Annotated in this window: 55 protein-coding genes, 1 pseudogene and 2 riboswitches (2 of these 58 cut by a window edge); of the genes and pseudogenes, 25 read left to right on the top strand and 31 right to left on the bottom strand. The window is 71.4% G+C overall.

Annotation, left to right across the window (positions count from 1 at the left end; all coding sequences use genetic code 11):
• From ACGFNH_RS04855 to ACGFNH_RS04835, 5 genes are all read right to left on the bottom strand, one after another.
• Positions 1-526: the beginning of a hemolysin family protein gene (locus tag ACGFNH_RS04855; protein ID WP_393651596.1), read on the bottom strand. Its footprint begins 821 nt before the window's first position; only the first 526 of its 1,347 coding nucleotides appear in the window; it begins with the start codon at positions 524-526; its stop codon lies off the left edge, out of view.
• 223 nt (positions 527-749) lie between these two features.
• A complete protein-coding gene (locus tag ACGFNH_RS04850; RefSeq protein ID WP_393651595.1) occupies positions 750-1,175 on the bottom strand; it encodes a GNAT family N-acetyltransferase in 426 nt (141 codons plus the stop codon).
• Between the two features lie 70 nt (positions 1,176-1,245).
• Entirely contained in the window at positions 1,246-2,142 is an 897-nt protein-coding gene (locus ACGFNH_RS04845) for an LLM class F420-dependent oxidoreductase (protein WP_393651594.1), read from the bottom strand.
• 162 nt (positions 2,143-2,304) lie between these two features.
• Entirely contained in the window at positions 2,305-4,875 is a 2,571-nt protein-coding gene (locus tag ACGFNH_RS04840) for an ABC transporter permease (RefSeq protein ID WP_393651593.1), read from the bottom strand.
• Positions 4,876-4,881: 6 nt separating this feature from the next.
• Positions 4,882-5,682, bottom strand: coding sequence for an ABC transporter ATP-binding protein (locus ACGFNH_RS04835; protein ID WP_393651592.1), 801 nt, complete (start codon positions 5,680-5,682; stop codon positions 4,882-4,884).
• 226 nt (positions 5,683-5,908) lie between these two features.
• Here ACGFNH_RS04835 and ACGFNH_RS04830 point away from each other — a divergent pair, with 226 nt between their 5' ends.
• Positions 5,909-6,133: an antitoxin gene (locus tag ACGFNH_RS04830; RefSeq protein ID WP_393651591.1), complete on the top strand. Its 225-nt coding sequence runs from the start codon at positions 5,909-5,911 to the stop codon at positions 6,131-6,133.
• Positions 6,130-6,501: a fic family toxin-antitoxin system, toxin component gene (locus ACGFNH_RS04825; RefSeq protein ID WP_393651590.1), complete on the top strand. Its 372-nt coding sequence runs from the start codon at positions 6,130-6,132 to the stop codon at positions 6,499-6,501. The genes ACGFNH_RS04830 and ACGFNH_RS04825 overlap by 4 nt, the downstream gene beginning before the upstream one ends.
• Before the next feature lie 60 nt (positions 6,502-6,561).
• On the opposite strand, the gene ACGFNH_RS04820 is transcribed toward ACGFNH_RS04825, so the two are convergent.
• The gene (locus tag ACGFNH_RS04820) at positions 6,562-7,233 is read right to left on the bottom strand and encodes a class I SAM-dependent methyltransferase (RefSeq protein WP_393651589.1); all 672 of its coding nucleotides are present in this window, start codon (positions 7,231-7,233) and stop codon (positions 6,562-6,564) included.
• Between the two features lie 134 nt (positions 7,234-7,367).
• On the opposite strand from ACGFNH_RS04820, the gene ACGFNH_RS04815 reads away from it, so the two are divergent.
• Together ACGFNH_RS04815 and ACGFNH_RS04810 are read left to right on the top strand one after the other, a co-directional pair.
• A complete protein-coding gene (locus ACGFNH_RS04815) occupies positions 7,368-8,720 on the top strand; it encodes an SLC13 family permease (protein ID WP_393651588.1) in 1,353 nt (450 codons plus the stop codon).
• A gap of 5 nt (positions 8,721-8,725) precedes the next feature.
• Positions 8,726-9,226, top strand: a complete 501-nt coding sequence (locus ACGFNH_RS04810) for a universal stress protein (RefSeq protein WP_393651587.1) — start codon at positions 8,726-8,728, stop codon at positions 9,224-9,226.
• Positions 9,227-9,284: 58 nt separating this feature from the next.
• On the opposite strand, the gene bioD is transcribed toward ACGFNH_RS04810, so the two are convergent.
• The 3 genes from bioD to bioB form a co-directional block, all read right to left on the bottom strand.
• Positions 9,285-10,022 carry a dethiobiotin synthase gene (gene bioD / locus ACGFNH_RS04805; RefSeq protein ID WP_393651586.1) on the bottom strand — a complete coding sequence of 246 codons (738 nt, stop codon included), beginning with the start codon at positions 10,020-10,022 and terminating at the stop codon, positions 9,285-9,287.
• 102 nt (positions 10,023-10,124) lie between these two features.
• Entirely contained in the window at positions 10,125-11,525 is a 1,401-nt protein-coding gene (locus ACGFNH_RS04800) for an adenosylmethionine--8-amino-7-oxononanoate transaminase (RefSeq protein ID WP_393651585.1), read from the bottom strand.
• Positions 11,518-12,765, bottom strand: coding sequence for a biotin synthase BioB (bioB, locus tag ACGFNH_RS04795; RefSeq protein WP_393651584.1), 1,248 nt, complete (start codon positions 12,763-12,765; stop codon positions 11,518-11,520). The genes ACGFNH_RS04800 and bioB overlap by 8 nt, the downstream gene beginning before the upstream one ends.
• 175 nt (positions 12,766-12,940) lie before the next feature.
• On the opposite strand from bioB, the gene ACGFNH_RS04790 reads away from it, so the two are divergent.
• A complete protein-coding gene (locus ACGFNH_RS04790; RefSeq protein ID WP_393651583.1) occupies positions 12,941-14,083 on the top strand; it encodes an 8-amino-7-oxononanoate synthase in 1,143 nt (380 codons plus the stop codon).
• 39 nt (positions 14,084-14,122) lie between these two features.
• On the opposite strand, the gene ACGFNH_RS04785 is transcribed toward ACGFNH_RS04790, so the two are convergent.
• Together ACGFNH_RS04785 and ACGFNH_RS04780 are read right to left on the bottom strand one after the other, a co-directional pair.
• On the bottom strand, positions 14,123-14,422 hold the full coding sequence (locus ACGFNH_RS04785) for a DUF397 domain-containing protein (RefSeq protein WP_393651582.1): 300 nt from the start codon (positions 14,420-14,422) through the stop codon (positions 14,123-14,125).
• Positions 14,367-15,290 carry a helix-turn-helix domain-containing protein gene (locus ACGFNH_RS04780; RefSeq protein WP_393651581.1) on the bottom strand — a complete coding sequence of 308 codons (924 nt, stop codon included), beginning with the start codon at positions 15,288-15,290 and terminating at the stop codon, positions 14,367-14,369. Before ACGFNH_RS04780 ends, ACGFNH_RS04785 begins: the two co-directional genes overlap by 56 nt.
• A gap of 267 nt (positions 15,291-15,557) precedes the next feature.
• Here ACGFNH_RS04780 and ACGFNH_RS04775 point away from each other — a divergent pair, with 267 nt between their 5' ends.
• Positions 15,558-15,986 carry an ATP-binding protein gene (locus ACGFNH_RS04775; RefSeq protein WP_393651580.1) on the top strand — a complete coding sequence of 143 codons (429 nt, stop codon included), beginning with the start codon at positions 15,558-15,560 and terminating at the stop codon, positions 15,984-15,986.
• A gap of 192 nt (positions 15,987-16,178) precedes the next feature.
• Here ACGFNH_RS04775 and ACGFNH_RS04770 read toward each other — a convergent pair.
• From ACGFNH_RS04770 to ACGFNH_RS04760, 3 genes and pseudogenes are all read right to left on the bottom strand, one after another.
• Positions 16,179-16,526, bottom strand: a pseudogene (locus ACGFNH_RS04770) (C40 family peptidase); the annotation flags it as partial.
• Between the two features lie 494 nt (positions 16,527-17,020).
• Positions 17,021-17,218: riboswitch (cyclic di-AMP (ydaO/yuaA leader) on the bottom strand.
• Between the two features lie 303 nt (positions 17,219-17,521).
• Entirely contained in the window at positions 17,522-17,830 is a 309-nt protein-coding gene (locus ACGFNH_RS04765; RefSeq protein ID WP_393651579.1) for a hypothetical protein, read from the bottom strand.
• 5 nt (positions 17,831-17,835) lie between these two features.
• Positions 17,836-18,474 carry an ATP-dependent Clp protease proteolytic subunit gene (locus tag ACGFNH_RS04760; RefSeq protein WP_393651578.1) on the bottom strand — a complete coding sequence of 213 codons (639 nt, stop codon included), beginning with the start codon at positions 18,472-18,474 and terminating at the stop codon, positions 17,836-17,838.
• A gap of 80 nt (positions 18,475-18,554) precedes the next feature.
• Here ACGFNH_RS04760 and ACGFNH_RS04755 point away from each other — a divergent pair, with 80 nt between their 5' ends.
• Entirely contained in the window at positions 18,555-18,869 is a 315-nt protein-coding gene (locus ACGFNH_RS04755) for a type II toxin-antitoxin system Phd/YefM family antitoxin (RefSeq protein ID WP_393651577.1), read from the top strand.
• A gap of 116 nt (positions 18,870-18,985) precedes the next feature.
• On the opposite strand, the gene ACGFNH_RS04750 is transcribed toward ACGFNH_RS04755, so the two are convergent.
• The gene (locus tag ACGFNH_RS04750; protein WP_393651576.1) at positions 18,986-20,005 is read right to left on the bottom strand and encodes an ABC transporter permease; all 1,020 of its coding nucleotides are present in this window, start codon (positions 20,003-20,005) and stop codon (positions 18,986-18,988) included.
• 107 nt (positions 20,006-20,112) lie between these two features.
• Between ACGFNH_RS04750 and ACGFNH_RS04745 the strand changes: the two genes are divergently transcribed.
• The 8 genes from ACGFNH_RS04745 to ACGFNH_RS04710 all read left to right on the top strand — a co-directional run bounded on the left by ACGFNH_RS04745 (position 20,113) and on the right by ACGFNH_RS04710 (position 27,439).
• On the top strand, positions 20,113-20,742 hold the full coding sequence (locus ACGFNH_RS04745) for a TetR/AcrR family transcriptional regulator (protein WP_393651575.1): 630 nt from the start codon (positions 20,113-20,115) through the stop codon (positions 20,740-20,742).
• Between the two features lie 185 nt (positions 20,743-20,927).
• The gene (locus ACGFNH_RS04740; protein ID WP_393651574.1) at positions 20,928-21,230 is read left to right on the top strand and encodes an urease subunit gamma; all 303 of its coding nucleotides are present in this window, start codon (positions 20,928-20,930) and stop codon (positions 21,228-21,230) included.
• Positions 21,231-21,243: 13 nt separating this feature from the next.
• Positions 21,244-21,555, top strand: a complete 312-nt coding sequence (locus ACGFNH_RS04735) for an urease subunit beta (protein WP_393651573.1) — start codon at positions 21,244-21,246, stop codon at positions 21,553-21,555.
• On the top strand, positions 21,548-23,269 hold the full coding sequence (locus ACGFNH_RS04730) for an urease subunit alpha (protein WP_393651572.1): 1,722 nt from the start codon (positions 21,548-21,550) through the stop codon (positions 23,267-23,269). The genes ACGFNH_RS04735 and ACGFNH_RS04730 overlap by 8 nt, the downstream gene beginning before the upstream one ends.
• 235 nt (positions 23,270-23,504) lie before the next feature.
• Positions 23,505-24,164 carry an urease accessory protein UreF gene (locus tag ACGFNH_RS04725; RefSeq protein WP_393652215.1) on the top strand — a complete coding sequence of 220 codons (660 nt, stop codon included), beginning with the start codon at positions 23,505-23,507 and terminating at the stop codon, positions 24,162-24,164.
• Between the two features lie 62 nt (positions 24,165-24,226).
• Positions 24,227-24,922: an urease accessory protein UreG gene (gene ureG / locus ACGFNH_RS04720; protein ID WP_393651571.1), complete on the top strand. Its 696-nt coding sequence runs from the start codon at positions 24,227-24,229 to the stop codon at positions 24,920-24,922.
• Positions 24,919-25,692 (top strand): urease accessory protein UreD, encoded by a 774-nt coding sequence (locus tag ACGFNH_RS04715; RefSeq protein WP_393651570.1) that lies wholly within the window; start codon positions 24,919-24,921, stop codon positions 25,690-25,692. The genes ureG and ACGFNH_RS04715 overlap by 4 nt, the downstream gene beginning before the upstream one ends.
• 109 nt (positions 25,693-25,801) lie before the next feature.
• Positions 25,802-27,439 (top strand): alpha/beta hydrolase, encoded by a 1,638-nt coding sequence (locus tag ACGFNH_RS04710; protein WP_393651569.1) that lies wholly within the window; start codon positions 25,802-25,804, stop codon positions 27,437-27,439.
• Between the two features lie 101 nt (positions 27,440-27,540).
• On the opposite strand, the gene ACGFNH_RS04705 is transcribed toward ACGFNH_RS04710, so the two are convergent.
• Together ACGFNH_RS04705 and ACGFNH_RS04700 are read right to left on the bottom strand one after the other, a co-directional pair.
• Positions 27,541-28,605 (bottom strand): NAD-dependent epimerase/dehydratase family protein, encoded by a 1,065-nt coding sequence (locus ACGFNH_RS04705; RefSeq protein WP_393651568.1) that lies wholly within the window; start codon positions 28,603-28,605, stop codon positions 27,541-27,543.
• Positions 28,606-28,753: 148 nt separating this feature from the next.
• Complete coding sequence (locus ACGFNH_RS04700) at positions 28,754-29,491, bottom strand: lysophospholipid acyltransferase family protein (RefSeq protein ID WP_393651567.1); 738 nt, start codon at positions 29,489-29,491, stop codon at positions 28,754-28,756.
• A gap of 857 nt (positions 29,492-30,348) precedes the next feature.
• Between ACGFNH_RS04700 and ACGFNH_RS04695 the strand changes: the two genes are divergently transcribed.
• Genes ACGFNH_RS04695 through ACGFNH_RS04685 form a run of 3 tightly spaced genes read left to right on the top strand, consistent with a single transcriptional unit; the run spans position 30,349 to position 32,365 of the window.
• Positions 30,349-30,663 (top strand): WXG100 family type VII secretion target, encoded by a 315-nt coding sequence (locus tag ACGFNH_RS04695; RefSeq protein ID WP_393651566.1) that lies wholly within the window; start codon positions 30,349-30,351, stop codon positions 30,661-30,663.
• Positions 30,660-31,739: a WXG100 family type VII secretion target gene (locus ACGFNH_RS04690; RefSeq protein WP_393651565.1), complete on the top strand. Its 1,080-nt coding sequence runs from the start codon at positions 30,660-30,662 to the stop codon at positions 31,737-31,739. Before ACGFNH_RS04695 ends, ACGFNH_RS04690 begins: the two co-directional genes overlap by 4 nt.
• A complete protein-coding gene (locus ACGFNH_RS04685) occupies positions 31,736-32,365 on the top strand; it encodes a hypothetical protein (RefSeq protein WP_393651564.1) in 630 nt (209 codons plus the stop codon). Before ACGFNH_RS04690 ends, ACGFNH_RS04685 begins: the two co-directional genes overlap by 4 nt.
• Positions 32,366-32,744: 379 nt before the next feature.
• Here ACGFNH_RS04685 and ACGFNH_RS04680 read toward each other — a convergent pair whose 3' ends face one another.
• The 5 genes from ACGFNH_RS04680 to ACGFNH_RS04660 form a co-directional block, all read right to left on the bottom strand.
• The gene (locus ACGFNH_RS04680; RefSeq protein ID WP_393651563.1) at positions 32,745-32,912 is read right to left on the bottom strand and encodes a hypothetical protein; all 168 of its coding nucleotides are present in this window, start codon (positions 32,910-32,912) and stop codon (positions 32,745-32,747) included.
• A 193-nt stretch (positions 32,913-33,105) separates the two neighbouring features.
• Positions 33,106-34,056, bottom strand: a complete 951-nt coding sequence (locus ACGFNH_RS04675; RefSeq protein ID WP_393651562.1) for a cytochrome c oxidase assembly protein — start codon at positions 34,054-34,056, stop codon at positions 33,106-33,108.
• Between the two features lie 132 nt (positions 34,057-34,188).
• Positions 34,189-35,214: a 6-phosphofructokinase gene (locus tag ACGFNH_RS04670; protein WP_393651561.1), complete on the bottom strand. Its 1,026-nt coding sequence runs from the start codon at positions 35,212-35,214 to the stop codon at positions 34,189-34,191.
• Between the two features lie 319 nt (positions 35,215-35,533).
• Positions 35,534-36,262 carry a type 1 glutamine amidotransferase gene (locus ACGFNH_RS04665; RefSeq protein WP_393651560.1) on the bottom strand — a complete coding sequence of 243 codons (729 nt, stop codon included), beginning with the start codon at positions 36,260-36,262 and terminating at the stop codon, positions 35,534-35,536.
• 37 nt (positions 36,263-36,299) lie between these two features.
• Positions 36,300-37,538: a MurT ligase domain-containing protein gene (locus ACGFNH_RS04660; RefSeq protein WP_393651559.1), complete on the bottom strand. Its 1,239-nt coding sequence runs from the start codon at positions 37,536-37,538 to the stop codon at positions 36,300-36,302.
• 185 nt (positions 37,539-37,723) lie between these two features.
• Here ACGFNH_RS04660 and def point away from each other — a divergent pair, with 185 nt between their 5' ends.
• Complete coding sequence (def, locus tag ACGFNH_RS04655; RefSeq protein ID WP_393651558.1) at positions 37,724-38,278, top strand: peptide deformylase; 555 nt, start codon at positions 37,724-37,726, stop codon at positions 38,276-38,278.
• Positions 38,279-38,381: 103 nt separating this feature from the next.
• Here the strand turns inward: def and ACGFNH_RS04650 are convergent, their stop codons facing one another.
• Complete coding sequence (locus ACGFNH_RS04650) at positions 38,382-39,026, bottom strand: TetR family transcriptional regulator (protein WP_393651557.1); 645 nt, start codon at positions 39,024-39,026, stop codon at positions 38,382-38,384.
• Between the two features lie 147 nt (positions 39,027-39,173).
• On the opposite strand from ACGFNH_RS04650, the gene ACGFNH_RS04645 reads away from it, so the two are divergent.
• Positions 39,174-40,439, top strand: coding sequence for an acyl-CoA dehydrogenase family protein (locus ACGFNH_RS04645; RefSeq protein ID WP_393651556.1), 1,266 nt, complete (start codon positions 39,174-39,176; stop codon positions 40,437-40,439).
• 42 nt (positions 40,440-40,481) lie between these two features.
• Here ACGFNH_RS04645 and ACGFNH_RS04640 read toward each other — a convergent pair whose 3' ends face one another.
• The gene (locus ACGFNH_RS04640) at positions 40,482-41,312 is read right to left on the bottom strand and encodes a TIGR03943 family putative permease subunit (RefSeq protein ID WP_393651555.1); all 831 of its coding nucleotides are present in this window, start codon (positions 41,310-41,312) and stop codon (positions 40,482-40,484) included.
• On the bottom strand, positions 41,309-42,232 hold the full coding sequence (locus tag ACGFNH_RS04635; RefSeq protein WP_393651554.1) for a permease: 924 nt from the start codon (positions 42,230-42,232) through the stop codon (positions 41,309-41,311). The genes ACGFNH_RS04640 and ACGFNH_RS04635 overlap by 4 nt, the downstream gene beginning before the upstream one ends.
• Positions 42,233-42,859: 627 nt before the next feature.
• Positions 42,860-43,033: riboswitch (cyclic di-AMP (ydaO/yuaA leader) on the top strand.
• 5 nt (positions 43,034-43,038) lie between these two features.
• On the opposite strand from ACGFNH_RS04635, the gene ACGFNH_RS04630 reads away from it, so the two are divergent.
• On the top strand, positions 43,039-44,214 hold the full coding sequence (locus ACGFNH_RS04630) for a transglycosylase family protein (protein ID WP_393651553.1): 1,176 nt from the start codon (positions 43,039-43,041) through the stop codon (positions 44,212-44,214).
• A gap of 142 nt (positions 44,215-44,356) precedes the next feature.
• Here the strand turns inward: ACGFNH_RS04630 and ACGFNH_RS04625 are convergent, their stop codons facing one another.
• Entirely contained in the window at positions 44,357-44,854 is a 498-nt protein-coding gene (locus ACGFNH_RS04625) for a cupin domain-containing protein (protein ID WP_393651552.1), read from the bottom strand.
• A gap of 200 nt (positions 44,855-45,054) precedes the next feature.
• On the opposite strand from ACGFNH_RS04625, the gene ACGFNH_RS04620 reads away from it, so the two are divergent.
• Positions 45,055-46,317 (top strand): transglycosylase family protein, encoded by a 1,263-nt coding sequence (locus tag ACGFNH_RS04620; protein ID WP_393651551.1) that lies wholly within the window; start codon positions 45,055-45,057, stop codon positions 46,315-46,317.
• A 27-nt stretch (positions 46,318-46,344) separates the two neighbouring features.
• Here ACGFNH_RS04620 and ACGFNH_RS04615 read toward each other — a convergent pair whose 3' ends face one another.
• The 3 genes from ACGFNH_RS04615 to ACGFNH_RS04605 all read right to left on the bottom strand — a co-directional run bounded on the left by ACGFNH_RS04615 (position 46,345) and on the right by ACGFNH_RS04605 (position 49,562).
• Positions 46,345-47,010 (bottom strand): hypothetical protein, encoded by a 666-nt coding sequence (locus ACGFNH_RS04615; RefSeq protein WP_393651550.1) that lies wholly within the window; start codon positions 47,008-47,010, stop codon positions 46,345-46,347.
• Between the two features lie 353 nt (positions 47,011-47,363).
• Complete coding sequence (locus tag ACGFNH_RS04610) at positions 47,364-49,151, bottom strand: beta-ketoacyl-[acyl-carrier-protein] synthase family protein (protein ID WP_393651549.1); 1,788 nt, start codon at positions 49,149-49,151, stop codon at positions 47,364-47,366.
• 141 nt (positions 49,152-49,292) lie between these two features.
• Positions 49,293-49,562, bottom strand: a complete 270-nt coding sequence (locus tag ACGFNH_RS04605) for a hypothetical protein (RefSeq protein ID WP_393651548.1) — start codon at positions 49,560-49,562, stop codon at positions 49,293-49,295.
• A 753-nt stretch (positions 49,563-50,315) separates the two neighbouring features.
• Here ACGFNH_RS04605 and ACGFNH_RS04600 point away from each other — a divergent pair.
• The 3 genes from ACGFNH_RS04600 to ACGFNH_RS04590 all read left to right on the top strand — a co-directional run bounded on the left by ACGFNH_RS04600 (position 50,316) and on the right by ACGFNH_RS04590 (position 54,041).
• On the top strand, positions 50,316-52,046 hold the full coding sequence (locus tag ACGFNH_RS04600) for a ricin-type beta-trefoil lectin domain protein (RefSeq protein WP_393651547.1): 1,731 nt from the start codon (positions 50,316-50,318) through the stop codon (positions 52,044-52,046).
• A 235-nt stretch (positions 52,047-52,281) separates the two neighbouring features.
• Positions 52,282-52,800 (top strand): STAS domain-containing protein, encoded by a 519-nt coding sequence (locus ACGFNH_RS04595; RefSeq protein ID WP_393651546.1) that lies wholly within the window; start codon positions 52,282-52,284, stop codon positions 52,798-52,800.
• 266 nt (positions 52,801-53,066) lie between these two features.
• Positions 53,067-54,041, top strand: a complete 975-nt coding sequence (locus ACGFNH_RS04590; protein ID WP_393651545.1) for an acetylxylan esterase — start codon at positions 53,067-53,069, stop codon at positions 54,039-54,041.
• 36 nt (positions 54,042-54,077) lie between these two features.
• On the opposite strand, the gene ACGFNH_RS04585 is transcribed toward ACGFNH_RS04590, so the two are convergent.
• Together ACGFNH_RS04585 and ACGFNH_RS04580 are read right to left on the bottom strand one after the other, a co-directional pair.
• Positions 54,078-54,434: a DUF2255 family protein gene (locus tag ACGFNH_RS04585; protein WP_393651544.1), complete on the bottom strand. Its 357-nt coding sequence runs from the start codon at positions 54,432-54,434 to the stop codon at positions 54,078-54,080.
• A 249-nt stretch (positions 54,435-54,683) separates the two neighbouring features.
• Positions 54,684-55,382 carry the 3' portion of a class F sortase gene (locus ACGFNH_RS04580; RefSeq protein WP_393651543.1) on the bottom strand. Its footprint extends 30 nt past the window's final position, so 699 of the gene's 729 nt are visible here — the last part of the coding sequence; its start codon lies beyond the right edge, outside the window; its stop codon occupies positions 54,684-54,686.

Below are 55,382 nucleotides of genomic sequence, written 5' to 3'. Positions count from 1 at the left end.
GTTCCTCGGTGGGTTCGAGACCCATGCGGCGCACCAGGCGGTTGGCAGTGGAATTGAGATGACCGATCAGCGGGCGGAACGCCGTACTGAACGCGTGCTGAGGGCCCGCCACATGCCGGGCCACCGACAGCGGTCGGGAGATCGCCCAGTTCTTGGGCACGAGTTCGCCGACCACCATCAGGATGACGGTCGAGACGGCCGTACCGAGGACCAGGGCCGCCGAGGACGCGGCGGAGCCGGGAATCCCGGCGGCCTCCAACGGGCCCGTGAGCAGCTTGCCGAGCGACGGTTCGGCGAGCATGCCGATGACCAGGCCGGTGACGGTGATGCCGAGTTGTGCCCCGGAGAGCTGGAAGGTGAGGGTCCGTACGGCCTTGAGCGCCGTGTCCGCGCCACGCTCGCCCTCGGAGGCGGCCTTCTCCAGGACACTGCGCTCGACCGTGGTCAGCGAGAACTCGGCCGCCACGAAGACGCCGCAGGCAAGCGTCAGCAGGAGGGCGAGCACCAGCAGCAGCACTTCGGTCATCGGTACACCTCCCATCCATGATCGGGCAGGGGAGGAAGGACCGCGGAACGATCTGTTCTACGGGGACTGCAGGGAGGCTCGCCCATCGGCGGACGCTCACACCTTTCACGTCATGAGGAAGGGACCACTCAGGGTAAAGGACGGGCAAAGGGCGGTCCGGGGCCGGGCAACCGGGCGCGAGGGACAGCGTGCCAGAGCCGCAGGGCCCGGCAGGTGAGGCGCGTCAGCCCGCGAGCGGCTTGACCCAGCGGCTCCACTCCGGCTGCGGGGCGTATCCGGCTGCGCTCCACGCGTGGTGCGCGAGCTCGTTCCCGTCCAGCACCATCGCGTCGCCGCGCCGTCCGCCGAGTGCGGTGAACCGCTCCTCCGCGGCGCGCAGCAGCGCCGTCGCGACCCCCTGCTCCCGGTGGGCGGGATGCACAGCGAGGCGGTAGAGGTGGCAGCGCCAGCCGTCGAACCCGGCGATGAGCGTGCCGGCGAGCCCGCCGGCGCGCTCGGCCAGCAGGAGCGCCTCCGGGTCGCGGGCGATCAGCCGGGCGAGTCCCTCGGTGTCGTCGCTGATGCTGGTGCCCTCGGCCGCTTCCGTCCAGAAGGCCAGGACCGAGTCCAGGTCCGCGGCTGTGGCCGACCGTATCCGCAGATCGTTCATGCCGACATCCCATCACCGGGCCGCCGGGGCGGTCGAGCGGGATTCCGGTATGGGGAGGCTCGCCATGGGATCAGTCGCCGCCGAGCTCTTCGATCACCGGGCCGAACACCTCCAGATACTGGTCCAGCACGGTGATGTACGAGAAGCCGAACCGCTCCCGGTGCTCGCGGAGCTGCTCCGCTATCTCCTTGACCGAGCCGGTGAGCAGCGCCGGATGCCCCAGAAGCTGGTCCTCGGACAAGTCCGGTGCGTGCGGGGCGAGTTCGCGCACGGCGGAACGGCGGTCCCGGCAGACCGCCACCCGCTGGACCAGATGGTTGAGCTGGGCCTCCTTCGTCCGGCCGGCCTCGGAGGCGAAGCGGCGATAGGCGGCGACCCGCTCCTCCAGCGCCTCCGGCGAGAGGAGCCGCAGCGTGCCGTCCGGCTTCCCGGGCGCTTGCGTGGCGCCGGTGAAGGCGGCGATGTCCGCGTGCCGGGCGGTCAGTCGCAGGACGCGGTCGCCGTTGCCGCCGAGCAGCAGCGGGGGACGGGGCGACTGGGCGGGGCGCGGGAGGTGGTTCTCGTCGGCCAGCAGCCGCTCCACCTCGGTGACGGTGCGCTGCAGATGGTCCACCCGCTCGCCGGGTGAACCCCACGGCAGTCCCGCCGCGTCGTGCTCGGCCTTCACATAGCCGGTGCCGAGGCCGAGTTCGAGACGGCCGCCGGTGAGGACGTCGGTGGTGGCCACCTCGCGGGCCAGCAGCGCGGGGTTCCAGAACCCGGCGTTGAGCACGAAGGTGCCCAGACGCGGCTTCTCCGTCACCTCGGCGGCCGCGATCAGCGCGGGGAACGGGGCCGGCCATCCGAGGTGGTCCGGGGCCAGGATGACGTCGTAGCCCAGCTGTTCGGCACGCCGGCACTTGGCGCGGAAGTCATCGCCCGTGCCGTAGGTGTAGAGATTCACGCCGAACCGGAACGCCCGCCCCATGAGACCCCTCCTCGCTCGCTCCCCGTCCGACGCTATCGGAGCAGACCTCCGCTTGGCGGGGAATCGTGTCGAAGATGTGTTCACCGGGTGTGAACAGAGGCCTGAACAGAGGCCTGAGCAGAGGCCTGAGCAGAGGCCTGAACAGTGGCCTGAACAGGGGCCCTATTCATGGGCGATGGCGGCCAGGACGTTCATCCGCGCAGCGCGCAGCGCCGGAAGCAGGGCCGCCGCAAGACCCACCACGACCGACCCTGCCACGACCGCCGCCACCGTCAGCCACGGAATCGCCAGCGCCTTCATGGCCTCCAGGGCCAGCACCTGCTGGACCGCCAGCCCCCAGGCGAAACCGAGGGCCAGCCCCAGTACGGCGCCGAAGACCGCGATGACCACCGACTCCAGCCGGATCATGCGCCGCAGTTGGGTGCGCGAGAGGCCGATGGCGCGCAGCAGACCGATCTCGCGGGTGCGCTCGACGACCGACAGCGCAAGGGTGTTGACGACCCCCAGCACCGCGATGACGATCGCCAGGCCCAGCAGCGCGTAGACCAGATACAGCAGGACCGCGATCCGGCCGCGGACCAGCTCCTTGTAGTCGGCCTGGTCCCGCACCTGGACCTGCGGGAACGGCTCCAGGGTGCGTTCGAGCCGGTCGCGAAGGAGCGGAGGATCGGTGCCGGGCGCCGCGTTGGCGTACACCGCGGCGTCCTGCGCGCCCGGAAGGTACTTCTCCAGCGTCGCCAACCGCAGGAAGAAGCCGCCCTGGGTGCCGAACCCTTCGCCCGTCTCCATGTCCGTGAGCGCGCCCACGGTCAGTGTCGTCTTCCGCCCGTTGGCGAACTGCGTCTCGATCCTGCTGCCGATACGGATCCGGTGCTCGTCCGCGTATGCCTTCTGCAGGGCGATCCGGCCGGGTGCGAGGGCGGAGGCGGTGTTCCCGGCGGCGTACTCCATGTTCACCACCCGGTCCAGGCCCGGGTCGAAGCCCGCGCCGGTGGTCCGGACCGTCTTCCCGTCGGGCAGCGTCAGCCGCATCGGCGCGAACCGCTCCCGTACGAGGGTGCCGACGCCCTCCGTCTTCCGCATCCGGTCGGTGATCTCCTGCGGGAAGGGCGTGAAGTTGCGGTTCTGCACGACGAAGTCGGAGCCGAGCTGACGGTCGATCTGCTGGTCGAAGGACTTCGTCATCGACTCCCCGGCCACCGACAGGCCGGTGACGAGGGCGAGTCCGACCATCAGCGCCGCCGCCGTCGCTCCCGTACGGCGCGGGTTGCGCAGCGCGTTGCGCTGGCTCATCCGGCCCACCGGGCCGAACACCCGCGGGAAGGCCCCGCCCAGGACGCGGATCACCGGGCGTACGAGCAGTGGGCCCGCCACGACCATCGCGACCAGGGTGAGGACGAGCCCCACCAGCAGGAGCAGGGTGGCCTCCGCGGTCTCGGTGGCCCGTGCACAGCCCCCCAGCGCCGCCGCCCCGCCCGCCCCGAGCACCGACCCCACGATCGCCCGCATCCGCAACGGTCGCCCCACGCCCGCCACTTCGATGTCGGCGAGCGCCGCCATGGGGGAAACGCGGGAGGCGCGCCGCGCGGGCAGATAGGCGGCGACGAAGGTGACGCCGACGCCCACCACGTAGGCCGAGACCGGGGCCTGCCAACCGAACGCCATCTCGGCCGCGTCCAGGTTCATCCCCAGCAGGGACATCAGCGAAATGAGCCCCGCGGCGAGCCCGATGCCCGCGACCAGCCCCAGTGTCGAGCCGATGAGACCGAGCAGCAGTGCCTCGGCGAGGACGGAGCGGCGCACCTGGCGGCGGTCGGCGCCCAAGGCGCGCAACAGGCCGAGTTCGCGGGTGCGTTGCGCGATGAGCATGGAGAAGGTGTTGACGATCAGGAAGACACCGACGAGGACGGCGATGCCCGCGAAGCCCAGCATCACGTACTTGATCACGTCCAGGAAGCCGCCCAGTTCGGCTGCCTGGGACTCCGTCCGTTCATCGCGCGTGGTCAGGTCGTAGCCGGGGCCGAGGGCGTCGGCGATGCGCTGCTTCAGTACCTGGTCGCCGATCCCCGGGGCGCCGTCGGCCATGATCGAGGTGGCGGCTCCCGGCTTGCCGAGGAGCTTGGTCTGCGCGGTCGGGGTGTCGAGGGCGAGGAGGGCGGCGCCGGGGTTGGTCGTGGTGAAGGTCATGATCCCGACGACCTCGACCGGGAAGGTGCCGGGCCTCGCCACCACGCGGAGGGTGTCGCCGATCCCGATGCCCGCGCGGTCGGCCGTATCGGCGTCGAGGAGGGCCTGGCGGGGGCCGCGCGGGAGATGGCCGCTGGTCAGCTCGACCGGACTGCGCTCGGTGTCGTTCCAGTTGGTGGCGATGGTGGGGGCGCCGGTCGTCGGGCCGACCGGCTTGTTGCGTGCGTCGACCAGCGTGACGTTCTCCACCCGTACGTCGATCTGGGCATCCGCAACGCCCGGGATCGCGGCCACGCGCCGGCGCAGGTCGGCGGGGATCGTCTCCACCCGCCCCGAGGACAGCCCGCCCGCCTCGTCGAATTCCGACGGCGGCCCCACGGTCACATCAGAGGAGGTGGAGGCGAAGAGCTGGTCGAAGGTCCGGTTGACCGTGTCGGAGAAGATCAGGCTTCCCACGACGAACGCCACCGACAACATCACGGCAAGGGCGGACAGCAGCAGCCGTCCCTTGTGGGCGAAGAAGCTGCGGAGCGTGGCCCGGAGCACCCGGACTCAGCTCTTCCCGGTCTTCCCGGCGGACCCGATCGCGTCGAAGCGCTTCATCCGCTCCAGCACGGCCTCCGCCGTGGGCTGCGGCATCTCGTCCACGATCCGCCCGTCCGCGAGGAACAGCACCAGATCCGCGTGGGCGGCGGCCCCCGGGTCGTGGGTCACCATGACCACGGTCTGGCCCAGGTCGTCCACCGCCTCGCGCAGGATCCGCAGCACCTCCAGGCCCGAGCGCGAGTCCAGGTTGCCGGTCGGCTCGTCGGCGAAGATCAGCTCGGGGCGGGACGCCAGCGCGCGGGCGCAGGCCACACGCTGCTGCTGGCCTCCGGAGAGTTGTGCGGGGCGGTGCTTCAGCCGGTCCCGCAGACCGAGGGTGTCGATGACCCGTGCCAGCCACTCCGGGTCGGGCTTCCGGCCCGCGATGTCCATCGGCAGCGTGATGTTCTCCGCCGCGTTCAGCGTGGGCAGCAGGTTGAACGACTGGAACATGAAGCCGATGCGGTCGCGGCGCAGCCGGGTCAGCTCGCGCTCGCTCAGGCCGGTGATCTCGCTGTCGCCCAGCCACACCTGACCCGCCGAGACCGTGTCGAGACCGGCCAGGCAGTGCATGAGCGTGGACTTGCCGGAGCCGGAGGGGCCCATGACGGCGGTGAAACGGCGGCGGGCCAGTGCCACGTCGACCGAGTCGAGGGCGAGGACGGTGGTCTCGCCGGAGCCGTAGGCCTTGGTCAGTGCCGAGGCGCGGGCGGCGATCTCCGTCCCCTCCGCCACGCCGAATGCCTTCTGTGTCGCGGGTGTGGACAAGGCCGCCTCCCTGGGCCGCGCTTACCGAGCGTCTGTGACCGAGGGTAAAGCGGTGAGCCACGGACCGGCATCCCCCTTCGGTACGGTCTGCGGTCCCTTCCGTACGGCGGTGCGGCTCTGCGGATGCATCCCGTGCGCCGTGTGCCCCGGCGCTCGTGCCCCGGCTCCCACCGGTTCGGCCCGCGCGCCCTTGCGGGTGCTAGCGGAGGAGCGCTAGCTTGATGGGGTGGCGAAAACACAGTTGAACGTCCGCGTGGACGAATCGACCGCCGAGACCGCGAGACAGCGAGCGCTCCAGCGGGGCCTCAGTATGAACCGGTACATCGAAGAGCTGGTCCGCCAGGACGCGGGCGAAGCCGGGCACACGTTCGTGGAAGCCGCCTCCGACTTCATGAAGCAGTACGAGCATGTGTTCGCTGAGGAGTTCGGCGAGGAGCAGAAGAACCGTTGAGCCTGCGCATCGACCTCTCCTGGCTCCTCATGATCGCCGAACAGCACACTCCGGGTGACCCTCCGGTCACCGACTGGGGCGCGCTCGTCGCGGCCGTCAGCCGGCACGAGGCGGAGATATTCGGCGTCCCTGTCTACACAGACCCGCAGGACCGCGCGGCCTCGCTGCTGCAACTGCTGCTGCACGTACCGGCGCTGGAGCGCTCGAACGCGATGTTCGCCTCCGCCGTCGCCTACGCCTATCTCGTGGCCAGCGGGGTCAAGGTGACCACCTCGCCCGAGCAGGTCCGGGATCTCGCACGTCTGGTCAACGATGGCGGGGCGGACGTCCGGGCCATCGCCGACGAACTTCGCACCTGGAGTCTGTAGGGGCCGTGAGCCGGGGGACCGGTGTGCCGGTGCGGTCCCGTGCTGTCCCCCAGCGACCGCCTAGTCCGCGGGCCGGCGGGCGACGCCCAGGACATGCGAGGAGGACGGCAGCCGCGGCCCCTGCTCCGGGACTCGCAACCGCCGGTACGGACCGATCTCGAACCCGGCCTCCTCCAGTGCGGCCAGCGTGTCCCGGCCCGTGTGGCAGCCGCCGAAGAGCAGCGGCCACACCGTACGGTCCAGGGCCTGCTGGGTCATTGCCATCGCCCGTCCCTCGGCGCGCCCATGCTCGTAGAACCGCAGCTCGCCGCCCGGCCGCAGCACGCGGTGGATCTCCCTGAGCGAGCGCGGCAGGTCCCGCACGCTGCACAGCACCAGTGACGTGACAGCGGCGTCGAACGCCTCGCTTTTCACCGGCAGCGCCTCCGCCGCACCCGGTACGACGTCGACCGGCACCTCGGCGCGCAGCGCGGCCGTAGCCGCCATCCGCCGCAGGTTCCGTTCGGGTTCGATGGCCACGACTTCGGAGACCTGCCCCGGGTAGTGGGAGAAGTTCAGCCCGTTCCCCGCGCCGATCTCGATCACACGCCCGGACACCCCGGCGAGCAACTCGGCACGGTGGGCGCCGATTCCCGCCCGTGTCTCGGCGGCGGTGCTCAGCCGGGCGTAGAAGCGGGCGAACAGCGGATGGTGCACGGCGTCCTTCGGAGCCCTGCTGCTGCGCGGCGCCATGGCGTCACCCCTCGTCCTCCGGTGTGCGGGCCTCGTCCTCCGGTGTGCGGGACAGGGAGATTCTCCCCCGTGGGAGGCCGCTTTCCACCGTGCGCGCCACACCTCCGTCCCGCAGAAGTGCGTCCACCGGAAGTGTGTCCGCGAGGATGGACCCCGCCGTCCACTCGGGCCGCCGTCCACTCAGCCCGTCGTCCACTCAGACCTCCCCGCCCGGAAAGGCCCGACCGACCCTGAACGCGCCGCTCGCCGAGGCACTCTCCGCCGCACTCCTGCTGTCCGTCCTGGCCTGGGCGGTCGTACGCCCCTGGGGCAGGTCGGAGGCGGTCGTCGCCGTGCCCGCCGCGCTCCTGGTGATCGCCACGGGAGCCGTGTCGACGGACCATGCCCGTGCCGAGGCGGAGCAGCTGGGTCCGGTGATCGGCTTCCTGGCGGCCGTCCTCGTGCTGGCCCAACTGTGCGACGACGAGGGCCTGTTCCGCGCCTGCGGCGCCTGGATGGCCCGTACGGCCGCGGGACGGTCGCACCGTCTGCTGGCCCAGGTCTTCGTGGCCGCCTCCGTCATCACGGCGGTGCTCAGCCTGGATGCCACGGTCGTGCTGCTGACCCCGGTGGTCTTCGCGACCGCCACGCGGCTCGGCGCACGTCCCAAACCGCATGTCTACGCCTGTACGCATCTGTCCAACACGGCCTCGCTGCTCCTGCCCGTGTCCAATCTGACCAACCTGCTCGCCTTCGCCGCGAGCGGGCTGAGCTTCACCCGCTTCGCGGCGCTGATGACCCTGCCCTGGCTGGCCGCGATCGGGGTCGAGTACCTGGTCTTCCGGCGATTCTTCGCCACCGACCTGGACGCCGGGGCGCAAGCGGCGGCCGTCACCGGGGAGCCCGAGGTCCCGGTGTTCGCGCTCGTCACCGTGGTGTGCACCCTGGCCGGGTTCGTGCTCGCCTCGGCGCTCTCGGTGGACCCGGCGTGGGCGGCGGCGGCCGGGGCCGGTGTGCTCGCCGTACGGGCGCTGATCCGGCGGCGTACCACCCTGGTCGCGCTCGTACGGTCCGCCGCGGTGCCGTTCCTCGCGTTCGTCGTCGCCCTCGGGATCGTGGTGCGGGCCGTCGTCGACAACGGGCTCGCGGACGCGCTCGGGTATCTGATCCCCGAGGGCACCGGGCTGCCGGCGCTCCTCGGCATCGCCGTGCTCGCCGCCGTCCTGGCGAACGTCATCAACAACCTGCCGGCCGTCCTGGTACTGGTGCCCCTGGCCGTTCCGTCCGGTCCCGGCGCCGTACTCGCCGTGCTCGTCGGGGTGAACATCGGGCCCAACCTCACCTACACCGGATCCCTGGCCACACTCCTCTGGCGCCGGATCGTCCGCGAGCACGAGACGGACATCGGCCTGGGCGAGTTCACCCGGCTCGGTCTGCGGGCCGTTCCTGCTGCGCTGGTCGCCGCGGTCGTGGCACTGTGGGCGTCGCTGCACGTCATCGGAGGCTGATCCCCGTGAACGTCATCGCCTGGATCGTCGAAGGCACCTGGCCCGCGTGCGTCGACGCGGCGCGTACGCATACGCCCGAAGGCGCTGATCCCGTCCTGCTGCACGTGACCGACCCGGACGTCGCGGGCGCCGGGCACGGGGCGTACGCGGGGCTGCTCGGCCGAGGGCATCCCGAACGCGACCCCGGCACCCGGCTGGAACACCTCGCCGCAGCCTCTGCCGAAGACCTGCTCACCGCGGCGGCGGACCGCATCGGCCGCCCCTGCACCCGGCTCGAACGCACCGGCCGCGTCGAACGCGAGGTGGTCGCGGCCGCCGAGGACGCCGAATTGCTCATCCTCGCCCGCGACGGCGACAGGTCCCATCTGGGGCCGCACAGCCTCGGTCCGGCGAGCCGCTTCATCGTGGATCATGCGCCGTGCCCGGTCCTGCTGGTCTGGCCGGAGCCCGCCCCGGGAGTCGACACGATCCCGCCCCCGCCCCCGCACCCACCCCACGACCGGTAGCGCGCGGAGACGCGTACGAGGCCGTGTACGAGGTGGGCAAGGCGTGCGCGTTGGGGGGCTACGGCTGGTGGGTTCCCGTGTCCGCCGCCGCCCGAGCCGTGAACGCCAACGCGTCCCACGCGCCGCCCAGTCGCGGCGCCAGCCATGAACCCGCGGCCGCGCGGAAGTCGGTGGGGGAGAGAGCCCCCGCCCCCTCCGGGATCGCCCCGAGCAACGGAGCGCCCGCCGCGGCCGGAAGGTCGGCGAGGTTGCAGCAATCCGCCAGGCCCGGTGCCGCGGGCCAGCTCCCGATCACCACGCCCGCGCACTCCAACTGCCGTGCCCGCAGCGCCTCCGCCGTCAGCGTCGTGACGTTGAGCGTGCCGAGGCCGGCCTGAGCCACGACCAGAACGGGGGCGCCCAGAAGCCGGGCCGCGTCGGCCAGCGTGCCGCCCTCATCGTCGAACCGTACGAGCAGTCCGCCCGCGCCCTCGACCAGGACCAGGTCGTGGTCGGCGTCCAGCTTCTCCGCCGCCTCGGCCACCGCCCGCGGGCCCACAGGGGCCAGCCCCGCACGCCGGGCCGCGGTATCGGGCGCCAACGGCTCGGGAAACCGGGCGAGTTCGGATGTCGTCACCTGTCCGGCGAGCCGTGCGACCTCCGCCGCGTCCCCCGGCTCGCCCTCGGCCACGCCTGTCTGCGCGGGTTTGAGCACGGCCACCGACCGGCCCTGGCGGGCCGCGAGAGCCGCCACCGCCGCGGTGGTGACCGTCTTGCCGATCTCCGTGCCCGTCCCCGTGATGACGAGAACCGTCATGACCGCTCGTGTGCCTTTCGTCGTTACCGTGCCCTGGACGCCTGGACGCCTGGACGCCTGGACGCCTGGACGCCTGGACGCCTGGACGTCCCGGAGCCGTGGTCAGCCCGCCGCAGCCGCCGCCCGTACCGCCGCGCAGATCCCGGCCACGTCGTCGTCACCGGTGATGTACGGCGGCATCGTGTAGAGCAGGTCGCGGAACGGCCGCAGCCAGACTCCCTCGCGCACCGCGGCCCGCGTCGCCGCCTCCATGTCCGCCTCGTGGTCGAGCTGGACGACACCGATCGCGCCCAGCACGCGGACGTCCCGGACGCCCGGCATCTCCAGCGCCTCCGCCAGACCGTCCCGCAGACCCGCCTCGATCCGCTTCACCTCCTGCTGCCAGTCGTGGCCCAGCAGCAGATCGATCGAGGCCTCGGAGACGGCCGCGGCCAGCGGATTGCCCATGAAGGTCGGGCCGTGGGCCAGTACGGGGACCTCGCCGCGCGAGATCCCGTCGGCCACCCGCGAGGTGCACAGGGTCGCCGCCATCGTCAGATAGCCACCGGTGAGGGCCTTGCCCAGGCACATCACATCGGGCGAGATCCCGGCGTGCTCGGCCGCGAACAGTGCGCCGGTACGTCCGAAGCCGGTCGCGATCTCGTCCAGGACGAGCAGGACGTCGTGCTCGTCGCACGCCTCCCGCAGCACCCGCAGATAGCCGGGGGAGTGGAAGCGCATGCCGCCCGCGCCCTGGACCACCGGCTCGACGATGACCGCGGCCAGCTCATCGGCGTGACGCCCGATCAGCTCCCGCAGATGCGCCGCGTACGCCTCGTCCGGCTCGGCCTCGAAACCGGCCGGTGGCGCGTCGGCGAAGATCTGCTGCGGCAGGACTCCGGACCAGAGCCGGTGCATCCCGCCGTCCGGGTCGCACACGGCCATCGGCTGCCAGGTGTCGCCGTGGTAGCCGCCGCGCCAGGTCAGCAGCCGCTGCTTGGCGGGCTTGCCCGCGGACCGCCAGTACTGCAGGCACATCTTGACCGCGACCTCGACGGACACCGAGCCGGAGTCGGCGAGGAAGACGTGCTGCAGCGGCTCGGGCGTGATCTCCACGAGCCGTGCGGCGAGCCGCACGGCGGGCTCGTGCGTGAGCCCACCGAACATCACATGGCTCATCCGCCCGAGCTGCGCGTGCGCGGCCTCGTTGAGGACGGGGTGGTTGTAGCCGTGGATCGCCGACCACCACGACGCCATGCCGTCGACCAGCTCGGTGCGGCCCTCGGCCGGTTCGGCAAGCCGCAGCCGTACGCCCGACGCGGACGCGACGACCAGCGGCTCCTGACGCCCCGGCATCGGGCCGTAGGGGTGCCACACGTGCTGCCGGTCGAGGGCCAGCACCTCGCCGGTGGTCAGCGGCCGGGGCGCTGGAACGTCCGCGAGCGCGGGGTCCGCGGACCCCGCGCCGGCCGCGTCTCCTGCGGATCCCGTCGCCGGGGTCCCGCCCGCGGGATGCTCACGCATTGGGGGCGACGTCCGTGCCCGCGCCGCGGCGGCGCACCGTCACGAGGTCCGCACGGGCCGACCCGGCCGCAGCCGCCGTCGCCTGCTCGGGCGCACGCTCCGGGGCCTGCTCGGGCGCCGTCCCTTCGCCGTCACCGCACGGCCCGCAGCCGCCTCCGCCATGCGAACCACAACCGCCTCCGCCGTGCGAACCACACCCGCCACCGGCCTCCGCCAGGGACTGCGCAAGGGCGTCCACCCGGTGCTGGGGAAGCGTCGTCGATCCCGCGCCCTCCACCTCGAAGCCCGCGTCCGCGATCATGTCGAGGTCGGCCTTGCCCGCCTGGCCCTCACTCGTCAGGTAGTCGCCGAGGAAGATCGAGTTGACGAGGTGCAGCGCCAGCGGCTGCAGCGAGCGCAGATGCACCTCGCGCCCGCCCGCGAGCCGTACCTCGACGTCCGGGCAGACGAACCGCACCATCGCCAGGATGCGCAGGGCCCGCTGCGGGGTGAGGTTCCACTCCTCGGCCAGCGGTGTGCCCTCGAAGGGGATGAGGAAGTTCACCGGTACCGAGTCGGGGTCGAGGTCGCGCAGCGCGTAGACCACGTCCACCAGGTCCTCGTCCGTCTCGCCCATGCCGGCGATCAGCCCGGAGCAGGCGGACAGCCCGGCGGCCTGTGCCTGCTGCACGGTCGAGACGCGGTCCGCGTAGGTGTGGGTGGTCGTGATGTCCCCGTATGTGGCTTCCGAGGTGTTGAGGTTGTGGTTGTACGCGTCGGCACCCGCGTCGCGCAGCCGGCCGGCCTGCCCGTCGGAGAGCAGCCCCAGGCAGGCGCACACCTCGATGCCCTCGTTCTGCTCCTTGATGGCCTCGATCGTCTTCGACACCCGGTCCACGTCACGGTCGGTCGGACCGCGCCCGCTGGCGACCAGGCACACGCGCTTGGCGCCGCCCGCGACACCCGCGCCCGCCGCGGCCGCGGCCTCGTCCGGCTTCAGCCAGGTGTACTTGAGGATCTCGGCCTTCGAACCGAGCCGCTGGGAACAGTACGAGCAGTCCTCCGGGCACAGGCCGGACTTGAGGTTGACGAGGTAGTTGAGCTTCACCCGCCGCCCGAACCACTGACGGCGCACCTTCCCGGCGGCCGCCACCACATCGAGCAGGTCGTCGTCCGATGTGGCCAGCACGGCGAGGGCCTCGTCCCGGGTGGGCAGCTCTCGTCGCAGCCCCTTGTCCACCAGCGTGTTCAGCAGCTCCATGGCGCTGATCCTCGCCTACGGCACGGCTCCCGGCCAAGGAGGGACCGCACAACAGGCCCCGAATGAGGTGTGTGTATTGCCACACCATGACCGGTCCGCCCGCCCATTACGGTTTGGGACGCAGCCTCATCCCGGGACCGCCCGGGCTTCTGTGACCGACGCGAGGGACGGCCCGATGCCCCACGACCCGTTCGACTGGATCGACGAGCAGGCGCAGGCGCGCCGCCGTGCCGGGCTCGTACGCGCCCTGCGTCCGCGCGCCGCCGACTCGCCGCTTCTCGATCTGGCGAGCAACGACTACCTGGGTCTGTCCCGCCATCCCGAGGTCACCAGCGCCGCCGCCCATGCCGCCCGGCGCTGGGGCGCGGGTTCCACCGGTTCGCGTCTGGTCACCGGCACCACCGAGCTGCACGCCGAGCTGGAGAGCGAGCTGGCGGCCTTCTGCGGATTCGAGGCCGCTCTCGTCCTCTCCTCGGGCTATGCCGCCAACCTCGCCGCCGTCACCGCGCTCAGCGGCCGGGACACCCTCGTCGTCTCCGACGCGGCGAACCACGCCTCGCTCATCGACGGCTGCCGGCTCTCGCGTGCCGAGACCGCCGTCGTACCGCACGCCGACCCGGGCGCCGTGGCCAAGTCGCTGGACGGGCACGACGGAAGGGCAGTGGCCGTCACCGATTCGATCTTCTCGGTCGACGGGGACGCGGCGCCGCTGCGGGAATTGGCCGCCGCGTGCCGTACGCACGGAGCGGCGCTGCTCGTCGACGACGCCCACGGGCTGGGCGTGCTCGGCGACGGCGGGCGGGGTGCGCTGTACGCGACCGGGCTCGCTGGCGCCCCGGATGTCGTCGCCACCGTCACCCTCTCGAAATCCCTGGGCAGCCAGGGCGGTGCCGTCCTCGGCCCGGCGCGGGTGATCGAGCATCTGGTCAACACGGCCCGGACGTTCATCTTCGACACCGGGCTCGCTCCGGCCGCGGCGGGCGCGGCGCTCGCGAGCCTGCGGCTGCTGGCCCGTGAGCCCGAGCGTGCGGCGCGTGCCCGTACGGTCGCCTCCGAAGTGCATCGCCGGCTCACGGAGGCAAGGCTGACCGCCGTCCGCCCGGACGCGTCCGTGGTCTCGGTGCGGGCCCCCTCTCCGGATGCGGCGGTCCGCTGGGCCGCCGACTGCCGCGCCGCGGGGCTGGTGGTGGGCTGCTTCCGCCCGCCGTCCGTGCCCGACGGCATCTCGCGACTGCGGCTGACCGCCCGCGCCGACCTCACGGACACGCAGATCGAGGACGCGGTCGCGGTGATCGTCGCGGCGGCACCGGCGGCCTGACGAGTCGTCCCGGCCGCCGGTGCCGCCTCTGGGGCGCGGTCAGGTCCGGATGTCGAACCACCCGGCCCGGACGTCCCGTACGAACATCCGCCATGCGGCGGGGGAGAAGAGGAGCGCGGGTCCGGCCGTGTCCTTGGAGTCGCGTACGGCCACGCGGACCCGGGACCGGCCGGAACTCCCGGAGTATCCCATTCCGGTGGCCGTGCCGATAACGGCCGTCTCCACGCAGTTGTTCATGCCGGTGCTGCGGCTGCTGCGGCGCCAGTTCAGGCCGGGCAGGCGGTCACTGGAGGGTATGTACGGGGTGTGGGGGGTGGGCTGTTCGTGGGGGGTGGGCACTGCGCCTCCTCAGGGGATCGCCGATGGCGGCGATGAAGGCCAACGAGTCGTCACACGGGAGGGCGCGCCCCCGCAGCGTGTCGAATGCCTCGCTGTACGCCCTGAGATCCTCTTTCCGTTCGAGGTAGAGGCTACTCGTCAAGTGGTCGAGAACGACCACATCCAGATCAGAACTGACCGGAAATGAGAAAATAACGAAAGGCCCCGTCACGCCGATGTGCAAGCCGTGCGTGAACGGCAGCACCTGGAGCCGGACTTGGGGCAGCGAACCGACCTCCACCAGATGTTCCAGCTGCTCCGCCATCACCTCGGGAGACTCGACCTCCCGCCGCAACACCGCCTCGTCCAGCACCGCGTGGAGCTCCAGCGGAGGGTTCGCCCGCAGCACGTCCTGTCGCGCGATCCGTACGTCCACCAGCTCGTCGATGCGCCGGGCCGGCAGCGACGCGAGCGCGGCGCGCGTCACGGCACGGGCGTAGCGGGGCGTCTGGAGCAGTCCCGGCACGACCAGCGTCTCCAGCGTCCGGGCGCGTTCGGCCTCCGCCTCCAGACTGATGAAGTCCCGGTAGGCGGAGGGCAGAAGCTCGCGATAGGCGTGCCACCACGCGCGCTGCCCGCCATTGGCATCGGAGTTGGCCAGAGCCGCGAGCAGTGAGCGCAGCTCCGGATCCGTCACCCCGTACACATCCAGCAGACGGGTCACGTCCTCGGACTTGACGCCGCTGCGCCCCGTCTCGATCCGGCTCACCTTCGACTGGTGCCAGCCGGCCAGGCGAGCGGCCTCGCCGCTCGTCAGACCGGCGATGTCGCGCTGGCGCCGCAGCTCTTCGCCGAGCTTGCGGCGGCGCACCGCCGGACCGTGCTGCATGGGCTCCTCGCGCTCCCTCCGGTGCCGCTGGCGGGCGGCGTCGCGCGCCCGCCCGTGCGTCAGTGTGAGCCCAAATGCGGGTTTCCGGCGAAGAGTTCACCGCATCGAGGGACAGATATATGCACATCGCGGTCGATCGCCCCCCGCACCGGGCACATCGGTGGCACTCTGGCCGAAGGGGTCGCCGGAGGGCGGCTCCGACGTCGTCTCCGTATGCGTACAACGCGTCGGACCCCGGGCCTCGGCGGGAAAGGGACCGCGTCCGCGATGGCAGACCATCATGAAGCATCCATCACCTACCCGAGCGACCCCGCCTCCGTCACGGCGGCCCGCCGGTACGTCAGCACCGTCCTCGCCGAGTGGGGGCTGCCGGAGGGCGCGGAGTGCGCCGACACCGTGCGCCTCATCGTGTCCGAACTCGCCACCAACGCCGTGGTGCACACGCTCGGCCAGTCGCCCACCTTCACCGTGGACATCCGGCTCGATCGCGACGAGCAACTGCGCATCGGTGTCACCGACAGCCATCCGCGAAGACCGAGGCGGCTGCCCGCCGCAGTGCAGCAGGACAACGGCCGGGGGATGGTGATCATCCGCAGCCTCACGGCCGAGTCCGGTGGCAGGCTCTCCGTCACGCCGACGGCGGAGGGCGGCAAGACCGTTTGGATCGCGCTTCCCTGGCCGGTCCCGACTCCCTGACGGGCGAGCGCAGTTGGCCGGTTCCGGTCCCTGTCGGCCCGTACCCGGCCGGCTCCCGTACTGACCGGCCCTCCGTACTCGACCGGATCCCTCGGGTGCCTTGGTCCCGTACGCGGCCGGATGCCGTGGTCGTCAGGACCGCGGCGGCCCGGTGCGCACGGATGTGTGCGCACCGAGCCGTGCGAGGGGGCCTCAGTCCACCCGGCCGTAGGCGACGTCGTTCGACCAGATCGGATCGACTCTCACCACCGAACCGGCCTTGGGCGAGTGCACGACCTTCCCGTCACCCGCGTAGATACCTACGTGGTAGACCCCGCGTCCGGCGCCGAAGAAGACGAGATCGCCGGGGCGGCGGCTGGAGGCCGGGATGCGGCGGGTCGAGTTGTACTGCGCCGACGCCGTCCGCGGCAGGCTCTTGCCCACGGACTTGTACGCGTAGACGGTCAGGCCCGAACAGTCGAAGCTCCCCGGGCCGGTGGCACCGTAGCGGTAGGGGGCGCCCCGCTTGGAGTGGGCGACGTTGAGGGCCCGTGTCCCGAGCTGCTGCGGTTGCCGAGCCTTGGCGGGCTTCTCCGCCTTCGGTGCTTCGGGGCGGTGCGCCGCCTGCTTCCCGCCCTGTCCGCCCTGGTCGGACCGGTCCGGCTTCGACGGTTCCTTCCGGGGCGGATGGGACTGTTGCTGCGGTGCTCCCCCCTCGTCCGGCTCTGCGGAAGGCGGCGCTCCGTCGGGTCTGATGCCGGGCATGCCCGGCAGGGATTCGGGTGGTCTTCCGCCCCCTGAGCCGCTGAGGGACGACTCGTCGTCCGTGTCGGAGAACGGATCCGTGCCGGAAATCTGCTGCTCGATTCCGGACACTCCTGCCCCGGCCGTGTCGCTCCGGATCTGGGACGAGTCCGGGCCGGGCGGTGGACTTGCGTACGCCTTCCCGGCGGAGCCCGGCGCCAGGAGCGCGCCGCCGACGGCTGCCAGGGTGAGCGCCGAAGCGGCGCCGGCCCGGCCGAGGAGGGACGGGACTTGTGCATGCGCGGTCATGCGCACCCCTTCGTCAGCCGCCTGTGAAGGGTGACCTGTCGGGTTCGGGCAGGCGAAGAATGCCCGGCCGCCGCAGCGGCTTCACCCCAAGGAGCGGCCGGTACTCCCGGCGCCCCGGACTGCTCGGGTCCTCCACTCCTGCCGATCCACTCGTGTCGACCGGGCATCCGTGCGGCGGCAGGACTCGGCGTCCGCACGGACCGCCCCACCGCGATGGCGGGGGCTTGTCGTCTAACGGATCGTCACGCAAGAACCGGAAGATTTCCGATCGAAACGGCCACTTTGGACCTTAGTCACATTTGACGCATTTAGCGGTCCAGAGGGTTTTCCCGCTGCCGGATCCGGTTCCTCGGCAGGCCCCGTACCAGGCGAGGGGCGGTGTGCACCGCACTCCCCTCCGTCGTCCGATCGCAAGTCGATCAATGTCTCGTACGGAGCTGACGGTACGTCGATCGGGCGTACACGTTCGGCCGTACCGAGCCGCCGTTCCGGGCGACGGGTCGTCAACTCTCCGCTTCCGGAGGGAGGGTGAGGCGCCCCACCCGCCGCTCTCCGTCAAGCACCCGCAACGCGCGCGCCAGAGTCGCGGCGTGGATCGAACTCTCCCCGCGCTCGTGCATCAGAGTCAGCGCGTCCCGCAGTGCCGCCGCCCTGCCGACCAGGGCCTGTGCGGCGCGCAGCCCGCCGTACGTGTCGCAGGAGCGGGCCGGGTTGATGCGGCCCAGCAGATCGAGTACCTCCAGGTAACGGTCCACCAGATCGCACTCGGCGCGCGTCAGGGCGGGCAGCGGAGGCAGTTCGGGTGGCAGCACGCCGATCACCGCCCGCCGGCCGGGAGGCCGGGCGTCCCCTTGCGGTGCTGCACGATGCGGTCCGCGAGCCCGTGACTCAGGGCCGCTTCGGCATCGAAGACGGTGTCGCGCTCGATGTCGGCGGCGATCCGCTCGGGTGGCCGGCCCGTGTGCCGTACGAGCAACTCCTCCAGCATCGCCCGCATGCGCAGCAACTCCGCGGCCTGGAGCTCCAGGTCGCTCACCCGGCCCTCGACGGGCTCCGGCAGGGCCGGCTGATGGATGAGCACGCGGGAGCCGGGCAGCATCAGGCGCTTGCCGGGAGTTCCGGCGGCCAGCAGCACCGCGGCCGCGGAGTCGGCCCGGCCCAGGCACACGGTCTCGATGTCGCAACTCACGAACCGCATCGTGTCGTAGACCACGGACATCGCGGTCATCGAGCCGCCGGGGGAGTTGAGGTAGAGCGAGATGTCCCGGTCGGGGGCGGAGTGTTCGAGGTGCATGAGCTGTGCCGCCACGTCGTTGGCCGAAGCGTCGTCGATCCGTGTGCCCAGAAAGACGATGCGCTCCTCGAGGAGCTTGGAGTACGGATCCGTCGTGCGGGTCCCGGAGCTGGTGCGATCCGTGAACTCCGGCAGGGCGGAGCGAGTGGTCGGGCGGTCCATCAGCGACACCTCATCCCTCGGGCGGCCGCGAAGTCTCTGTAAAAAATGTACAGGACGTACAGGCCGTTATGATGGGGAGCATGGCGTACGAGATTCCGGTGACGCAAGCACGCGCCGAGCTGGCCGACCTGATCAACCGCGTCGTCTATGGCGGGGAAAGGGTGGTCGTCACGCGTCACGGCAAGCCCCTCGTCGCGCTGGTGTCCGCCGCTGACCTGCAGCGACTCGAGGAGCCCGACCCCGGGGCCGAGGCCGCGGACGAGCAGGTGATCAGTACCGTCTCGGCGGTCCGGACGGGCGCGTCCGCCGCGAGCGAACGTCGCCGCTTCGGCATCGCGGCCGAACACCGCGACCCGGGTGCCGACGACCGCCGCCCGGGGCGAACGGAGCGCTGAGGATGCCGTACGGGGGATGAGCCGTGCCCCGGCGGAGGGATGGTGAAGGCCGTACGCCACCCGTCCGCTACAGCGGATGACGTACGGCCCGTACGTGCGGCCGCGTGGGCCGGATCCTAGGCCGCCGGTGCCGGTGCCCCAGCCGGTGACCGATGCTCGGACCCGGCAGCGGCCTCGCGGCCCCGCGGCCTGTTCAGGGCGACCGCGGTGAGCCCGACTGCCGCCCAGACGGCCAGAGTTGTGATCGCCGCTCCCGCCCCGCTGCCGTCGAAGAAGGCCACCGAGCGGAGCAGGCTCCCGCCCGCGCCCGGAGGCAGCCACTGGCCGATGAGACCCGCGGGCTCCGGCAGCAGATGCGGCGCGGATGTGACCCCGGACCAGGGGTTGCCGATGAGGACGATCAGCAGCGCGCCGACGCCGATACCGGACCGTCCGAGGAGTGCGGCGAACCCGGCGACGGCCGCGCTCGCGGCGAGGACGGTCAGCGTGAGCGCCCCGGCCTCCAGCCACCAGTCGCCGGTGACGATGGAGAGCCAGGTGTCGGCGATCGTGGTCACCACGAGGCCGGCGAGGACCGATGCGCCGGTCAGTGCCGCCACGGCGCGCGTACCGCGCAGACCCAGCAGCGTGGCGACCGCTCCGGCGGCGACCCCCGCGAGCGACAGCGGCAGCAGGCTCGATCCCAGAGCCGCGCCGCGCGGATCGGACGCCGGCGCGGCGACAACGTCTTCCGTCCTTGGCCGGGTGCCGGGCGGGGCCTGGTGGGAGGCGGCTTCCTGCAGGAGCTGCGCGACGGCCGGGCTCGCGGCCGTGGCGGTCAGCAGCTTCGGGCCCTGTGCGGTGACGACCACCGCGCCGTAGACCTCGCGGGCCTCGATCGCGGCGCGGGCCGCGGCCTCGTCCGCATAGCGGTGGACGTCGAACGCGCCATCCCGCTCGGCGAGTTGGTGCTGGATTGAGGCGGTCGCCGCCGCGGGGCCGGCCACTCCGACGGGGAGGTCCCGCGGGGCGATACGGGCGGTGGGCCAGGCGAACGCCCACAGCGCCAGAGCGACGACGGCCGGGACGATCAGGATCACCGCGAGCATCTGCCGGGCCGGCGGGGTGGCCGTCCGGGCGGTGGCTGCAGCGGACATGTGCTGCCCCCTCTCAAAAAGAATGATCGTTCGTTTTGCTTGCGGGCCCACTGTCCTGCCGAGGCGCGGTGCTTGTCAAGAAGGAACGTTCGTTTTAGATTTTGGCCATGGCCCGCGTATCCCAGGCACACCTCGACGCCCGCCGCCGGCAGATCCTCGACGGCGCCGCACGCTGCTTCGCCCGCAACGGCTTCCACGCCACCTCCATGCAGGACGTCCTGCGAGAGGCCGGTCTGTCCGCCGGCGCCGTGTACCGCTACTTCAGCAGCAAGGAAGAGCTGATCGAGGCCATCGCCGACGAGGCGTTCAGCACTATTCGGACCGCCTTCGCCGAGGCCGTCCGGGAGACCCCGCCACCCCTGCCGGACGTGATCCTCGGCCGGGTCATCCGGCAGGTGTACGAGGGCCCGGCCGGCACCTCGGAGGGCGACCGCCCCGCCTTCCCCCGCCTGATCCTCCAGGTCTGGGCCGAGACCCTGCGCAATGAACGCCTCTCCGCGACCCTCCACGAGGGTTACGCCACGCTGCGCGCCACCTGGATCGAGGTGGTCGAGAGCTACCGCAAGGCGGGGCTGGTCCGCCCCGACGCCCCCGCCGACGACCTCGCGCGCGTCCTCATCGGCACCGTGCAGGGCTTCATCGCCCAGCAGGCGCTCTTCGGCGAGGTCGACATCGAGGTCCTGCAGCGCGGACTGCGGGCGCTGATGTCGATGGACGTCGGTGACCGCAGCAGTTAACGCGACCGAAACGCCGCGGAACTAGCCTGCGCAACGACGGCGCACACCGAGCGGAGCCGCAGGTCGTGTTGGTGCACCGGGTGGGCCCGGTGTGCGATAGACCTGCTGACGACCCGCACCGGCACCGCGGCCGGGCGGGTGCCGCCCCGGCGTACGGGAGTGTCGACGACTGTGAGGTGCCAAGCGTGCAACTGACCCCGCACGAGCAGGAACGGCTGCTGATCCACGTGGCCGCCGACGTGGCCGAGAGGCGCAGGGCCCGCGGTGTGAAGCTGAACCATCCCGAAGCCGTCGCCCTCATCACCGTGCACATCCTCGAAGGCGCGCGCGACGGCCGTACCGTCGCGGAACTGATGTCCTCGGGGCGCAAGGTGCTCAGCCGTGAGGACGTCATGGACGGCATCCCCGAGATGATCCACGACGTCCAGGTGGAGGCGACCTTCCCGGACGGCACCAAGCTCGTCACCGTCCACGACCCGATCGCCTGAGGGGAGCGCGCGCATGATCCCGGGAGAAGTGCTGTACGCGGACGGCCCCGTCGTCCAGGGCGAGGGCCGCCCCGTCACCCGCCTCACCGTCCTCAACACCGCCGACCGTCCCGTCCAGGTCGGTTCCCACTACCACTTCGCCGAGGCCAACCCCGGCCTGCGGTTCGACCGCGCCGCCGCCCGCGGTCTGCGGCTCAACATCCCGGCGGGCACCGCCGCCCGCTTCGAACCTGGCATTCCCGCCGAGGTCGAACTCGTGCCGATCGGGGGCCTCCGCATCATCGCCGGCCTGCGCGGCGAGACCGGAGGTCCGCTCGATGGCTGAACTGTCCCGCGCCGCCTACGCCGACCTCTTCGGGCCCACGGTCGGCGACCGCATCCGGCTCGCCGACACCGACCTGCTCGTGGAGATCGAACGCGACCTGGCCGGAGGGCCCGGTACCCCGGGCGACGAGGCCGTCTTCGGCGGCGGCAAGGTGATCCGCGAGTCGATGGGCCAGGCCCGTACGACACGGGCCGAGGGCGCGGCCGACACCGTCGTCACCGGTGCCGTCGTGATCGACCACTGGGGTGTGATCAAGGCGGACCTCGGCATCCGCGACGGCCGGATCAGCGGGATCGGCAAGGCCGGAAATCCCGACACCATGGACGGGGTGGACCCCGGCGTCGTCATCGGGCCCGAGACCGAAGTCATCGCGGGCAACGGGAAGATCCTCACCGCGGGCGCCATCGACGCGCACGTCCACTTCATCTGCCCGCAGATCGCCGACGAGGCCCTCGCCGCCGGGATCACCACCCTCATCGGCGGCGGTACGGGACCGGCGGAGGGAACGAAGGCGACCACCATCACCCCCGGACCCTGGCACCTTGCCCGGATGTTCGAGGCGCTGGAGGCCTACCCGCTCAACATCGGGCTGCTGGGCAAGGGGAACACGGTCTCGCGCGACGCCATGCACAGCCAACTGCGCGGCGGCGCCCTGGGGTTCAAGATCCACGAGGACTGGGGCGCCACCCCGGCCGCCATCGCCGCCTGCCTGGACGTGTGCGAGGAGACCGGCGCGCAGCTCGCCATCCACACCGACACGCTGAACGAGGCGGGCTTCGTCGGCGACACCCTGGCCGCCATCGACGGCCGGTCCATCCACGCGTACCACACCGAGGGGGCCGGGGGCGGGCACGCGCCGGACATCATCACCGTCGTCGCCGAGCCCAACGTCCTTCCCAGTTCGACCAATCCGACCCGGCCGCACACCGTCAACACCGTCGAGGAGCACCTCGACATGCTGATGGTCTGTCACCACCTCAACCCTGCCGTGCCGGAGGACCTCGCCTTCGCCGAGTCCCGGATCCGCCCCAGCACCATCGCGGCCGAGGACGTCCTGCACGACCTCGGCGCCATCTCGATCATCTCCTCCGACTCCCAGGCCATGGGACGCGTCGGCGAAGTCGTCCTGCGCACCTGGCAGACCGCCCATGTGATGAAGCGGCGCCGGGGCGCGCTGCCGGGCGACGGAGCGGCGGACAACCGGCGCGCCCGGCGGTACGTGGCCAAGTACACGATCAACCCGGCCGCGGCCCAGGGGCTCGACCACGAGATCGGCTCGGTGGAGAACGGCAAACTCGCCGATCTCGTGCTGTGGGACCCGGCGTTCTTCGGAGTGAAGCCGCAACTCGTCATCAAGGGCGGCCAGATCGCGTACGCGCAGATGGGCGACGCCAACGCGTCCATCCCCACGCCGCAGCCGGTGATGCCCCGGCCGATGTTCGGCGGCATCGGCCGCGCTCCGGCGGCCAACTCGTTCAACTTCGTGTCCCCGGCGGCGATCGAGGATGATCTGCCCGAACGACTGGGGCTGGGCAAGCGGTTTGCCCCGATCCGCAGCACGCGGGGCGTCGGCAAGGCCGACATGCGGGAGAACGACGCCCTCCCGAGCGTCACCGTCGACCCGGACACCTTCACGGTCACCGTCGACGGTGAGCCGGTCGACCCGGATCCCGTGGCCGAACTGCCCATGGCCCAGCGGTACTTCCTCTTCTGAGCCGGGGCGGACGACGATGAACAGTCCCGTGGAGAGCATCACCGAGGAGGCACCCGGACCCCTCGGCGTGACCGGTGCGGAACCCCGTCCCGCACACGAGGCGACGGGAGAAGCCGGAAGCGGCGCGGCCCCCCACCGGACACCCGCGGCTTCCCACCCGGCACCCGCGGCCTCGCCCCCGCACCCGGCGCCCCCGCACCCGGCACCCGCTGTCACCCACGCGGCACGCGCCGCCCTGCTCGTGCTCGCCGACGGCCGGTTCCCCGCCGGGGGGCACGCCCACTCCGGTGGCGCGGAAGCCGCCGTTGCCGCAGGGCGAATCAGGGACGCCGGGACGCTCGAGGCGTACTGCCGCGGCAGACTGCACACTGCGGGTCTCACCGCGGCCGGGCTCGCAGCCGCGGCAGCGGACGGAGTTGATCCGCTCCTGGTGGACGAGGCGGCCGACGCCCGTACGCCCGTACCCGCGCTCCGTGCGAAGTCCCGGCGGCTCGGACGCCAGATGATGCGTGCAGCCCGCGCCGCCTGGCCCTCGCCCGACCTCGACGCGCTGGCCGCGGCCCGGCCGCGCGGAGCGCATCAGCCCGTCGTCCTCGGAGTCGCCGCGCGCGCGGCCGGGCTCGCGCCGCACGACGCCGCGCATGCGGCGGCGTACGAGTCCGTCGGCGGGCCGGCCACCGCCGCCGTACGGCTCCTGGGGCTGGACCCCTTCCAGGCCACGGCCGTTCTGGCCCGGCTCGCCCCGGAGCTCGATCATGTCGCCGCGCTGGCCGCCGACGCCGCCGGCCGCGTACGCGGCGAGGGGGTCGATGCCCTGCCCGCCGCATCGGGCCCGCTGGCCGACATCGCCGCCGAGGGCCACGCCGCCTGGACCGTACGCCTCTTCGCCTCCTAGCCGCAGCTCAGCGCCACCGGCCGCCTCCTCCCTCCCCGAGCCCCCCATCCACCGGAGCCGTCATGCATCTCGACCACGCCGAGACCTTCCCCCAGCGGCACACCTACAGCGCCCCGTCCGTCACGCGCCCCGACGGGACCCGCCGCGCCCTGCGCATCGGTCTCGGCGGCCCGGTCGGCTCCGGCAAGACCGCGACCGTGGCGGCACTGTGCCGCACGCTGCGCGAGGAGTGCTCCATCGCCGTCGTCACCAACGACATCTACACGCGCGAGGACGCCGAGTTCCTGCTCCGCAACGCCGTACTCCCCGCCGAGCGCATCACCGCCGTCGAGACCGGAGCCTGTCCGCACACCGCCATCCGCGACGACATCTCCGCGAACCTGGAGGCCGTCGAAGACCTCGAGGACACCGTCGGGCCGCTGGATCTCGTCCTCGTCGAGTCCGGCGGCGACAACCTGACCGCCACCTTCTCCCGCGGCCTGGTCGACGCGCAGATCTTCGTCATCGACGTCGCGGGCGGCGACGACATCCCGCGCAAGGGCGGGCCGGGTGTGACCACCGCCGACCTGCTCGTCGTCAACAAGACCGACCTCGCCCCGTACGTGGGCTCCGACCTCGACCGCATGGCGCGGGACGCGGAGGCCCAGCGCGGTGAACTCCCCGTCGCCTTCACCTCCCTGGCCGCCGAAGGCGGTGTGAAGCCGGTCGCCGACTGGGTGCGCGAGCGGCTCAGCGCCTGGACCGCGGATCCGGCGTGAGCACCACGAGCGTACGGGCCTCGGCACGGATCACCGCCGCGCCCGACGGACGCGGAGGCACCGCCCTTCCCGTCCTCGAGAGCGAAGCCCCGCTCGCGCTGCGCCGCGTCCGAGCCCATGGCCCGGAGGCGGCGGTGTGCGTCATCGGGGCCATGAGCGCCCCGCTGGGCGGCGACCGGCTCCGTATCGACGCGACCGCGGAGCCGGGCGCGGCGCTGCGGGTGACGGCGGCCGCGGCGACGGTCGCCCTCCCCGGACGCGACCCCGCACCGGCGGCCTACGACGTGGGGCTGACCGTGGGGGAGGAGGCGGTGCTGCGCTGGCTGCCGGAGCCGCTGATCTCCGCGCGGGGGAGCGATCTGCGGATGACGACGCGCGTCGAGCTCGCGCCCACCGCCCGCCTGGTGCTGCGCGAGGAAGCGGTGCTGGGCCGTACGGGGGAGGTTCCGGGACGGCTCGGCACCCGGATCACGGTGCGCAGGGGCGGCCGGCCGCTCCTCGACCAGGAGACCGCGTACGGTCCCGGTGTGCCGGGCTGGGACGGGCCGGCCGTCCTCGGAGATCACCGCGCCGTCGGTCAACTCCTCGTGGTGGCACCGGAGTTCGAGGTAGGCCTGCCCGAGCCGCGGGTCCTCGGGGGCGGGGGCGAAACCGGCGAGGCCGTCCTCGCGCCGCTGGCCGGACCCGCCGTGCTCGCGACCGCCGTCGCCCCCGACGCCCTCGGCCTGCGCCGACTGCTGGACGCCGCCATGAAGTTGTCGGCTTGGTAAAGAACAAGCGTACGATCTATCGCTCAGAGGCGAGAAGACGAAAGGATCCCCCTGCAAACCTGTGATCATTGCCGCATTGACCGCGGCGCACCAAGCAGGGGGAAACATCGTGAGACGCAGTACGGTGCTCGGCTCTGCCGGCACTTTGATAGCGGGAACGCTGGTCGTGGGCGCCATGGTCGCTCCGAATGCCAGCGCCGGACAGCAGAAGTCCCGTGACGCCGAAGCCCGAGGTGTTCAGCTCGTGGCGGCCCGGGCCGCGAAGAAGGGCATCGACTGGAAGGACTGTCCCAAGGACTGGGGGCTGGAGAAGCCCGTCCAGTGCGGTTGGGTCACCGTTCCGCTCGACTACGCGAAGCCCAACGGCAAGACCATCAAGATCGCCGTCGACCGGGCCCGTTCGACCGGCAAGGCCGGTGAGCGCCAGGGCTCGCTCCTCTACAACCCCGGCGGCCCCGGCGGTTCGGGCCTGCGCTTCCCGCTCCGGGTCACGACCAAGAACCCGCTGTGGGAGAAGACCGCCAAGGCGTACGACTTCGTGGGCTTCGACCCGCGCGGCGTGGGCCACTCCGCGCCCATCTCCTGCATGGACCCGCAGGAGTTCGCCAAGGCCCCGAAGCTCGACCCGGTGCCCGACAGCGAGGCCGACAAGCGGGCGCAGCGCAAGCTGGCCAAGGAGTACGCGGACGGCTGCAAGGAGCGCAGCGGTGCGATGCTCCGGCACATGACCACCCCGAACACCGCGCGCGACCTGGACGTCATCCGGGCCGCCCTCGGTGACAAGAAGCTCAACTTCATCGGGGTCTCCTACGGCACCTACCTGGGCGGCGTCTACGCCACCCTCTTCCCGGGACACGTCCGCCGCATGCTGGTGGACAGCGTGGTCAACCCGTCGCGGGAGAAGATCTGGTACCAGGCCAACCTGGACCAGGACGTCGCGTTCGAGATGCGCTGGGACGACTGGAAGGCGTGGGTCGCGAAGAACGACGCCGCCTACCACATCGGCGACACCCCGGAGAAGGTCCAGAAGCAGTGGGAGAAGCTGCGGGCCGCCGCCAAGAAGAACCCGATCGGCGGGGTCGTCGGCCCCAACGAGCTGCTCGGCTTCTTCCAGAGCGCGCCGTACTACGACTCGGCGTGGACCGAGGTCGCGGGCGTATGGAGCAAGTACCTCGCCGGTGACGAGAAGGCGCTCGTCGAGGCCGCGGCTCCGGACATGTCCGACACCGCGGGCAACATCTCCTCGGAGAACGGCACCGCCGTCTACACCGCCGTCGAGTGCGCCGACGCCAAGTGGCCGACCAGCTGGAAGCGGTGGGACCGGGACAACACCCGGCTCCACAAGGACTACCCCTTCCTCACCTGGTCCAACGCATGGCTGAACCTGCCGTGCGCCACGTGGCCCGACCGCCAGCAGACCCCGCTGAACGTCAAGACCGGCAAGGGTCTGCCGCCGGTGCTCATCGTGCAGTCCACCCGTGACGCCGCCACCCCGTACGAAGGCGCCGTCGAACTGCACAAGCGCCTCGAAGGCTCGCGTCTCATCACCGAGAAGGACGCCGGTTCCCACGGGGTCACCGGCCTGGTCAACTCCTGCATCAACGACCGGGTCGACGGCTACCTGCTGAAGGGCAAGGTCGACGCCAAGGACGTCACGTGCAAGCCGCACGAGACGCCGAAGCCGGAGGCCGGCGCGTCCGCCGCGAAGGCGAAGGCTGCCATGTCGGACCTGCCCGCCGTGCACTGACGTGGTACGGCAAGGCTGACGGACAGCTACGTGGGGGCGGCCGGAACTCCGGCCGTCCCCACAGCTTTTCCGCGCCGCGTGCAGCGCACAGGGAGCCGGGATCAGGCTCCCGGCCCGGCGGTACGGCCGCTCGCCAGCCAGGCGTCCTCCGCCGCGTAGTCGAACAGATCGCCACTCGGGTCGTACGCCGCCGCCATCTTCGGGAACGCCTCCCGCCAGTCCCGCCCCTCCAATCGGGCCGCGAGCCATGCGACGGTCCCGGGGAGCGACGCGGTGTAGCCGGTGACCGCCCGGTACCCCAACTCCCGTTCCGCGGCGGACATGTCGTAGACCACGGGATGGGCCGTCGTCCACGGCGTGCGGCCGACCGTCGCGGTGGGCGGGGGCCCGTCCACGAGCACCGTCTCGGACTCCCGGCCCATGACCTCGTCGATCGCCGCCCCGATCTCGGCGACCGTCGGAGCCTGCGGATCGCCGGCGTTGAGCACCCGTGACCCCGGCTTGCGCGCGGCGAGCCGGACCAGCTCCGCGAGGTTCCGCACACCAATGGGGTGGAAGCGGCTCCTGCCGCCGTCGGCGAGTACCCGCACCCGCCGTCCGTCCACCACCCGCTTGACGAAGTACAGCTCGCGCGGCGTACGGCAGTGCGGGCCGTGCACCGCCCCCGCGCGCAGCAGCGTGACCGGCAGCCGGTCGCCCGCCGCCAGAAGCTCCCGTTCCAGAGCGGCCTTGCGGGTGGAGTACGTCCCTTCGCCAGGTTCGACCGTCGGCTGCGACTCGGGGAGGGGCACCGGGTACCGGGGGAATCCGTCCGGCTCGTCCTGGGTGTCGAAACCGCGGCCGCGGTCGTCCGCGTAGACGGACCCGCTGGAGATCACCACCGCTGATCCGATCCGGTCCGCCAGGCTCGTGAGCTGCCGGGCGTGCCGGGCGCCGAATGCGACGCAGTCCAGCAGGACGTCGCAGCCGTCGGCAAGGGCCGCCGTCAGGGCCGCGTCGTCCTCGCGGTCCAGCGTCACCGCCCGTACGTCGTCCGGCCAGTGGTCGTCACGGCCACCGCCGCGCGAGGCCGCAGTGACCTGCCATCCGTCCTCGGCGAGGGCGCGCACCGCCGCCCGCCCGATCTGTCCGGTCGCCCCGATCACCCACGCGGTTCGTGTTGTCATGCCGGGGACGCTAGGCGCCGACCCGGTGGCATGCCCGCCGATTTCGCCGTGCGCAGAGCAGATCTGCTGTCGGCCAAAGAGCGCCGGAAGGACCGGGAGGACCGGGAGGACCGGGAGGACCGGGCGGGAAGGAGGCGCGCGCCACGCGCTACTGGCGGCGGAGCCGCGGCCTGCGCCGCTGCTGTCCCTGAGCTGCGGCCTCGGCCTCCTGCGCGGCCTTGGCGTCCGGGGCGTACAGGTCGACGTACTCCTGGCCGGAGAGCTGCATGATCTCGTACATGATCTCGTCCGTGATCGCACGAAGCGCCGCACGCTCCTCGGCCATGCCGTCGTAGCGCGAGAACTCCAAGGGCTCGCCGAAGCGGATGGTCACGCGACCGATGCCGAAGCGGGGGATGACACGGCCGGGCGGCTGGAGTTCGAACGTGCCCACCATCGCGCACGGCACGACCTTGACCCCTGCTTTGAGGGCCATGGCCGCCACACCCACCCGGCCCTTGTAGAGGCGTCCGTCATGGGAGCGCGTGCCCTCGGGGTAGATGCCCAGCAGCTCGTCCTTGGCGAGGACGCCGATACCTTCGGTGATCGCGGCCTGGGCGGCGTTCCGGCCCGAGCGGTCAACGGGGATCTGGCCGGCGCTGCGGAAGAAGAAGGCGGTGAGCCTGCCCTTGATGCCGGGGCCGGTGAAGTACTCGGCCTTCGCGAGGAAGGTGATGCGGCGCTTGAGCATCGTCGGCATCAGGAAGTGGTCGGAGAACGACAGATGATTGCCGGCGATGATCGCCGCTCCCTCTTCCGGCACATGTTCCAGGCCCTCGATCCTGGGGCGGAACATCAGGCGCAGAAGTGGCCCGATCAGCACGTACTTGAGCACGTAGTAGAACACGCAGGCGTTCCTCAGCCTTCCGGATCGACTCAGACCTGGGTCTTTCCAGGTCAACGGCGTTTTTCGGGGGGTCAGTCTATGTGCACGCCCTGCCTGGCGTAAGCACCTCTCCTTGTGTCAATCCTGTCCTGATGTCCTTCATTGCTGACAAGCCATCAAGAAGGGTGAGATCGGGCGCCGGTCGGACGGAGTGGGGGAGCGCGTACGGGGCCGTGCTGGAGGTGCCGCGAACCGTCCCTGACGGCTCTGCGGTCGGAAGGCAACGGCTGCCATAAGAGTTCTGTGATTCCCCATCACACAGGGATATAGGCGGCCATTCCGGAACGAGTCCCGGACCGACTGATCCCATACCGGCAGCTCCAGGCGAAGCCGGTGCTGGAGGGAGTCATCGGAGCCCCGGACCGGGCCCGCGCGGTCCTGGTCATGGGCTGCCTCGCACAGCGAGGGCGAGGACGGCGCGCACCTGCTCTTCGCGGCAGCCGCGCCCGCGACCAGCCCGCTGGTGCGGGCGGAGTTGATGCGCCAATGCCTCAACGAGCGCCACGCGGCGTCCACCTGACGGAGATGTCCGGCGCCGACACGCGGTTTCCGTGCGAGGTATGTCCGGTGTCGGCGCAGGGCCTCGCTGCGCAGGTTCTCACTCTGACGGGTATGAAAGGCGTCGGTGCGCGGCGTGAAGATTTTGCGACGGTCGGAAATCCCGCGCAGCGGTCGCGGCCGGAGGGCCCCTCACCCGGCCCGGCAATTCCGGCGCATCATTGTGAAAGTGGGCAGGCGGGGGGACTTCTGGGTTCAGGTTGCCCTGTTAGGGTTGCGCCCGGCTGGCATGATCGTTTCACCGCTTGACGGGGGTAAGTGTGGGACAGGGAACGGACGTTGACGGCGAGGCCCTCCGCAAATACGCAGCGGTACTCGAGGGCGCCGCGGGTCGCGTCGAAGCCATTCGCAATCGCGTCAAGGGCCTGGATCTCTCGGCGGAGCCCTTCGGCAAGTTGTCGGAGTCCAACGCCCTGAAGGCGGACTACGACACGCAGTCCCAGGAAGCCGAGCAAGACTTGCAGGACGTGTCCGAAGCTCTTCAAGGCATCTCCAAGGGCATCAACCTCTCAGCGGCCGCATATGACGAGACCGAAGACGCTCACACTCGGCTATTCGGGGGTGCCGGCCGATGAGTGACGCTCTCGAACGCATCGGATTCAGCGTCGACTGGAGCAATCCCCTCGCGGGCGCTCTCGACTCGGTGATTCGGGAAGCGGTCAAGGAACTCGGACTCGACGAAAAGCTCGAAACCGTCAGCGGAGACAACGAGCTGCTGCTCAAGGTGGCCGGCCACTGGCGTACCGCTGCCCGTGACATGCGGGGAGTGGTGGACGACTTGGTCGCCGAGCGCAGAACCCTCCAAACCGCCTGGGCCGGCGACGCATCCACCGCCTTCGGTGAGATGATGGCCGATTTCGAGAAGGCCATGATCGGCGAGGCCGACGACATGGACACGGTGGCCGAACTGCTCGAGGCGGCAGCGGAAGCCTGCGCCATGGCTGAAGAGGCGATGATCGAGCTCATCGTCGAAATCGTGGAGACCTTGCTTGTCGCAGCAGCCACGGCCGCCATCGTGGCTCTGCTCACCGCAGGCGTCGGTGCGGCCGTCGGGCCGCTGATCGCAGCCGCCGGTACAGCCCATCGCGTACTGAAGGCGGTACGGATCACGGCGAAGCTCGCCGACAAACTTGCCGACCTCGCACGGCGCATGCAGGCGCTGCGCAAGCTCGCCAAGCTGCGCCGAGTGGCCAGGCGGACCTGGCAGACCCGGAAAGACGGCACCATTCTGAACCCTAGCGATTTCGCCAAGCTCAAGCGTGGTATCAAGCAGGGGGTGAAGGCGGCTGTCGGAGCCCAATTGGTGGACGCCGCCATTGGTGCCGCTCCGACGGCAGGCAGCGTCGCGGAACACTACGGCGTCGACACCCAACCGGTGCGGGATGCCATGGGAACAGCCGGAGATTTCGCGAACCGGGTCACTGACGGGGCGGAGCGGCAGATCAACGAGACCACGGGCCTCGACCAGGTACGAGTGGGCGACGGGCAGTGGGACCTCACAACTCAGGAGCCGCGCCCCATTCCTGAGGCGCCGGCTACCACGGAAGAATCAAGGCAATACGCGAACCGGCCCGATTCGCAGCGCTTCGACGGCCGGCTCGTCGACTCGGCGCCCAACGCGGCCAGGTCCGTGCGGGAGGCATTCGGATGATGGTGAATGTCTCCCGGCGTTCCGTGCCCTTCGGCGAGGCGGAATCGAGGGGTGCGCAGGTCCTGACGGCCGATGAGCGGCTCGTGGCCAGCCAGTTGATGTGGCCCGGGCAGCGAATGCCCAAACCTTCCCGAAGGCGTCGCCCGCAGGTCCTTCGGGGATTGCGCATGCCCGGAGACCGGTGGGAAGGGGCGAAGTCGCGCGCGTGGGGCCTCCTCGCGGTGGTGGATCTCCCCTACGCCATCTTTGACCGGCTGTTCGACTGTAGGCCCCGCAAGAAGGGCAAACCGCTCAGCGGCGGTTGGAACAGCCTGGCCGGCCAGTTCGCCGCGGCACTGCACCCCCGATCCAGGACGACCGGCGTTGTGCAGCTGGTGCAGGTGACCGACCGAAGGCTGCGCATCACCTACCTTCAGCGGGGTCGCCGCAGCAATGAGCTGGGAGCCGCCGAGTCCGGCTGGAGTACTGACCTTCATCAGGTGGCTTGGCTGCGCAACCGGCGCGATGTCGGCGATGACAACTACGAGATCGGATTTGTCGACGGTTCATGGGCAAGGGTGCGCCTCGCGCCACCGCGTCAGACGTCGTTCATCAGGTCGTTCCCGGATCCTGGTCGTTCACGGTGACCCGTACCAGCTGAGTGCTCCGCGTGACAGGTGCCGGTGCGGTGCCGAAGTCACCGGGGGCCGGTGTCATCGGGTGCGGGTGGCCCGAGCCCCTGACGGGCAGGCTGTCGGATTTTGACCATAGGTGCTCGGGGTTCTACCTCATGTACCCGATCACGGCCGACGAGGCTGGAGGGACAGTCGGCGGACAACCGGTCCGCCAACCCCCGCTCCTGGATGCGCCCCATGAACAACAAGGATCTGGTCCTCAAGGCCGTAGGCGAGCTGTTCGGCGACAAGGACCCCTCGGCCGTGGGCAGGGCGCCGGACAGTGCGGTGCCGACCGCCGGACCGGCGAGGACGGCCACCAGGGCGGGGCTGAGGGCGTTTGGCGGCGGTGCTACGCGCTGGGCGTGTGCTCCGTCGCCACCACACCGATCGTGATCAGGCCCAGCACGACCCAGCCGAACCAGAGCCAGCCGCTGCTTCCGAGGGCGACGGTGTAGGCGGTCACCAGGACCAGGGCCCCCACCGTCAGAACCGTCATGGTCTTCGCAGATCCGGGCATCCCGCATCCTCCTCCCGGCAGCCCGGGCACCGGATGCACCGGGCGCGGCCAGGGGACCATGGTCCCCCCACCAGGGCCCGTACCGCTACTCCCCGGTCGGCAGGCCCGCGAATGACGGCTCCGGAGGCCCGAAGGCTGCTCCGGTCGAGCGCCCGCTACCCGCCCGCCGTCCCGCTACCCGCCCGCCGCCTCGCTACCGCCCACGGGCCTGCAAGGACGCCAGATAGGCGTTGTACGCCTCCAGCTCCTTGTCCCCGTCCCGGTCCGCAGCCCGGTCCATCCGCCGCGCCTGCCGCTGGTCCGACTGGTACCACTGGAAGACCAGCGCCACCAGCACCACCACGGACGGGATCTCGCTGAAGGCCCACGCGATGCCGCCCGCCCACTGCTGGTCGTCCAGCGCGTCGATGCCCAGCGACGCCGGGGGGTTCTCGTACGTGCCCACCATCGGCGCGGTGGCCATCATCAGCGCGATCCCGAAGAAGGCGTGGAACGGCATCCCCGCGAAGAGCTCCAGCATCCGCATCACGTACCCCGGGCGGTGCGGGCCGGGGTCCACGCCCATGATCGGCCAGAAGAACACGAGGCCCACGGCCAGGAAGTGCACCATCATGGCGATGTGCCCGGGCTTGCTGCCCATGAGGAGATCGAAGAGCGGGGTGAAGTAGAGCGCGTAGAGGCTGGCGATGAACAGCGGGATGGTGAAGGCCGGATGGGAGACGATCCGGACGTACCGGCTGTGCAGCAGGGCCACCAGCAACTCGCGCGGCCCCTTGCGCCCCCGCGGCGCCGACGGCAGCGCCCGGAGCGCCAGCGTGATCGGGGCACCGAGCAGCAGCAGGATCGGCGACAGCATGCTGATCACCATGTGCTGCACCATGTGCACGCTGAACATGACCATGCCGTAGTCGTTGAGCGCCGTGCACATCACCAGCGCGATCGTGAGCACACCGACGACGAACGAGACCGTACGGCTCACGGGCCAGGCGTCACCGCGCCGCCGCAGCCTGACAACCGCCCACCCGTAGAGGCCGAGCGCGAGCAGACATCCGACCAGGAAGAACGGCTCTCCGGTGAACTCCAGGCCCCGCCCCAGCGTGAACGGCGGCAGATCCATCGTCATGCCGTGCCCGCCGTGATCCATCCACTCGCTCCTGTTTCGCACCGATGCGTCCGCCCCAGATTAGAACCGCCCCCGGCCGGGACTCCGGCCGGGGGCGGTTCACATGCGGTGACCCGGTCCGTCACGCCATCGGTCGGGCCGGGGCGTGCCGGATCAGAGCACGCACTCGGCCTCGATGTAGCGCTCGGCCGGGACGGTCTTGAGGTTCTCCACCGCCTCGGCGAGCGGTACGAGCGTGATCTCGGTGCCGCGCAGGGCGGTCATCATCCCGAAGTCGCCCCGGTGCGCCGCCTCCACGGCGTGCCAGCCGAAGCGCGTGGCGAGCACCCTGTCGTACGCGGTGGGGGTCCCTCCGCGCTGCACATGGCCGAGGATGACCGGGCGGGCCTCCTTGCCCAGGCGCTCCTCGAGTTCGATGGAGAGCTGCCGGGCCACACCGGCGAAGCGCTCGTGGCCGTACATGTCCCTGCCGCCCTCGTCGAATCGCATCGAGCCCTCGCGCGGCTTGGCTCCCTCGGCGACCACGACGATCGCGAACTTCTTGCCCGCGGAGAAGCGCTTGCCGACGAGCTCGGTCAACTCCTCGATGTCGAAGGGCCGCTCGGGGACGACGATGGCGTGCGCGCCGGCCGCCATGCCCGAGTGCAGCGCGATCCAGCCGGTGTGGCGGCCCATGACCTCCACGATCATGACGCGCTGGTGCGACTCGGCGGTCGTCTTCAGCCGGTCCAGGGCTTCCGTCGCGACACCCACGGCAGTGTCGAAGCCGAAGGTCACATCGGTCGAGGCGATGTCGTTGTCGATCGTCTTCGGTACACCGACGATCGGCAGGCCGGCGTCGGACAGCATCCGCGCCGCCTTGAGGGTGCCCTCACCGCCGATCGGGATGATCGCGTCGAGACCCAGCTCCGCGACGTGGCCCTTGGCCCGCTCCACGCCGTCACGCAGGTGTGCGGGCTGAACCCGGGACGAGCCGAGGATGGTGCCGCCCCGCGCCAGGATGCCCCCCACCGCGTCGAGGTCGAGCTTTCGGTAGTCGCACTCCAGGAGGCCTTTCCACCCGTCCTGGAAACCGATGACGTCGTCGCCGTGGTCCGCCACGGCGCGGTGCACCACGGAGCGGATGACGGCATTCAGACCGGGGCAGTCGCCGCCGGATGTGAGCACACCAATGCGCATTGCTCGAAATACCTCTGGGAACGTCTGGGCCGGCGGCCGGACCCCCTCGTCCGGCTGGAGTCGCTCAACTCTACAAGCGGCGGCCACCCTATCGACGCACGGCGGCGCATGCCCGCTCTGTCCATCAGGCGGGACGGAAGACCATCAGATGGGACGGCGCGGGGCAGACCGTACGCGCGACGGGCGGCTCGTACGTGGCCGTGTGCGCGGGGGGCCGCTCTTATGCGCCCGGGGTGCACGCCGGGGCACCCGTCCGGAAACGGCTCCGGCGCGCCAGGCGGAGAACCTGGCGCGCCGGACCTGCGGATACGGGTGCCCGTCAGGCGGGCTGGGTGGCCGCGGCGATCCGCTCCTGGCGCAGCGCCTCGTACCAGTGGTCGTCGACCGGCGGCAGGGCGTTCACATCCAGGGCCAGCTTCAGCAGCAGGTCCGCGATCTGCGGATTGCGGGCCAGCACGGGGCCGTGCATGTACGTGCCGAAGACGGTGTCGTTGTAGGCGCCCTCGAAGCCGTCCCCCGTGCCGTTGCCATTGCCGAACCGGACCTTGGCGAAGGGCCGTGCGGTCGGGCCCAGGTGCGTGATGCCCTGGTGGTTCTCGAAGCCGGTCAGCGGCGCCAGGTTGAGCTGTGGGTCGATGTCCGCCAGGACGTCACCGACGCACCGGGCGCCCTCGCCGCGGGTGCTCACCACGTCCAGCAGGCCGAGGCCGGGCTCGCGCTCGCCGAGGTCGTTGACGAACTCGTGGCCCAGGATCTGGTACCCGGCGCAGACGGAGAAGACGATCGCGCCGTTGGCGACCGCGCGGTTCAGCCCGCCGTCGCGGCGCAGCCGCTCGGCAGCCAGCCGCTGCGGCCGGTCCTCGCCGCCGCCGATCAGGTAGATGTCGCCCGAGGTGGGCAGCGGCTGGTCGGAACGCACGTCGACGCGGGACACCTGAAGACCCCGCTGCTGGGCCCGCCGCTCCACCACGAGGGCGTTGCCCTGGTCGCCGTACGTGCTCAGCAGGTCCGGGTAGACCCACACCAGGCGCAGACTGGTCTCGCTCATGCTCGCTCGTCCTTGTCCAAGTCTCGTTGGTGTCCGGTCAGTTGCCGACGCGGCGGCGCAGGTCCTGGAACGCGGTGTAGTTCGCGATCGTCTCGATCCGGCCGGGCGGGCAGAGCTGGACGGCCTCATCGAGGGTGTCGCACACCCGGAAGTCCAGGCCCGCGACCTCGAGCCGGACGGCGAGGTCCAGCCTGCGGTCACCGATGACGCAGATCGGGTGCCCGGCGAGCCGGGTGTAGTCCACGTCCCACAGCCATGAGGTGTCGGTCCCGTCGGCGCCGCGCGCGTTCACCGAGAGGATCACGGGCGTGGGCGGCGGGTCGATCAGCGCGAACGTCTCGAGCCAGCCGGCCGGGTTCTTCGCCAGCAGCAGCCGAAGCTCGCGGCCCTCGAACGTGACGACGTCGTAGCGCCCGGCCACCGCCTGCACGTGGTACATGCGCTCCAGCGCCACCTGGGGCGGCACGCCGAAGGTGGCGGCCACGGCGGCGGAGGTCGTGGCGTTCGCCTTGTTGGCCCGGCCCGGGAGCTGGAGGTGGATCGGCCATGCGGAGCCGTGCGGGTCCAGGACGTGGTCGCCGTTCAGGGCCCAGGTCGGGACCGGGCGGCGGAAGCCGCAGTCGCCGCACATCCAGTCGTCCCCGGGGCGCTGCAGCACGCCGCCGCAGGACGGGCAGGACCAGGCGTCGTCCTTCCACTCCTGGCCGGCGGCGACCCACACCACGTTGGGCGAGGAGGAAGCGGCCCAGACGACGAGCGGATCGTCGCAGTTGGCGATCACCGTGGCCTTCGTACCGGACAGGCCCTCGCGCCACTTCTCGGCGAGCATGCGGGTCTCGGCCGCGCGGTCGAGCTGGTCGCGGGAGAGGTTGAGCAGGGCGATGGCCTTCGGCGTGACGTCCGTGGCGACTCCGGCCAGGTACTTCTCGTCGACCTCGATCACGCCGTACCGCGCGTCGGAGCCCCCGGCGAGGGCGGAGGTGATGCCCGCGGGCATGTTGGCGCCCAGTGCGTTGGAGACGACCGGGCCGCTCGCCCGCAGCGCCTCGGCGATGAGCCGGGTCGTGGTCGTCTTGCCGTTGGTCGCGGAGACCAGGACGACATCCAGATGCTGGGCCAGCCGGGCCAGGAGATCGGGGTCGAGCCTGAGGGCCACCTTCCCGCCGATCACCGATCCGCTGCCGCGGCCCGCCGCCCGGGACACCGCCGCAGCGGCTCTGCCCGCCGTCACGGCCAACTTGGCCCGCGGGGACAGCGGCTCCGAGTTGCCTGTCATCGTCCTGGTTCCTCCTTGCATCCGGTGCCGCGCCGCCCCCGGTTCGTCGGTGGAACGCCCCGCCGCGCCGATTCGCCGACCGGGAGGCTCCGTTCGGGGATCAGCCTACCGAGATCCGGCCTCCGGCCCGAACCACAACCCCCCGGCCGACCTGCCCGTCCCGGCCGGGATCGTACGCTTGGCCCGTGCGACACAGTGCCATTCCCGGCAGTTCCGGACTCGTGCGGCCCATGCGGCTGCTCGGGGATCCGGTGCTGCACGCTCCCTGCGAGGAGATCACCGCCTTCGACGGGGCGCTCGCCCAGCTCGTCGAGGATCTCTTCGCGACGATGTACGCCGCCCAGGGGGTCGGCCTCGCGGCGAACCAGGTCGGGCTGCCGCTGCGGCTGTTCGTCTACGACTGCCCCGACGACGAGGACCGCCGCCACCTCGGGCACGTGGTGAACCCGCGGCTCGTCGAGACCGGCGGTGTGAGCGTCAGGGGGCCGGAGGGGTGCCTGTCGCTCCCCGGTGTCGAGGCCGGTACGCACCGCTTCGACCACGCCGTCGTCGAGGGCTTCGACCGTGCGGGTGAGCCGGTCCGTATCGAGGGCACCGGCTTCTTCGCGCGCTGCCTGCAGCACGAGACGGACCACCTGGAGGGGAAGGTGTACACCGACCGCCTCACCGGGCTGCGGCGGCACCGGGCGCTGCGTGCCGCCCGGCGGGCACCGTGGGCGGAGCGGTCCGCGGCGTCGTAGGCCGGTGAGGGCCCGTCGCCCCCGCCGGGTCTTGAGGACACCCCATCGGGCTTGAGAGACGGCGCCGGGCTCGAGGACACGGCTCGCCGTACGCGATGGTGCCTCAGAAGCCGGGCCCGCCCACACGGTCGCCCGCCGCGGCCAGCCGGCCCCACAGCAGGTCGGCGAGGTGGCGCACCAACTGGGCGCGGGAGCAGGGGCGTTCGCGCAGCCACCAGTCGCCGGCCGCGTGCATCATGCCGACGATGCCGTGGCCCCAGACCCGCGCCAGCTCGTCGCTGCCGGGGCCCAGGTCGACCCGCTCGGCGATGACCTGCGCCAGCTCTTCTCCCATCCGGCGCAGCAGCGGCGCGGAGTGGCGGCCGACGTCGAAGCCCTGCTCGCCGCCCTGCGCCTCGTCCGAGGGGTGCATCAGGAAGCGGTACACCTGGGGGCGGGCCTCGATGGCGGAGAGGTAGGTGTCGAGGGTCCTCTCCACCCGGTCCCGGCGGTCGGAGGGTGCGTCGAGGGCGGCGCGGAGTCCGGCGAGCAGGGCGTCGGTGTGCCGTACGGCGAGGGCGCGGTAGAGCCCGCCCTTGTCACCGAAGTGGCGGTAGAGGATGGGCTTGGTGATGCCGGCCTCGGCGGCGATGGCGTTCATGGACGCGCCGGGCCCCTCGCGCAGCACCACACGGTCCGCGGCCTCCAGCAGTTCCTTGCGGCGCCGCTCCGCTGCGCGCTGCTGGTCTTCCCGCTGACTGGTCTCCATGAGGTGTCTCCCCGCCCGTGCGCTTGCTCGTGCTCGCAAAGTAACACCTGGCCCGGAGCCCGAACTGATGAGGAGCGGGAGGTTGACAGTGCTTACTGGCCGGTAACAGACTGTGGTTACCGCAAGTAACAAGCAGGTGGAGGGGCAATGGCTGAGTTCAGGCTTGAACTCGACGATGAGCAGAAGGCGGTCCGGGACTGGATCCATGGCTTCGCCACGGATGTTATGCGTCCGGCCGCCGCCGAGTGGGACGAACGCGAAGAGACGCCCTGGCCCGTCATCCAGGAAGCCGCCAAGATCGGCCTGTACTCCCTCGACTTCTACGCGCAGCAGTACTTCGACCCCACCGGCCTCGGCATACCCATGGCCATGGAGGAGCTCTTCTGGGGCGACGCCGGCATCGGCCTGTCCATCGTCGGCACCGGCCTCGCGGCCGTCGGCGTGATGGCCAACGGCACCGAGGAGCAGATCGGCACCTGGATCCCGCAGATGTACGGAGACCCGGACGACGTCAAGGTCGCGGCGTTCTGCTCCTCCGAGCCCGACGCGGGATCCGACGTCGCCTCCATGCGTACCCGCGCCGTATACGACGAGGCCAAGGACGAGTGGGTGCTCAACGGCACCAAGACCTGGGCCACCAACGGCGGCATCGCCAACGTCCATGTCGTCGTGGCGGTCGTCGACCCGGACCTCGGCTCCAAGGGGCACGCCTCGTTCATCGTCCCGCCGAACACCCCGGGCCTCTCCCAGGGGCAGAAGTTCAAGAAGCACGGCATCCGCGCCTCGCACACCGCCGAGGTCGTCCTGGAGGACGTCCGCATCCCCGGCAGTTGCCTGCTCGGCGGCAAGGAGAAGCTCGACGAGCGCCTCGCCCGCAGCCGCGAGCGCGCGAAGGCCGAAGGCGAGCGAAGCGGGATGGGGGTATCCCCGGGCGGAGACCGGGGGAGCGTGAAGAACGCCGCGATGGCCACCTTCGAGGCGTCCCGCCCGGCGGTGGGTGCCATGGCCGTGGGTACGGCGCGTGCCGCGTACGAGGAGGCCCTCGAATACGCCAAGACGCGCACCCAGTTCGGTCGCCCGATCATCGACAACCAGGGCGTCGCCTTCCAGCTCGCCGACATGCGCACCCAGATCGACGCCGCCCGCCTGCTGGTGTGGCGTGCCTCCTGGATGGCGACCGCCGGCCAGCCCTTCACGGCGGCCGAGGGCTCGATGTCGAAGCTGTTCGCGAGCGAGACCGCGAAGAAGGTCACGGCGCAGGCCCTGCAGATCCTGGGCGGCAACGGCTTCACCCGGGAGTACCCGGTGGAGCGCATGCACCGGGACGCCGCGATCTACACCATCTTCGAGGGCACGAGCGAGATCCAGCGCCTGGTCATCGCGCGCACCCTCTCAGGGATGCCCATCCGCTGAACCGGCGCCCGCGGGTGCCGTGATCGCCGCCCACGGCCCGCATCAGGCCGTGGGCGGCGCCGCGTCCGCGTACGGGTTCGCGGGTCGGGCCTCGCGTCGTACGCCGTCCGCGTCCAGCGCCGCCGCGGCGGAGGGCGTGCCGACGGTCCCCACGGGGCGCCAGCTGCCGGTGACGGTGACCCAGGTGTCGGCGGGCGGGGGAGGGGTGCCGTACACGCGGACCTTGATCGCCTGGGAGTCGGCGGCGCAGCAGCTCAGCGACAGGCGGGTCAGGTACCAGCCGCCGCCCTCGCCCGGAGTGACGAAGCCGGTCATCGAGACCGTACGGCCCTCCAGGCTCCGGGCGCTGTCCTGCCGTGCTCGTGAGCTGAACTCCGACAGCGGCATGACCAGGGGCGAGGTGCCGGGCAGCCGGGCGAAACGGACCCCCTTCGCGGCCGTCGCCCCGTCGCCGTCCCGCGCCGCGGTGTACGAGCCGAGGGCGGGCGGCGTGAAGAAGAGCAGGCTGATCGCGGGAAAGAACAGGAGCCAGGCGACCTTCGGGCCCCGGCTGTGGTCGTGCCCGTGCCCGCTGTCGTGTCCGTGCCCGCTGTCGTGCCCGTGCCCGCTGTCGTGTCCCTGGCCGCCGTCCGGTTCGTGCTCGCCGTGGTCTTCATGGGCACCGCCTGCGGGTTCGGCGGCCGGCCCGGCGAAGGGGAAGCCGTCGCGCGCCGCCCCCACCATGCCCAGGGCGACCAGCAGCACGCCCGAGACGATCAGCAGAGGTCGCAGGCCGTCTTTCACGTAGCGCAGATACACCTCGCTGAAGAGCGCGATGTGCAGCAGCCCGGCGCCCGACAGCAGCAGGAGAAGAATCTGGACATTGCGTCTCATAGCATCCACCACCCGACGAGTGCGCTGGAGGCGACGGCCACCACTGTGGTCGCCGCCGAGAACCGGACGGCGAAGGCGCGCCCGAAGGTGCCCGACTGCAGGGCGATGAGCTTCACATCCACCATCGGCCCGACCACCATGAACGCCAGCCGCGCGGTGGGAGAGAAGCCGGTGAGGGAGGCGGCGACGAAGGCGTCGGCCTCCGAGCAGACGGCGAGCACGATCGCCAGTGCGGCCAGGAAGAGCACCGAGAGCCAGGGCGACCCGGCGAATGTGTCCAGGACGGACCTCGGGACCGCGACGTTGAACGTCGCCGCCGCCATCGCACCGACCACCAGAAACCCTCCGGCGTGGAGGAAGTCGTGCTGGAAGCCGAGCCGGAACTCCTCCCACCGGCCGTGCCCCGGGGTGTGTCCCGTGCGGTGGGCCGGCAGCCGCAGCCACTCCTCCCGGCCGAGGCGGATCCACAGCCAGCCCATCACGACCGAGGTCGCGAGCGAGGCGAGCAGCCGGGCCGCCACCATCTCGGGTGCGCCGGGGAAGGCGACGGCCGTGGACGCGAGCACGATCGGGTTCACCGCGGGGGCCGAGAGGAGAAAGGCGAACGCGGCCGCCGGTGCGACCCCGCGCCGGATCAGGCTCCCCGCCACCGGTACGGAGGCGCACTCGCACCCGGGCAGGACGACCCCGGCGGCGCTGGCCACGGGGACGGCGAGCGCGGGCCGCTTCGGCAGCGCCCGTGCGAAGACCCGCGCGGGCACGAAGGCGTTGATGGCCCCCGAGATGACGGTGCCCAGCAGCAGGAACGGCAGGGCCTGCACCACGATCGCGATGCAGACCGTACGCCAGGCGCCCAAGGCTCCGGGGTCCGGCTGCCCGATCGCGCCGGTGGCGACCGCGGCCGCGAGGGCGAGTCCCATTACGACGGCGGTGGCGGCCGGCCAGGGGGGCCGGCCCGGAGGTCTGCGGCCGGTCCTGGGGGCGTCGCTCGCACCCGCTTCGTGCGGCACCGGCGAGGCGGTGCCCTCCAACGCGTCCGTTCTCTGCACTGCGACTCCGCACGTTCCGCGACCGGGGTTGCTCACGATATGCGCGAATGGGGCGGACGTCGGGAAACACTTCGGGCGCTTGGTCCAGAATCATCCGTTTCGCCGGACCGACCCGGGTGCAGTAAAGGGGTGTTTCAGGACCGCATTACAGCAAAAATGAATTCAACCGCCAAAACGGACAATTGGCCGTGCGGTGACACATCTCACAGATGCTTCGCCATGAATGTGACCTCCAGCACTCGAAGGGCCCGAATTCCTTCAACTTGGTTACCGGCTGCCTCTTGTGAGAGTCGTTCAGTAGTAATCGCCTTTGCTGTGGGGCAAAGATCGGCAGCGCAGCGTGACGCAATAGCAAGTCGATCTGTCCCCCGGCGATTCAGACAAATGCAGGGCACTTGTGGCGAAGAAATGGATGTGTTTATTTTTCGGCTGCCTGCCCATCGAAAGGGCGGGCGCCCATCTGCCGGAGCGCCGAGTCCTGCCGCCGGTGGTGGGAGAAACGACAACGCACCCACGGCAGGAGCGGGGGACCCAAGGTAAGTGCCGTACCGCCATCGATGTGGTCCGGCTTGGGGTGAAGACGTGCCGAAACGCTCGTAGCTGCGTGAAGGCACGGCCGGGCAACTCCAGCCCGAACCCGACAGCTCACCTCGCAGGCGTAGGAGAGGAAGAACCCTATGTCTGCACGCGGACGTCACCGCCGCTTCAAGCCCAACCGGATCACTCGCGCCACGTTCGTCGCCGCCGCGGGCGGTGCCGGTATCGGTCTGTCCTTCATCGGCGCCGGCAGCGCGAACGCTGCCCCCGTCGGCACCTGGGACAAGGTCGCCGAGTGCGAGAGCAACGGCAACTGGAGCATCAACACCGGAAATGGCTTCTACGGAGGCCTCCAGTTCACGCAGAGCACGTGGGACGCCTTCGGCGGCAGCCAGTACGCCGACCGCGCCGACCACGCGAGCAAGGCCGAGCAGATAGCCGTCGCCGAGAAGGTGCTCGACGGCCAGGGCCCCGGCGCCTGGCCGGTCTGCGGCCCGAAGGCCGGTCTGGCCAAGGGTGGTCCGGCCCCCGAGGCCCCCGCCGCCGGCGAGAAGGCCGAGACCAAGCCGGCCCCGGCCGCCAAGGACCGTGCCGACCGTGGCGAGAAGCGCCACGGCAAGGGCGAGGCCTACACGGTCGTCAAGGGCGACTCGCTCTACAAGATCGCCACGTCCAAGCACGTCGATGGCGGCTGGAAGCAGGTCTACCAGGACAACCGCCAGGTCGTCGGCGAGAACCCGAACCTGATCCACCCGGGCCAGAAGCTCAGCCTGGGCGGCGGCAAGGCCGAGGCCGGGCAGAAGCACGAAGGCTGGAAGAAGCAGGGCTCGAAGCACGCCGCGCCCAAGGCCCAGGCGCCGAAGCAGGAGGCCAAGCCGGCCGCCAAGCCCGCGGCCGGCAAGAGCGCCGACGGCTTCACCGCCCCGGTCGACAACCTGACGCTCGGCACCCCGTACCACCAGTCGGGCAGTTCCTGGTCCAGCGGCTACCACACCGGCGCGGACTTCCGTGCCGGGACCGGTACGACCGTCAAGTCCATCGGTGCGGGCGAGGTCGTCTCCGCGGGCTGGGGCGGCAGCTACGGCAACGAGGTCGTCATCCGCCACGCGGACGGCAAGTACAGCCAGTACGCCCACCTGTCCTCGCTGTCCGTCTCGGCGGGCCAGTCCGTGACCGGCGGCCAGCAGATCGGCCTGTCCGGCTCCACCGGCAACTCCTCCGGTCCGCACCTCCACTTCGAGGTCCGCACCGGTCCGGACTACGGCTCGGACATCGACCCGATCGCGTACCTGCGCGACCACGGCGTCAAGATCTGACGATCTGACGCGCGAACGACTCGAACGGCTACGGAGTCTTCCCTCCTGACTCGATGAGGCGCCGGTTCCCCGTGACGACGGGGAACCGGCGCCTCGCTTCTGTCCTGGTGCGGGAAAGATCGGTCAAGGGAGCGGGCGGAGGTCACGCCGTGCGGCACAGGGCCCTGATCATCCGGCCGTGTTCCGGGTATCGCGCGGCCAGGTCGTCCGCATCGCCGTCTTCGTAGTCGGACGGGAGGAACCCCGGCGCCATGGTGCATCCGATGAGCGCGTGGCTGCCGCCGCCGCGGACACGCGCCCCCATCCACGTCCGGCCCGGAACGGTGAACTGGACGTGCTGCCCGGCGCGTACGTCCTGGCCGAGCACCTCCACGCGCGACGCGCCGCCCGGCTCCAGGAGCAGCAGCTCCACCGGGTCCCCCAGGTAGAAGTGCCAGACCTCGTCGCGCGGCAGCCGGTGCATGGCCGAGAAGAGGTCGTTCTCGGCGGACATCAGAAAGAGGATCGCCGTTCCCGAGGGGTGTTGGCCGGGTTCTCCGGGGCCTGCCCATGTCTGCCGGAAGAGCCCGCCCTCCAGGGGCAGTGGCTCCAGGCCGTAGAGCGCGGCGAGTTCGGCGACCGACGGGACGGGATTCGGCATGGTGTCCTCCGTGGTGTAGTCCGGTGTGAACCGGTGAACCGGTTGCCGGTGAAACGGAAGTGATTATTCATGGCCGTGGCATGACAGCGATTCCTTCCAGCGTTCCGGATTCCGATCTTCCAGTAAACGAGGCTCTCTTGTGGCATGCGGAATGCCCGCTTAATCTTGGCGCGCCCCGCAGCAGGAGAGGAAAACGCCCTATGCCCGCACACGGCCGCCATCGCAAGTACCAGCCGAACCGCATCTCCCAGGCATCTCTGACGGTCACCGCAGGCGGCGCGGGGATAGCCATGCCGTTAGTCGGCGTCTCAGGTGCCGAGGCCGCGCCCGTCGACACCTGGGACAAGGTCGCGGAGTGCGAGAGCACCGGCAACTGGGGCATCAACACCGGCAACGGCTTCTACGGCGGGCTGCAGTTCACCCAGTCCACGTGGGAGGAGTACGGCGGTACGGCCTACGCGTCGCGCGCCGACCTCGCGACGAAGGACCAGCAGATCGCCATAGCCGAGAAGGTCCTCTCCGGACAGGGGCCCGGGGCCTGGCCCGCGTGTTCGGGCAAGGCCGGTCTGACGCGGGGGAGCGAGGCGCCGGGCACCACCGCGCACACCCAACCGCAGGTATCGCGCAAAGCGCCCACCGAGCGCCACGACCGCGTCAGACCCGAGTCGTACACCGTCGCGAGCGGAGACACGCTCTTCGCCATAGCGCGCGTGCGGGACGTGGACGGCGGCTGGGAGCGGATCTACGAGGACAACCGCCGCGTCATCGGCGACGATCCGGACCTCATCGTCCCCGGGCAGAAGCTCGTCATCGGCCGGAAGGCCGGGCCCGCGCAACGGACCGACAAGGCGGGGCAGCCGGAGAAGTCCGCGAAGCCGAAGAGCGCGGAGCGGGGGCAGGGGCAGCCGAAGAAGCAGCCCGGCAAGGCTCATGAGGAGACCCGGAAGCACCCGGAGTCCTCCGGCACACAGCGCACGGAGCGCACCGAGCGCACCGAGCGCAAGGAGCGGACGCACCGGACCGAACGGAAGACGCCGTCCGCCGGGTCCGCGGGATCCGGATTCGCGAGCCCGGTCGCGAGCGCCGCGATCGGCACCCCGTACCACGCCTCCGGTTCGAGTTGGTCCAGCGGCTACCACACGGGCGTGGACTTCCCCGTCCCCACGGGCACGTCCGTTCGCGCGGTCGCGGGTGGACGGGTGGTGGAGGCGGGCTGGGGCGGCAGCTACGGCTACCAGGTCGTCATCCGGCACGCGGACGGCAAGTACAGCCAGTACGCGCACCTTTCGGCGCTCTCCGTGCGTGCGGGCCAGCCGGTGAACGGCGGGCAGCGCATCGGCAGGTCGGGCTCGACCGGCAACGTCACCGGTCCGCACCTGCACTTCGAGGTGCGGACCGGACCCGGCTACGGCTCGGACGTCAACCCGCTGGCGTATCTGCGCGCCAAGGGCATCAGCATCTGAGGCATCCTCCCGGCTTTGGGGGGCCGGTCACCAGAGCTTGTTCACCGCCGTGCGCGTGGTGTGCTTGAACGCCGTCACGGGGGCGTCGTCGAACGTGCCGATCTCTCCCCAGTGGACGACGGTGACGGTCCGGCCGTCGCGCCCGACCGCGAACAGGTGGACGTCGGACGAGCCCCAGGCATGCGCGGTGTGCACACCCTGCACCCGCGCGCCCTCCTCGACGGCCAGGTTCCCGTAATCACGCCACTCGGCCGTGACATCGGGGTCCTCCTGTTCGGTCCGGTCGGCGCACTCCTGGACGGCCTTGTTCCACAGTGCGGCCAGGCTCTTGGCTCGTGCCGTGTCGCGCTCGACGACGGTGACCTGTGTGGCGCCGGTGTCGAACTCGGTCCAGAACTCCCGGTACAGCGACGTGGCGCCCGGCAGGGCCTGGCCCACGCAGAACGGCAACGGGTCCGGGGTCCCGCTCGTCACCGCCCCCGCGTACCAGGGCGAGGAAGGGTGCGGCGGCAGTTCGCGAGGCGCGAGGAAGCCCGGCGAGGACGCGGTCGCGGAGCGTGCGGTCGACGCGGAATCTGTGGACTGCGAGGACGCGACCGCGGGTGCGGCGGTGACGCCGCCGGCGGCGACGCCAAGAGCGGCGATGCCTGCGGCTGCGGCGCAGGCCCTGCCGAGGCGGGTGTGTACGGACATGACGGATCCCCCCGTTGCGATGGCTGATGTCGCTGCGCCGCTCCCCTGTGGCGGCGCAGCGACATCAGCATCGGCGCGGGGACCGGGCGCGGGCAACGAGGGCGGGGCGATCCGGAACGGTGGGACGTTTCCAGGGCCCTGACCTGGGGGAACACCCATAGCCTGGAACGCCCTTCCGGGACGCGGGAGTTGGGCTCGTACGCGCCGGGGCGGAGGCGCACGGGATCTCGTAGGCGCCGGGGCCCACGGACGCCGGACCTCGTACGCGACACGGTGACTCCTGCGCGACACGGGCAGCCGTACTCAGCGCTTCCGTGACATGCCTCCGGCGGCCTTCCCTCCGCCGGGGGCCGTCAGGCGGGGTGGGTACGGCGCAGGGCCAGGACGGCGTTGTGCCCGCCGAATCCGAAGGAGTTGCTCAGCGCGACATCGCCGGACTCCGGCAGGGGACGCGGAGCGCCCGTGACCACGTCGAGGCCGAGGGAATCGTCCGGCTCCTCGCATCCGACGGTGGGCGGGACGACGCCGTGATGCAGCGTCAGAACCGCGGCCACGGCCTCCACGCCGCCCGCCGCGCCCTGCAGATGCCCCATCGCGCCCTTCGGCGCGGTGACCGGCATGGCGGGCCGCTCGCCGAACACGGCCCGCAGCGCCAGTGCTTCGGCCGCGTCGCCACTGCCCGTCGCGGTGGCGTGCGCGTTGATGTGCATGACCTCGTCCGGCTTGGCTCCGGCGTCGTCGAGGGCCTTGTGCAGCGCGTCGATCACACCGCCGGCGTCGGGGCGCGGCGTGGCCATGTGGAACGCGTCGGCGGAAATGCCCCAGCCCGCCGCCTCGCAGTAGATGCGCGCGCCGCGTGCGCGGGCGTGGTCCTCGGACTCCAGGACGAGCAGGCCCGCGCCTTCACCGACCACGAATCCGTCCCGTGCGGTGTCGAAGGGCCGCGACGCCTTCTCGGGTCCGTCCGTCCCGGGGGAGAGCGCCCGCATGGAGGTGAAGGACGCCATGATGGCCGGAATGATCACGGCCTCCGTGCCGCCCGCGACCATCACGTCGGCGTGTCCGTCCCGTATGCGGTCGATGGCCTGGCCGATGGCTTCCGTCCCCGAGGCGCAGGCGCTCACGACCGTACGGGCCTCGGCGCGCGCCCCTGTGTCGATCGCCACCTGCGCCGCCGCCCCGCTGGGCACGATCATCGGCGCGGTGTGCGGGGAGACATGGCGCTGTCCGCGCTCGGCCAGGGTGCGGTCGGCGTCGACCATGACGGGCGCGCCGCCGATGATGGTGCCGATGGAGACCCCGACGCGCCGGGCGTCGAGGGTGCCCTCGGTCACCTCGTCCTGTGCGAACCCGGCGTCGGCCCAGGCCTCGCGGGCGGCCAGCACCGCGAACTGGGCGCTACGGCTCATGGTCCGGGCCCGGGCGCGCGGCAGGCGCTCGGCCGGTTCGACGGCGGCGGGCGCGGCGATCCGGACACCGAGGCTCTCGAACTCCTCGCCGTCCAGCCGCTGTAGCCCGCTCCGGCCGTCCAGCAGGCCCTGCCAGGTGGTGGCGGCGTCACCGCCGAGCGGGCTGATAGCGCCGACGCCGGTGACGACGACGCGCCGCCCGCTGCGCCCTGGACGGGGGACGGGGTCGAGCCGGCAGACGATGGCCCGCGGGTCGCGGGCCATGAGCGCCCGCATCGCGTCGTCGGGGAGAGGGGAGCCGGTGCCGCTGTCCTCTTCTGCGGTTCCGGGCTCCGGGTGACGCGAGCCCGGCTCCGGGTGCCACATGCCCTCGCGCCGTACGAAGTGACGTTCCGCGCCCTCGAGCTGGGCGGCGTCCAGGACCGACATGCGGTCCCCGTCCCAGAAGTCCACACCCGGGCCGGTCGGGACGATCAGCGGGACGCACTGCGGGTCGACGCGCTCGCCGGCCACCTCGACCGGACCGGTGCGGAGGTGCACCGCGTGGAAGTCGGGGCCTCCGTGGACGGCGCGCAGGGTCAGCCGGACGTGTTCCTCGTCCGCGGGGGAGGCGTCGAGCACGGCGAAGCGCTTGGCGCCGTCGACCACGAGCACGTCGCCTGGCACCAGTTCACCGCAGGTGCATATGTGAGGGTTTTCGGAGAATTGGGACATGTCGGGCGTGTACGTCACGGTGACGTCCTTTCGGCTTCCGCGCAGGTGTCAGCGGATCGGCAAAGGTGGCGAATTGCCCGCGATCGTAAATTCGCCCCGAGGTGGCGTGAAGTGACGCAGATCCCATTCGCCCGGATAAACCGGGCAATGTGTCCCGACTCACGTTCCGGATCGTGTCGCGTCCGCCTCGCCCCCGCTGTCCACGCGCCCGCGCGGAGGTGTCCGTCCGTCCGGCTCCGGCTCAAGTTCGAGGGCTTCGAGCAGGAAGGCCAGATCCTCGGGGTCCTTGGCGTGACCGGCGACCACCCTGCGGGCGGCTCGGCGCTGGTTGCGCCGTTCGGTCGCGGCGCGTTCCGATTCCTTGCCCTGGCCCTTGCCTGCCTCGCTGGGGTCCAGGTGGGGTGCCGGCTGGCCGGATGGAGGATTCATCGGACGATCCTCGCGCCGCCCCGATCGTCCCGGTACGGGGCACGGCCGAAGGTCACCGGATCGGCGCAGCGTGGCGCATAGTGGTGTAGCGTTCAACTAGGCCGGGCAGTCGATGGTGGATACGGTCCTCCTGTCGGCACCCGCACCCCCGGTCAGCCCCGGCCAGGTCCCCCCGTCCTGGCCGGGGCACTTCTCGCCAAGGCCCGTCCACGGCGTCCGCGTCCCGCCCCTCCCGACGTCATCGCGGCACCATCCGCTGCCGGGATCCGTGATCGTACGGCGATGAACTCCCCACCGGATGCCCGGAACCGCTTGCCCCGGCCGCCCCCGCAGCTGCTGTCTCGCCGACACCGGGCGGTTCTCGCCACGGGCGTCGCCGTCCGCCATTACCTCTTCGACCCGCTCCGGCTCGACGGTCACGACGTCACCCGGCTGCCGCTGCTGTCCAGGCGGGCGGGTGGTCGAGAGAGCCCAGGGGCGCCCTCCCGTTCGGGGGCGAACTCCCGGTGTCCGCGCGCCAGTAGCGGGTGTGTCCGGCCCGGAGCGCAGCGCCAGCCCGTGGTCGTCCTCGGGGGCGCTGTAGGCCCCGTTGGGTCGCCCGACACGACATCTCCCCTCGTATTTGCGCCACTTACCGAGGGAAACCCCTTTCCCTGCCGCTGTAACTCGCATCACACTGGACACCTACGTGACCGATACCGACGGTGCCCCACGAGGCGTCCGGGCGGCGCACAGGAACGAGTCAGCGAGAGGGTGCCTGAGCTGCACAGCACCAACCACAGTTCCGAGGCCGACACCCGTAGCTACGGCAGGGTGCCGGACGCGGAGCTGACCGAGCGCATACGCGCCGGCGCCCCGACCGCCTACCCCGCCACCCAGGAACTCCGCCGCCGCCATCTGCCCGCGGTCCTGGCCTACGCGCGCCTCTGCGGCGAGAACCAGGTGGCCGGCAACCAACTCGCCGCTCAGGCCTTCGGACTGGCCGCGCAGGAGGCATGCCGCGGGATCGAGCCGAAGGGGACCTGGCGGCATCACCTTCTGATGCTCGTCCAGCGGGTGGCGGTCACCTGGGCGTCGGGCGCCCGCCGTGTCCGGCTGGAGTCCGGCTTCGCCGACTGGATCGGCGAGACCGCTTTCCCCCAGGACGGGGCCGCGCCGCGCGGCCGAACGTCGGCGCAGCGCCAGGGAGTCCGGCAGGAAGGCAGCGATCAGCGGGCTCTTCGCCTCGAGGACCTCTCCGCCATGCTCGCCGCCTTCTACGAACTGCCGGAGCGTACCCGGGGAGTCCTCTGGTACGGGGTGGTGGAGGACGAGCCGGATGCCGAGAGCGCCCGCTGCCTCGGCATCCCCGCACCGGTCGTGGCCGAGCAGAGGCCCAAGGCCCTGGAAGCCATGCGCCAGGCGTATCTGCACACGTATCTGAAGCGCAGCGGGGACCCGAAGTGCCAGGGGTACCGCCGCATCATCGAGGCCGCGGCCCGGCCGGGCGACCGTCGCTACTGCGAGGACCTGGTACGGCACTTGGAGGGGTGTCCGGACTGCACCCTCATCCTCGAAGAGCTGATCCGGATGACCGAGCATCCGCGGACTGTCCTGGCCGAAGGGCTGCTCGGCTGGGGCGGTGCGGAGTACATCGCCGCCGGTCCTGTCACCGGTCTGCTCGCACCGGGGGCGGCGCGGGAGCCGACACCGCCGCCGGCCGCGCGGGCCGGTGCACCGACGGACGGGCCCGGCGCCGGCGCGACGGGCCGCCGCGACGTGTGGTGGAACTCCCGGCCCCTCGTCCTGGTCGCCGTGGCGGTCACGGTGAGCGCGGCCCTCGGCGCCGCACTGCTGGTGCCGGGCTCCGACGACAGCACTCCGGCGGGCAGCGGTGACCGGGCGTCCTCGACTCCCGCGAAGCCGACCGGCTCGGCGCTCTCGCCACCGCCCACCGCGAGCAGCACAACGCGGCCGCCGAAGAAGCCGGCCCCCGAGCCGACGCCCACGAAGACGAGTGCGCGGCCCAGCCCCACGCCTACTCCGTCCCCGTCCAAGCCCGCGCCGACCTCGCCCGCCCCGCGTCCTCCGGACGGCTTCCTCCAGGTGGTCAATGCCCGTACGGGCCAGTGCCTGGACATCGAGGACGGGATCATGGAGAACGGCACGGACGCCATCACGGCCCCCTGCACCGGCGCGCTGACCCAGATGTGGCGCCCGGAGGGCAACGGGCTGTTCCGCTCGTTCGCCGACACGGACTTCTGCCTGGACTCCCGCGGCGACACCGACCGCGGGGTCGGCATCTTCGACTGCTCCTCGGCCGAGAGTGAGGACGGGGAGAACCTGATCTTCCTCATCGACCGAGCCGGCGGCATCCGCCCGCGGGTCGACCTGGATTTCGCCGTCACGCCCACCGACGAGTCCCCCGGCAGTGAGGTCGTTCTGCGTCCGGCCGACGGGCGGGACGACCAGCGGTGGATGGGCGGCCGCGTCGCCGTGGGCTGAGCCTTCGGAGCAGGTCCGGGTCTCGGGCAGATCCTCGTACGGCCTCCTCGCGGCGGCCGCTCTTCTGGTGCGTCTGTGAAGTCATGTCGCTTTCGAGGTTGACATGAGAAATGCGACGGACGGACGATCGGTCATGCTCGCACCGATAAGCGTGCAGTGTCCGAAGTGCGTAGGTGATGACGGAACGGTCACCAAGGGTCAAGAGTCCGCGACGCAGTATTCGGAGGAGGAGGCGATGAAGCTTCCCTACTCGTTCGAGGTGTGCACCGAAACGGCTGGTCAGGCCGCAGTGGTCACGGTGAGCGGTGAACTGGACGTCGCCACCGCGCCACAGCTCCGTCTGGCTCTCGCCCAGTGCCTCAAGGCGCGCCTCACCAGCCTCACCGTCGATTTCAGCGGCGTCGCTTTCTGCGACTGCGCGGGACTGAACGTGCTCATCGGGGCGCGGAAATCCGCAGCCGACGCCGGTATCCGCTTCCGGCTCTCCGGCGTGAGCCGGCAGGTGACGAAGCTGATGCGGGACACCGGCACCGACGCGCAGTTCCGGAATGCGCCGCAGCCGTACGAACCGGAACACGATTTCGATCCGTCCGCCCTGGGCACCTCAGCGCTGATGCCGCCGGTGATGGCGCTGCCGACCGCGCGACGGGAGCCCCCGGGTCCGCAGGCACACGATCACGCCCGGCCCCAGCCGGCCGCGGGTGTGTGCGCCACAGCCTGCCCCGGATCCGGCCCCCGGGCCGCTCTGGCTTGATGCGGTACGGCCGCCCGCGGAGCCTCCGGCCCTTTGGGTAGGGGGCTCCGCCGCAGCCGGTGCACGGGCGCACGAATGCCCGTACGCGCCGGTGAGAGCCCGCGGCGACGCGTGCCGATCCGGGCCGGTGAGGCTTCGCTTCCGGCCCCCGGCCCGCTTCCGCCCCCCACTGCCCGCGCACGCATGTGCGATCTTCATGCGCAGCCGTCCTCCATGAGACGCTCGGAGGCCGACACCGTCGTCCCACCAGCGAGGAAAGGGTGCGCATGGCCCAGTTCGACCTTCCGCTCGACGCGCTCCATGACTTCCGGCCCGAACCGTCCGAACCCGAGGACTTCGACCTCTTCTGGGAGAAGACCCTCGCCGAGGCCGGCAGTCGCGAACTCGACGCCCGGTTCGAACCCGCCCGCACCCCGCTGACCACCGTCGATGTGTACGACGTCACCTTCGCAGGATTCGGCGGCCACCCCGTCAAGGGATGGTTCCTCCATCCGGCCGGGGCGCGCGAACCGCTGCCGCTGGTCGTCGAGTTCGTCGCCTACGGTGGCGGTCGCGGGCTTCCGCACACCCATCTCCTCTGGCCCTCCGCCGGGTTCGCCCACTTCGTGATGGACACCCGTGGCCAGGGCAGCGGGTGGAGCCCCGGGGACACACCGGATCCGGTCGGCGGAGACCCGGCGTTCCCGGGGTTCATGACCCGCGGCATCGGCGACCCGCACGACTACTACTACCGCCGGGTCTTCGCCGACGCCGTGCGCGCGGTCGAGGCGGCCCGCTCCCATCCCCTCGCGGACGCGGCGCGGACCGCGGTCCGCGGATACAGCCAGGGCGGCGGCATCGCTCTCGCCGTGGGCGGGCTCGTGCCGGATCTGGCCGCGATCGCCCCCGACGTGCCGTTCCTGTGCCACTTCGAACGGGCCGTGACGCTCACCGACCAACTCCCGTACAAGGAGATCGGCGGCTACCTCAAGACACACGTGGGCCGGGTCGCCGACGCCCTCCGCACCCTCTCCTATTTCGACGGCGTCCACTTCGCCGCCCGGGGCCGGGCGCCCGCCCTCTTCTCCACCGGCCTGGAGGACCAGGTCTGCCCGCCGTCCACGGTGTTCGCCGCGTTCAACCACTATGCGGGCGAGGACAAGCACATCGAGGTCTACGCCTTCAACGAGCACGACGGCGGAGGTCCGCACCACGAGGAAATCCAACTGCGCTGGCTGGCGCAGCGGTTGGCGGAACGCTGACCGGCCCCGCGTGCACGCACGGCCCGACGCGTCCGCCTACGACAGCCTGAGCACCATCGTCGTCGCCAGCGCCTCGGTGCCGACCATGCTCTCGGTCGGCCCCGGCGCGCTGTCCGCATACTTGTCGCGATACGCCTCCGACACGCGTCCGTTGAGGGCGTCGTCGTGCACGGCCTCCAGCCCCACGGGCACGACATCGTCCCCGACCTGGATCTCGGCGCTGCCGTCCGAGCGGGCGTGCTTGTACCAGTCGCCCTCCGTACCGCGGTAGGAACGGACATACGCGTCCTGGTCGACGACGACCACCCAGATGGGGCGGCTCGACCAGGATCCGTCCCGGCGCCGCGTCCGCATCGCGATCTCCTGCTCGTTGTCGAGCATGGTCACGTCCATGCCACCACCATGGCACCGCCCCCGGAGAGCCGCACCCGCTGGCGCCGGCCCTCGGACGGCACCGACGGCCGCCCGCCCAGGACGGCCGCCGACGGCCCGCCCCGCGCGGCTTTCCGTCACCACGCCGGCCCGTCACGTCCCTGCCCGTCACTACCGGGTACCCCAGCTCCCGGCGTCACCACTCCTGCCGACCTCGACTGCGGCCCCGACTCCGGCCCGCCTCCGCGGACAGGAGCCGGGCCCGTACGGTCATGTGTGACTGCCCGTCATGGAGGCGTAGACGACGATGTTGTCGGCGTAGCGGTGATCGTCCGCGGAGAACTTCCCGCCGCAGGTGATGAGGCGCAGCGCCGCGTGGTCCACGTTCCCGTACACCGACAGGGTGGGGAAGCGGTCCTTGCTGTACTGCTCGATCCGGTCGACCGTGAACTCCGCGGTCCGGCCGTCGCGTCGGGTCACCTCGACCTTGTCCCCGGCCTTGAGCTCGGCCAGGCGGAAGAAGACCGACCGCTCTCCGTTCCAGGTGACGTGTCCGGCGACCACCGACGGTCCGGTGGCGCCGGGGGCGGGGCCGGGCGTGTACCAGCCCGCCTTGTCCGGATCGCGGGGCGTCTCCATCGCTCCGCCTGCGTCACGGCCCAGCCGCTCCAGGGTGGAGGAGACCTTGAGGGAGGGGATGGTGATCCGCTCCGGCGGGGACGACCGCAGGGCCTGCACCTGCTGCGCTCCGCCTCCGGCCTCCCCCTGGGCCGCCCCGTTCTCCCCCTGCGCCGCGTCGCCCTCCTGGGCGCCGCTGCTGTTCGCCGCGCCGCCCTCGACGGGGGCCGGCGCGGGGGGCAGGGCGCGTGCCGGCGCGTCGTCCTGCCGCGACAGTCCGACGACCAGCAGGACGGCCGCGGTCACGGCGACGACCGCGCCGACGACGTAGAGAAGAGGACGGCGCGAACC

This window comes from Streptomyces sp. NPDC048639 (genome assembly GCF_043199075.1).
Taxonomy (GTDB): domain Bacteria; phylum Actinomycetota; class Actinomycetes; order Streptomycetales; family Streptomycetaceae; genus Streptomyces.
This window is presented reverse-complemented; position numbering and strand designations above follow the sequence as displayed.

Bases quoted from the DNA above. Each gene is read 5' to 3' on its own strand.
- ACGFNH_RS04645 (WP_393651556.1), top strand. From the start codon at position 39,174: ATGGCTGAGTTCAGGCTTGAACTCGACGATGAGCAGAAGGCGGTCCGG.
- ACGFNH_RS04690 (WP_393651565.1), top strand. From the start codon at position 30,660: ATGAGTGACGCTCTCGAACGCATCGGATTCAGCGTCGACTGGAGCAAT.
- ACGFNH_RS04850 (WP_393651595.1), bottom strand. From the start codon at position 1,175: ATGAACGATCTGCGGATACGGTCGGCCACAGCCGCGGACCTGGACTCG.
- ACGFNH_RS04820 (WP_393651589.1), bottom strand. From the start codon at position 7,233: ATGGCGCCGCGCAGCAGCAGGGCTCCGAAGGACGCCGTGCACCATCCG.
- ACGFNH_RS04625 (WP_393651552.1), bottom strand. From the start codon at position 44,854: ATGCCGAATCCCGTCCCGTCGGTCGCCGAACTCGCCGCGCTCTACGGC.
- ACGFNH_RS04730 (WP_393651572.1), top strand. From the start codon at position 21,548: ATGGCTGAACTGTCCCGCGCCGCCTACGCCGACCTCTTCGGGCCCACG.
- ACGFNH_RS04705 (WP_393651568.1), bottom strand. From the start codon at position 28,605: ATGACAACACGAACCGCGTGGGTGATCGGGGCGACCGGACAGATCGGG.
- ACGFNH_RS04640 (WP_393651555.1), bottom strand. From the start codon at position 41,312: ATGAGACGCAATGTCCAGATTCTTCTCCTGCTGCTGTCGGGCGCCGGG.
- ACGFNH_RS04800 (WP_393651585.1), bottom strand. From the start codon at position 11,525: ATGCGTGAGCATCCCGCGGGCGGGACCCCGGCGACGGGATCCGCAGGA.
- ACGFNH_RS04665 (WP_393651560.1), bottom strand. From the start codon at position 36,262: ATGAGCGAGACCAGTCTGCGCCTGGTGTGGGTCTACCCGGACCTGCTG.
- ACGFNH_RS04620 (WP_393651551.1), top strand. From the start codon at position 45,055: ATGCCCGCACACGGCCGCCATCGCAAGTACCAGCCGAACCGCATCTCC.
- ACGFNH_RS04630 (WP_393651553.1), top strand. From the start codon at position 43,039: ATGTCTGCACGCGGACGTCACCGCCGCTTCAAGCCCAACCGGATCACT.
- ACGFNH_RS04615 (WP_393651550.1), bottom strand. From the start codon at position 47,010: ATGTCCGTACACACCCGCCTCGGCAGGGCCTGCGCCGCAGCCGCAGGC.
- ACGFNH_RS04760 (WP_393651578.1), bottom strand. From the start codon at position 18,474: ATGGACCGCCCGACCACTCGCTCCGCCCTGCCGGAGTTCACGGATCGC.
- ACGFNH_RS04775 (WP_393651580.1), top strand. From the start codon at position 15,558: ATGGCAGACCATCATGAAGCATCCATCACCTACCCGAGCGACCCCGCC.
- bioD (WP_393651586.1), bottom strand. From the start codon at position 10,022: ATGACGGTTCTCGTCATCACGGGGACGGGCACGGAGATCGGCAAGACG.
- ACGFNH_RS04750 (WP_393651576.1), bottom strand. From the start codon at position 20,005: ATGTCCGCTGCAGCCACCGCCCGGACGGCCACCCCGCCGGCCCGGCAG.
- ACGFNH_RS04660 (WP_393651559.1), bottom strand. From the start codon at position 37,538: ATGACAGGCAACTCGGAGCCGCTGTCCCCGCGGGCCAAGTTGGCCGTG.
- bioB (WP_393651584.1), bottom strand. From the start codon at position 12,765: ATGGAGCTGCTGAACACGCTGGTGGACAAGGGGCTGCGACGAGAGCTG.
- ureG (WP_393651571.1), top strand. From the start codon at position 24,227: ATGCATCTCGACCACGCCGAGACCTTCCCCCAGCGGCACACCTACAGC.
- ACGFNH_RS04605 (WP_393651548.1), bottom strand. From the start codon at position 49,562: ATGAATCCTCCATCCGGCCAGCCGGCACCCCACCTGGACCCCAGCGAG.
- ACGFNH_RS04650 (WP_393651557.1), bottom strand. From the start codon at position 39,026: ATGGAGACCAGTCAGCGGGAAGACCAGCAGCGCGCAGCGGAGCGGCGC.
- ACGFNH_RS04635 (WP_393651554.1), bottom strand. From the start codon at position 42,232: ATGGGACTCGCCCTCGCGGCCGCGGTCGCCACCGGCGCGATCGGGCAG.
- ACGFNH_RS04595 (WP_393651546.1), top strand. From the start codon at position 52,282: ATGAAGCTTCCCTACTCGTTCGAGGTGTGCACCGAAACGGCTGGTCAG.
- ACGFNH_RS04790 (WP_393651583.1), top strand. From the start codon at position 12,941: ATGCCCCACGACCCGTTCGACTGGATCGACGAGCAGGCGCAGGCGCGC.
- ACGFNH_RS04745 (WP_393651575.1), top strand. From the start codon at position 20,113: ATGGCCCGCGTATCCCAGGCACACCTCGACGCCCGCCGCCGGCAGATC.
- ACGFNH_RS04590 (WP_393651545.1), top strand. From the start codon at position 53,067: ATGGCCCAGTTCGACCTTCCGCTCGACGCGCTCCATGACTTCCGGCCC.
- ACGFNH_RS04685 (WP_393651564.1), top strand. From the start codon at position 31,736: ATGATGGTGAATGTCTCCCGGCGTTCCGTGCCCTTCGGCGAGGCGGAA.
- ACGFNH_RS04670 (WP_393651561.1), bottom strand. From the start codon at position 35,214: ATGCGCATTGGTGTGCTCACATCCGGCGGCGACTGCCCCGGTCTGAAT.
- ACGFNH_RS04735 (WP_393651573.1), top strand. From the start codon at position 21,244: ATGATCCCGGGAGAAGTGCTGTACGCGGACGGCCCCGTCGTCCAGGGC.
- ACGFNH_RS04585 (WP_393651544.1), bottom strand. From the start codon at position 54,434: ATGGACGTGACCATGCTCGACAACGAGCAGGAGATCGCGATGCGGACG.
- ACGFNH_RS04780 (WP_393651581.1), bottom strand. From the start codon at position 15,290: ATGCAGCACGGTCCGGCGGTGCGCCGCCGCAAGCTCGGCGAAGAGCTG.
- ACGFNH_RS04755 (WP_393651577.1), top strand. From the start codon at position 18,555: ATGGCGTACGAGATTCCGGTGACGCAAGCACGCGCCGAGCTGGCCGAC.
- ACGFNH_RS04845 (WP_393651594.1), bottom strand. From the start codon at position 2,142: ATGGGGCGGGCGTTCCGGTTCGGCGTGAATCTCTACACCTACGGCACG.
- ACGFNH_RS04680 (WP_393651563.1), bottom strand. From the start codon at position 32,912: ATGCCCGGATCTGCGAAGACCATGACGGTTCTGACGGTGGGGGCCCTG.
- ACGFNH_RS04675 (WP_393651562.1), bottom strand. From the start codon at position 34,056: ATGGATCACGGCGGGCACGGCATGACGATGGATCTGCCGCCGTTCACG.